This is a genomic window from Paenibacillus terrae (assembly GCF_000943545.1).
Taxonomy (GTDB): Bacteria; Bacillota; Bacilli; order Paenibacillales; family Paenibacillaceae; genus Paenibacillus; species Paenibacillus terrae_A.
The window spans coordinates 57,672-115,342 of the sequence record NZ_JTHP01000007.1 but is presented as its reverse complement, the minus strand read 5'-3'; the positions used below and the strand labels follow the sequence as shown (position 1 = coordinate 115,342).

The window sequence follows — 57,671 nt, the reverse complement described above, 5'->3', positions numbered from 1 at the left end:
AAAATTTGATATGATTGTGTAAACGCCACAAGCGTAACGCCTATATGGATTACTTCAACAGACTGGAAACATCGGGGCTGTCCCTGAGTCATTCTATGACTTTTGGGACAGCTCCTTGTTATTTGTATGCAAATGCAAGGGGGGGGAACTTAACGGTTATCTACAGTCTCTGGGTACGTATCATGGTTCATCATACGGTGCTCTGCTATCTGCTCATACTTCGTTCCCGGTTTGCCGTAGTTTGTGTATGGATCAATGGAGATGCCACCGCGCGGCGTAAACTTGCCCCACACTTCGATATAACGCGGGTCCATCAGCTTGATTAAGTCATTCATAATGATGTTGACGCAGTCCTCATGGAAATCGCCGTGGTTGCGGAAGCTGAACAGGTACAGCTTGAGGGACTTGCTTTCGACCATTTTGATATCGGGAATGTAGCTGATGTAGATGGTGGCAAAATCCGGCTGTCCTGTAATTGGACACAGGCTGGTGAACTCCGGGCAATTGAACTTAACAAAATAATCGCGGTACGGATGCTTATTATCAAAGCTTTCAAGAATGGCGGGATCATAGGCAAAGGTGTATTGGGTGCCTTGATTGCCAAGCAGGGTAACGTCGGTCATTTCTTCGGGTGATCTTCCGGTCATAGTGGTGAGGCTCCTTAGTTTAGATTAGTGGTAAAAGAGGTAGGGAGTTATGGTGATCGGAGGGGGAAGGCGCTCCGCGAAGGATTTGAGCTTCCGATCGCTGTTGAAATGGGATTCTTTCTGATCATGTTAAAGACGTATAGGTTAGAATCCCATTTCAAAGGCGAACGCTAACGCTTCTCCAGCTTCAAATCCTCCGCTCCGCTGCCGACCGCCGTCAACACCATAAAGTCCCTACTCGTTTTACATGTAGGTTGGGGCAGAAGAGAATAGTGTTCGCTCCTTTATTAAGGAGCGATCTCTTGTTGAGAAACCCCGTCCTTATGGACGAGGGTTTCTCTTGATTTATAACTTTGGTTGTCGAAAGTGTACTTCGTATAAATTTGGTGTGCTTGTGGATCACATCCAGTCCCTACGGAATATATTACTTATCAGTGCTATACGCCGCGTTTGTTGCCCCATACGAGGGTGTGGAGCTGCGGGAGTACCCGTACGTCGTTCAGACATGAATCGTCCATGACACGGTCAATGAGCCATTCATAACGATGCAATAGGGATTCCGCAATCTGTCCGGTGTTCTCCGTGTTCACATCCGGGTTGCCAGTCTGGAGGAACAGCGGTACATGTGGATAGCGCTCGTGAACGGTGCGTGCATATGCGAGATCAATGTCATCGAATATGACGACCTTCAAGCTGCATGCTCCGTGGTAGTATCTCACTGATTCATTAGCAGCTTCCTTCGTGCAAGTTGCGGTAGAGAAGTTGGACGCTGACGAGGGCTCTCCAGCTGCCTTCCAATCAGTAATCTTCTGATTTGACAGGCGGGCTACGATGTCATCCAGCACGTCCCAGTTGGTCGTCATACCAGAGCTGGGCGGTTTGGGTGACAGGGTTACCTCGTCGATATGATACAGCCATTCCTGCCAGCGGGAGCCTTGAGTTTCGACGGCGGTGGCAATGTTTTGGCTTCGCAGCAGGGTAATCAGTTCTCCAAGCTGTGGGAGCAGGGCCGGGTTGCCCCCGGAAAGAGTCACATGTGAAAACCGTGTGCCACCGATGGACTGAAGCTCCTGCCAAATGTCTGTGGCGCTGAGACGACGGATCTGATCCTTGGCGCTGCCGTCCCAGGTAAAGGCGGAATCGCACCATGAGCAGTGGTAATCGCAGCCTGCGGTACGAACAAACATCGTTTTGCGCCCAATGACCATGCCTTCGCCCTGAACGGTAGGACCAAACACCTCCAGTACAGGGATAGGGGCTGTTTTTGGGCCCCGGGAAGGTGCGGCTGTTTGGTGAGTCGCCGTGATATTACTCATCCAGCATCCACTCCCGTCGGAATTCGGCATAGCTGGTAGGTGTTTCGAACAGCCGTACAAATTCAGTGCGCCCGCCTTCCACACGATGGCGGTATGCTTCCGAGGTTAGGGCGGACTCCATTTGTTCGAAGATCCAGACGACCATATTTTCCGCCGTTGTATTCATCGGGGGCAGCGTCTCATTCAGATAGCGGTGATCCAGATAAGGCTCAATCCGCTCCTTCCAGATCGTTTTGATATCACCAAAATCAAGGGTCAGACCGGTTTCGTCCGGTATGCCGCTAATGCCGAAAACGACGATATAAGTATGTCCGTGCAGATTTTTGCATTTGCCTTCGTAGCAGTGCAAATGGTGTGCTGCATCGAACGTAAATTGCTTGCTGACCAGTATACGTTTGCGATGATAACGCAGTTGGGAGCGTTCAATGTCCGTCCCGAACTGCTGGAGCTTGTCGACGATACGAAAGGAGCCCGGCTCATGCATGGCCTTCAACTCCTGGCGACGAAGCTCCGCGTACAGCCAGATACTGTTCCAGCCCCGCGCGGCGTAGTTTGCAGGCAGGGCATTCGCCACAGCCGTCGCCAATAATGCCGTTATAGCAAGTTAGTGTACGGGTTCTCACAAATTCAAAGGCTTCCAGCTCATCGGCCATTTGCCAGGTTTCGGCCTTATTCAACCACATGAGCGGGGTATGAATGACAAAGGGATAGTCCATGGAAAGATTTAAAGTAACGTTCAGCGATTTGATAAAAGAATCCCGGCAATCGGGGTAGCCGCTAAAATCCGTCTCGCAGACGCCTGTGATCATGTGACGGGCTCCTTTTTGTTTGGCGAGCACTGCTGCGAAGCTGAGAAACAGCAGGTTGCGGCCATCTACAAAGGTGCTGGGCAGCTCGCCTTCCTGCTGAGTAATGTCAATGTCGGTGCGTGTGAGGGCATTGGGGGCTAATTGATTGAGCAGGCTCATATCCAGTACCGATTGCGGAACACCCAGTTCGTGGGCGATTCCGGCCGCTACTTCGATTTCCTGCTTGTGGCGTTGACCGTAATCGAACGTCACGGTTTCTACTTCGGCAAAATGTTTTTTCGCCCAAAATAAACAGGTGGTGCTGTCTTGACCGCCGCTGAATACGACGACCGCTTTTTCGTTTGCAAACATAAAAAAACCTCTCGATCTTCTTGGAATGGTGTAAGACACAGGGTCTTGTCACATGGAAGAAGGAGAGTTCTTGAACCGACTTCAACAAAAAACAGGCCTTGCCCCGCGATTATTTTTTCATGCGGAGGACAAAGCATCGTTAGTTTTTTATAGAGGGAGTTCGCGAACCTCTCCCATGCATGGAGCATGGACTTTCTTCATTTGGTGTCTGCCAGAGGACAGACGCCTTCATTATAGCATGGCAGAGCTATTTGATAAACACTCCGCCAAATGGAATGACTTCCCTTAAAAAGCGTTTGATCACGCCATCATCGTTCATATCCTGCTGGAGCCGTCGATGATGTTCACCCGCATGAAAAAGCACAGTACCGTGTCCGGTCATTTTAAAATGATAATTCATATGCTGGCTGGCCAAATGGTTGCCGTACACCGTCAGCTCAAGCTGGGCGTTCTCGGGATAGGCAATGACGCTGCTTGCATCGACATACATCGGCTCTGTCGGATGAAGCTGTTCCTGACATACCAGTCCCTGAGTCAATAGACCGATTTGGCCGATGCCATCGAATTTCATTTTAATGACATCCCGACTGAACAACATGTTTTTCATACTCAGCAGCTTGGTGCGCATATGGATACCGGAGCTGTACCAGAACAGGTTGCGAAAATCGTATAGCAGATCGTCGCCTCCTTCCAGCTCAATCATTTTCAGACTGAAACCGGGAGGAAGTGCGGCAATGAGGCGGCAAGCTCCTGTAAAATCGGCCTGAATCAGCTTGTGCTTGCGGTACATGCCTTTAATATTCATCAGTTTGTCACTACGGCCTGAGCTGGGTCCGCGGTACGCGATGATTTGCTGCGGGTGAAGAACATGCAGCTTTTCGCCCTCCGCCAGATCAAGCGTTACGACAGAACCGACGCTTTCATCATGGTGTTGTCCTGCTTGTATGTCCATTCTGGCCTTTCATCCTTTCAGGGGGCTAGTATCTTCCCGAACGTCGACGCATCCCGTAACGCAACAGGCGGATACCGATAAAATAACCAGCCAGCAGAATGACAGCTGTGAGGATCAGCATCTTGTTACGGTGTGAAGCCTGATCGCGCTGAATCTGAAGATTTTTCAGTTCGGTGACGGTGTCGGTCAGCTTGCGATTTTGCTCTAATAGTTGAGTGTTTTGCTCCTGATAAGCCTCAATGCTGCTACGGGCCTTTTGCAGCTCTTCCTGCGTTTGCTTATAGCTTTCCTTGAGCTGATATACATCGCCAGGCAGTCGGGAAAATTGCTCAAAGCCCTGGTATACATCATCCCAGTAGGCGGCATGTGCTCCCGGAACTCCGGTTCCGCCAAAAATAAACAGAAGCGCTACAGCAGCGCAGACGATACGGCGGCAGAAAGCAAAGCGAGAAATTTGTCGTACCAAGAGATCTTCCTCCTTCTGATGCACCAAGATGTTAAATGATAAGCATAATTACCCATATCTTATGGTTACGCATAGTGTAATGATTAGGGTTCAAAGTTTAGAATAACAGGATGACAAATCCGGGAGGAATATTTACAAAAAAAGTCGATATTTTAGTTTAAGTGTACCTCAAAACGGGTATATCAAGGAAGCAGCTACATTCCGGTAATTTTCTGGCGAGCACGTACAAGAGCCAACCCTATTTCATGAAGAACAGAAATGAGTATAAATATATTAAGCAAGAATATAGAAGGAGAAATGAACGATGAACGAAAAAGAACAAACCTATAAAACGTTAAAAATAACCGTAAACGGAAAGCCTTTGTCGAAGGAACTGGTGGTGGACAGTATAACTTTTGCGCCTGTTCCCGATATTTGCACAAAAGCGAATGTTTCTTTGACAGAAACTATGATTTCTTAGCTTTATATATGAAACGAGACTATAATGCAGCCCGGCTTAAGCCGGGCTGTTTTTTGCGTAATTATGCAATTTCAATGGCTTAAAATGCTATTTGTTGATGTACTCCCCCTTTTCTATAGATTACCATGTATAATTTTCGGTGACGAACATATGTTCCCTGACAATATAGTGTCAGATAACACTGTTAATTTAGAGTTACATGTTCTTTTAGGGGGAATTTACCAGTGGTGAAGTCAATAGTTAACGTAACGTACACATGGGACAAAGAGTCTATATCTGCGAATGGGTCCGAGCAAGTAAATCTGCTGATAGAATGGGGCCATGGGGCTATACGTAAAAGAAAAGGGACTTTAATGCCGAAAACAGTTGGATGTGACCTGCAACTCCGGTTCATTCCAGAGAGTGGGGTAAATCTATTAAAAGTGGATGGGGCCAGGCTCAGCTTCAATCGCTCGGAAGACGGAGAGTGCATGCTTGTTCACTGTGGTGATATGCGGAGGGGAAAGTATAAGCAGGCTATTTTGTCCTTTTCTATACCGGCCCACTCTTCCGGAAGACATATCATTGGATTGATGGAGTGGAGCTGGCGTAAGCCAACTCAGGAAAAAAGGACGCTGATTCGAACGGATCAGCTCTTTATCCATTACACGCATCATCTCGGTCTGCTGAGCATTCCAATCAACCCAAAGGTGGAAAAATACATAAAGCTGAATGAGACGGCTCCTATTGTGAAGAAAGCATTGCGTATGTACGAGAAGGGGGAACAGGAGCGAGGGGCGTTTGTGCTTACCAGACAAGCAGATGAACTGCTTATACGGGCGACGAGAACAGAAGACAGGGAATATCTGGAGGAAGCCGAATTACTTTTTGCTGTATGGAATAAATGGAATGGGACTTTTGGATTATTTGAAGCGTATAGTTCTAAAGTCTATGTTAATAATGAGATATCTGTAGAGGATGTTCACTTTACCGAAATTAATATTTTAAAGTAGGCAATTATGCTAGTTTATTTATGTAATATAGTGAGTCTAATTTACTATCTTTTTGTAAAGGAGAGACTTCCTTGACTGATCGGTTGATACGGTTAATGCGGATTATTACTATTGTTCAGGCAAATCCGGGGATATTGGCAAGAGAGCTTGCCGAACGTTGTGAAACATCAGAACGCACCATTTACCGAGATATGGAGGCTCTAAGCGCTATGCATATTCCAATAGCCAATATGGGGCATGGCAAAGGATACATATTTATTAGTAACTTCGCCTTGTATCCACTCAATTGGACGGAAGAAGAGGCACAGGCTTTTGCCAGGCTGGGGGATGTCATGGAAACCGTAAAGCCTCTTTTACCACCAGCTTTTGAAAGTGCTTATGAGAAAGTGATGGCCTCCAGTCAGAAAAAAAAGATGGACCAGACAAGCTTCGCGCAGGAAATGAAAAATATCGTCCGGCTCGGCTCGACACTTGAGCGGGAAAACCAGCCCTATCTGCTCAGGCTGATTGTTTTGGCAAGTCTTACGCAGCAGACCATTGAAGCGGAATACAGTTCGCCTCAGAATGAAGATGTATCATTGGTACAGATTGATCCTTATTGTCTGGTTCCACAGGATCGGCGTTTTTATATGCTTGGTTTTTGTCACAAGCAAGCCGCCATGAGAACCTTTCGGATCAGCCGCTTTCGAAATATGAGGATTTTGCCGTATACGTTTCAGAAGAATACTTATGAAATGGAAATGTTTTTTAAGGGAACCTGGTCAGTTACCAAGGGGGACCAGAATATCCGGTTTGTGGTAAGATTTTCTGCTGGATCTGTATATCGGGTCAAAGAAGAGGAGCTGTTCATCAAGCCTTTTCTCAAGGATTTGCCGGATGGAAGTCTATTGTTTGAGGTAACGGTTAATCATGATGGTGAATTTCTGGATTGGCTCACTCAATATGGAGCGGAGGCGGAAATTTTGGAGCCTTTGCGATACCGCAAGCGAATGCAGGAAATGCTGCGAACCTGGGGGGCATTTTATTCCGATAAAAAGGCAGGGAATCACGAATGACAAGGGGTGATAGATCCCCCGGAACGGGCCGGGGTGCTATCCTCCTAACGGTCCTTAAACAGGTTGGCGAGATTGCCAAATGGACTGTACTGCTCCTGTTCTTCTTCCGGTGTGGAGTATACAAGCTTCGAACCCCGGCTTTCCTCATCGTCAGAAGCGTTATGGGTTAATGTAATACGATCAAAATGATGCATGAAAACCTGAGCAGTATTCAGTGCATCGTCCAGCGCACGGTGCTGTTGACCATCAAAGTCAATGTTGCACAGCTCTAGCGCCTGAGACAGGCTTAGTTGACGGTATTTTCCATTGGAGCCGGACAGACGGGAGATTTGTTTTTGTATATCGTTCGTATTATGAATCCAATGAAGGTCCACATGATGGGTGCGGCAATGGGATACGAGCTTCTGACGGTCATCTGGCCCCCATGCACACAAGTAATAGGTTGAGTCTGTTCCTAGCCATGCGATAAATTGCTTCACTGCTTCAGGGAAGAGCGGGGCCGCATCAATGTCCCGTTGAGTAATACCGGTAAACTGCACGGTATCCGTAGACAGCACAGGCCGATTCGAGGGTCTGACAAAGCTGTGAAACGTGTCCGCAACGTACAAGCCATCGTCTCCCTGCATGACTTTGACGGCACCGATATCAATGATTTCGGAGGAATATCTGGCGTTACGGCTAACAGTAAACTCAAGATCATAAATAATGTATTGCATTTTTGTGCTCCTTCCACACATATAACTGATCCCGTTAGAGAACGGGATGGATGTTTTCTGCCCGAATGGCTCTTCTCCATCATACCTCCCGGTTCACAACTTGTCAGCGGCTAAAAGGCTTGCTTTTAAAAAAAATATGCGATGTCCAAATGAGTTTGGACTATCGCATAAAAATAACCTCCTGACATACAGCAGCGTCCGAAACCACTGGGATTCCGGACGCTGCCTTTGCAAGCTTATTGAATTAGGCCGGGAGGTCAAGCTTTTGTCCCGGATAAATGCGGTGAGGATTTTTCAGCTTGTTCAGCTTTTGGAGCTGTTGCCAGGTGAACTCATATTGGCGGGAAATGTCATACAGTGTATCCCCGGACTTTACAATATACACATGGCTTTTTGTAGCTTGTGCAGAAGCTGGTGTCGGCTGTGGCTTCGCTGTTTGAGCTTTGGCTGGTGCAGGTTTCGCAGACGGGGTAGAGACCACTTGCGGTTCTTCCTGCACGGGTGCCGGTGTTGCGGTTGGAGCAGGTGGTACAGGCTGCGCGGCAGGAACGGAAGTCTTGCCGTCTGCTTTGGCTTCTTGAATGCGGCCGTCTGCTTGTACTTGCAGGCTGGCGGAGCCAACCTTTTGCATGTAGCGAATCAGCGCCTCATCAAGCGATCCAAACATACCTGCCTGCGAATATTTGGCGAACATTGTATACTGATCTCCGCCTACAGCCGTAAAGTCATTGGTTGCCAGTGTGTACGTGGCATCAGGATCAAGCGTTTTTCCGCCAATCAGAATGGAGTGGACGCGACTTCCCTTGGCTGCCGATGTATCTATTTTAAACGAGATCCCTGATACTTGTGGAAAACCGCCGCTTGGCTCCGGATAGGAGGCTGTGCCATTTTCAAGTGCTGCCTGAATGTCGGAGCCTTTCACTTTCAGGGTAACAATCTGGTTGCCGAAGGGCAGCACAGTGATGATGTCTCCCTTGGTTACCGTTCCCGTCTTGATGGACGCCCGAATGCCGCCGCCGTTGGTCAGGGCCACATCTGCCCCCGAAATATCACGCATGGCATCAGTGAGCAGGTCGCCGAGATTCGTTTCACCTGCACGTACCTTTTCACGCGCTCCTTCCAGGTCCACATTCGTTTGCATTACAACCTCTTTGAGGATCGGTTCTTGCTCCTTCTGAATAGAGGCGATCAATGTAGCAATTTCAGCGTTGGGCTGAACATCGACTGCTTGCGTCGAATCAATCAGCTTAGCTTGCTTTTGCGTAACCTTACCACCGTCGACCCATAAATCCACAACGCCCAGATACTTCGTATATTCACCCGCGCTTGCGATCAGTGTACCATTGTCACCGACCAGGCCTTTTTCCAGTACGGTGTGGCTGTGTCCATCAATGAAAATATCAATGCCGGGCACTTCCTTGACGACCTTAAGGCTGGTGTCTTTGCTGGATGCATCTTGTCCCAGATGACCGAGGACCACAACAACGTCCACTTTACTGCGGATTTCATCTACAGCCGCTTTGGCTTCAGCCGCGGGATCGGTGAATTGAATGCCCTCGACATTTTTAGGATTGGTTTTGTATGCCGTTTCGGGTGTGGTCAGGCCGATAATGCCGATTTTAACGCCATCGACTTCTTTAATGACATAAGGCTGGAACAAGCGTGTTCCGTCCGTTTGCTTAATATTGGCGCTGAGTACCGGGAATTGAATTTCCTTACTCAGCTCGACAAGATGCTTCCAGCCGTAATTAAACTCATGGTTGCCTGGTACCATCGCATCATAGCGAAGCTTGTTAACCACTTTTACAATGCTCTCACCCTTGACCAAAGTAGCGAAAGTCGTTCCATGAACAGTATCTCCGTCATCCAGCAGCAGCGTATTGGGATTGGAAGCACGGTACTGGTCAATGATGCCTGCCAGCTTGGCGAAGCCCATTTCCTTGTCGTTCGCCACCACGTGGGAATGAGTATCGTTCGTATGTAGGATGGTGATGTGTTTCCCGCTGACCGGAGGAGTTGCAGCTCCCGCTGTTCCCGTACTGGCTGCCGGGTCCGCTGCTGCTGTGCCGAGACATCCGAGCAGAAGCGCGGCGGTCGTCAAGATGGACGAGATTTTTTTCCATGAGTTCATGTTGTTCTTTCAACCTCCTGTAAAATGAATGAATTAGAGAAACCACTTACGTCCACATTTTATCAGAAGATTGTAAAAATAACTTCTATTTTATATTAGGGCACTGAAATTTTTTTTGCATCAGGATTTTGCAAAATTCGATTCCAGTCGTTCCCTAGTGCAATATATAGACGAACTGGACCCTTTCGATCTATATATTGTTCATTGAAAGTCGCTTGTTGGATTTTTGCAAAATCCTTGCATATCGGTTGTTAAAGCCATCGCCAAATTACCTATATTGAAGAGGAATTAATAAACGACAATTAGATGTGGGAACTAATGTTCCGTTTTAGGGTCAAAAAAAAGGGCAGCCTCCTTGGGCAGACCGATCCGGGATAAATAATGCTCCTGCGTTTCGTCAGTAAGCGGTGGTTGTCCTTCACTGAGCAATAGCACAGCGAAGCGGTTGGCTTGCATCTCAAATTTGCCGGGGAAAAAGTAGGAATGCTCCTCCATAAAAAAGCGGCTGACGCCTTTATGAAGCCGATCATGCCCTAATTCATGCGCACAGACGAATCGTTCCCATTCCGGTGTAAGCCCGTTGTGGATGACGATGAATCTTCTGCGCAGCTTGCGGTAATACAGCCCTTTGGTTGTGGGGCCCAGATCGCAGTAACGGATATGAATACCCAGAGCTTCCGCAATATCGAAGGGGGAGTTCGTGCGGTATTTTCGGACGAGTTTGTGAATGAGTTCGTTCATGCGCTCACCTGCTATTCCTGATCACTGCCCGCTGGGGGCGATTTGGGTTTATGCTTGTTCATCTGTTTGGCTTCCCAGAACAGACCAGTTAGCACATCCTTGATCCGTTGACGATCTTCTTTATCCAGTGGAATGCCGTCGAACATCAATTCGCCGTCTTCCTCTAGCATTTTTTTAAAATCCCAGCGGTCTTTGGAAGTAGCCCATTCCGGTACGTTGGAACGATAGGAGTCGTGTGAATGTTGCTCTACGGAATCATCTTCTCCCCAATATCCGGCGTTCTTCATCATCTCGGTATACGATACGCTGAGCGCGTCCGCTATTTTGCGGAGAGTAGAGGGCTTGGGTACTCCACGCAGCCCGTTTTCAATGCGGGAAATTTGTGAATTGCTGATGCCAGCCGCTTCTGCCAATTGGTTAATGCTCCATTGCTTGTGCTCACGCTGCTGCTTTAAGTATGTTCCAAATGCTGGTTGTTCCACAATGGCGGCTCCCTTCTGCAACAGAATAAAAGATTAGTTTCATTATACCATTAGGTAAATAGTAAAAGCACGTAATATGCCAAAAGGCATAGGAAAATAAAGCGAATATCCTGTTTTTGAAGCTATACCGCTTTTTTTGCTGATGGATAGCTATCCTAAATAATGCTATGTTATACTCATAATACGAACAAAAGGGGAACAAATTGTAAACGTAAGAGTTGTACGATTGAGGATTTTGCAAAAATCCAATAAGCGACTTCCAATGAACAATATATAAATCGAAAGGGTCTAGTTCGTCTATATATTGCACTAGGGAGCGACTGGAATCGAATTTTGCAAAATTCTGGATCTAAAAAATACATCATTGTCAAAAGGCATAAGATAAGGAGTGTTGCTTTACATGAAAAATAACCTACCCGAATTGGACAGACGCAAAACGCAGAACGCACTGGAGGGGGTATTTGAAAAATATCGGATTTATAAAACCATTACCTTTATGGACCGGGAAAGTTTTATCACTGCCGGCTATACGGATCGCCCGAACGGACCGACGAATGTGACCAGCGATCCAACGGCACGGACAGCCGTATATAATGTAGATGCTCCTGCGGCTCGCTTGGCTTATTGCAAAATGGTGGATGCCGTAGTCGGCCGTTTGAATGAACGCGAACAGCTGCTCATCCGTGAGCGTTATTTAAAGGATGACGATGTGTTCGACTACAAGGTTTACAATTATGTGCTCGACCCGCCAGTAAGCAAGGATACGTACACGAAAATCCGTACACGGGCTTTTTACAAAATGGCGCTTGCACTGGCGGATCAGGGTGTTTTGAATCTGGGAGGCTTACAGAAGGGCGCGGATCGAAAATTGGGATGATGTAATAATTATCCATTCGTTCGCATTTCTATTTTAATATCGTTTCTTAAAAGGCTTTGATTTCCTGCAATAGCGGGGGTCAAGGTCTTTTTTAATAACGAGAACACATGTTCTCTAAATACCGCCTAATTTCATCCCTAGTCTCTGCTTTTATCGTCCATTTCCCCGGCAACGCATTCGTTATAAGGGTGTAAGATTATATCATCGGGAATCAAGACAAGAGGACATACCGAAGACACACACAGTCAAACGTTAGCCGGCCACCAGGGCCGGTTTTTTCATGCGGTTGTCGTCCCTGTCGATTCCCGGGAATTGTTTTACAGAAAGGAGGAGTCGTGTTGCCTAAGCAATGGATGTTGCAATGCATGAGGTTGAGGCTACGCCGGATGAGAACACGGAAGTGGAAAAAAGCCTGGCTAAGCAGCCACAACATGCGAGTGCAGGATGCGCAAAGGTGGCATGCCGCAGGATGAGACAAGCCTTTAAACAAAAGCTCATTGACATTGTTCCAGCGCTTCAAGGGCGCGTATACGATGTTCAGCCACCGTCGCAGACGGCAGAGGAGCCGTACGCCGTTATGGCGCTGGGCGAGGAAATTTGGAAGTCGTCCTGGGCCGGATATCGGCAGGTTGTCCGCATCAAGCTGTACGCAGGACAAGCCGGGCTGGCACAGGCTGATGTATGGGCGAGCGCCCTGATTGCCGGACTGCACCGGGAACCGGTGACAGGCGAAGGCGAGGACACGTCAGCTTTTACCGCGCACTATTTGGGCGTGCGGGATGCGGAAAAGCTGGATACCGTCACGGGCAAGGCCTACAGAACGCTACGTTTTGGCGTGTATGTGCCTGAAACGGAAGGTAGTCCGGCGGCCGCTCCGGCAAACGGTGTTGCACAGCCGGATGAATGGCTGGCGGCGCTGACCCGCTGGACGCAGAAGCAGTTGGGCGAAACGTGGTCGGTGTACGCCGATGCATGGCCCGCACAGCCGGGACGGCACGCGGTGCTATGGCGGCTGAGCGGCTGCGAGACCAGGATGGCGGGAGCCTCCATGTATGAACTTCGCAAACGGTTCATTGGGCACGTTATTGCCCCGGACACTGCTGAAGAGAATCGCGCGGCTTCCGTGCTGGTCGAGGGCTTTGGCGCTCAAATTCAGCTTCCTCTGGATCAGGAGAAGGGCCGTTATATGTCCACGGCGGAAGCTTCCGCAGATTTGCAGGCGGATGCGATTTTGGACGGTCAGCTCCGGCTGACGCTGGTACAGCGGCGTATGCGTCCGGCTGAGGAAGCGGCGTTAATCCGCAGAGTGGAAATTCATCCTATTTTGAAATGAGGTGGTCCGAGTGACCTTGGACAACAACGAGAAGGCCCCGGTCAATGCCGGGCAGGAAGCAAGCGGCCCCCGCTATACGCTGGAGGAGCTTAAGGAGCACGCGGAGCAATTGTTTTCCGTGAAGGAAGAAGTGCTGGCAGGCGCCTTTTTTGGCACACAGGACAATCTGTTCACGGTAGCAGAAGCACACACTAAAATCGAACAATTTATGAAAGCGAAGGTGGACTAATTATGGCAGGCGGAACATGGGAAAACACGAATAAACCGGTATTGCCGGGTTTGTATATGAATTTTCAGGCAGCAGCAGCTTCAGCGATTCAAGGTGGTTCACGCGGTACGGTCGTTGTGCCGGTTAAAGCCAACTGGGGACCTGTACGTGAGTTTGTAGAGATTGGCAGCGAAACGGCGATCAGCCAAATCTTTTCCAATGACAGCCTGGATGGTGCGACAGCGTACTCTACACTGTATCTGGCTCTGCTGGGTGGACCGAAAAAGCTGTTGGCCTACCGTTTGGCAGATGACACGGCTGCTCAAGCAACTGTGACGCTGAAAAATGGCGGTGAGGCACCAACCGATGTGCTGCGCTTGCAGGCTTTGTACACAGGTAGTCGCGGTAATGGCTTTGCCGTAACGGTACAGCCAACCTTGGGTGACGAGCAAGCCCGTGAGGTGCGTCTCTATGAGGGCACTAAGCTGCTGGGTACGTATAAAGGCAGTGACGGTACGGCTGCTTCGATCGCCGAAGCGATGAACACGAACAGCGAAAACGTATGGGTGAAAGCCGAGGTTGTCGGCAAGGGCGGTATTCCTGTGGATGTCAGCGGCGTTCATCTCACAGGCGGTAACAGTGGTAATAGCACGCTGGTTAATGCGGATTATATCGCGATGCAGGAAGCGCTCGAAGGACAGGAATTTAACGTCCTCGCGCTCGATTATGCAGCCGATCTGGCCTTGCTGCAAAGCTTTGCCGCCTGGATCAAGCGTGTCCGCAGCGAAGGCAAGGGCGTTATCGCCGTGTTCGGTGGTTCTGCGGCAGATGATGTATCCAAAACCGCTGTCAGCTTGGCCTCTGCCCGTTCTCTGGCGCTCAACCATGAAGGTATCGTAAACGTGGGTACTGGCGTGCGTCTGGCAGGTACGGACTACAGCTCCGCTCAAACGGCTGCTTATGTAGCCGGACTGATCGCAGGCCAACGTCTGAATCAATCCGCGACATATGCGGTGACGCCTTTTGAGGATGTAACCCGCCGCTGGACACGTTCCGAGCAGGAGCAGGCTGTCCGTAATGGTGTCTTCCTGCTGTTCTTCGACGGCCGTCAGGTCAAAGCGTTGCGCGGTATCAACAGCTTGGTGAACCCGGCTGCCGGACAAAACAACGCATGGAAGAAAATCCGTTCCATCCGCGTTATGGATGCTATTAACGCTGACTTGCAGCGTGCAGCCGAAGAGACTTACATTGGCAAAATCAACAACACCGTGGAAGGCCGTCTGGCACTCATCGGTGCGATCAAAGAATATTTGGCACAGCTGTCGCTGAGTAACGTGATCGAAGCCGATGGTTACGATGTCATTCTCGACCCAGCCTACTATGGCGATGCGCCAGTTATCAAACCGGAGCCGGATCAAGTGTTCCTGCAATGGAACGTGAAGCTGACCGACGTGATGGAGCAACTGTTCGGTACATTTTACGTGCAATAAGAATGTCGTGGAAAATTAGAAATCCAAAACTATATTATGGATCATTTTGAGGAGGAAAAATAAATGTTGGATGCTTCAAGAGTCATTTTAGGTACGTATGGTCAGGCGCATGTGGACGGGGTATGGCAGACGAATATCAATAAGCTGGAAGCCAGCGTGGAAATGGAAAAACGCGAGCTGAACCTCGTGGGCAATGACTGGAAGGTTCACAAACGCGGTATCAAAAAAGGGACGGGCACGATGAGTGGCTACAAGGTTACGTCCGATATGATTCGTCGTGGTTTTAACCGTTTTGAGATTATTACCAAACTGGATGATCCAGAAGCCTTCGGACATGAAAGTATTCGTCTCATTCGTTGCACTCCTGACAAAATTCAGCTTGCCAACTGGACAGCTGGCGAGGAAGTGCAGGAAGAAACGACCTTCACCTTTGAAGGTTATGAGCTGCTTGATCCGATTGTAGCGAACTAATATGAATACGGGGGATGGGATGCCATAAGGTGTTCCGTTCCTCAATACAAATTGATAATAAGGGAGAATGACTTATGAGCTTGAATGAAAATATGACAGAAGAACAAATTTTGGACAGCCTGTTTGAAGCCGCTGAAAAATTGCCGGAGGAAACGGTGCGTATCAAGCGTCTGGATATGAAAATTGTGCTGCATGGCTTGACCTCCAGCAAAGTGGACAGCATTCGTGAACGGTGTACCATTCGCCGTACCGTAAAGGGTGCAGTGGATGAGAAGGTAGATACTGAAACGTTCAACGCCTTGTTGATTTCGGAAGCTACTGGAAAATTGGAAGTGAAGGGCTTGTCCCTTAGCGGCTGGGGCGATCCCCGGATTACAAGCCGTTTGAAGCTGTCCGGTGGCGAACAATCTGTCCGTCGTATGCTGCTGGCGGGTGAACTGGATGCAGTTGGAGATAAGGTGCTGGAACTGTCCGGCTTTGGGGTGGAAATTGCTGATCTAAAAAACTAATCGGCTCCGGGGGAATGACGACGATGCTGTACCACTTGTGGGTTCGGCACCACCTCCGCCCCGGAGACTTTTGGCGGCTTCCCCGTGGCGAGCGCATGCTGCTGCTGGCGTTTGCTGAACAGGAAATGGACAGTATGGTTTCTTCAAAAGCATGAACAAGGAGGTGAACATGAAATATGGCAGAAGCATTAAATTACCGTATGAATCTCGTAATTGATCCTAAAAACGTCATTAAAGCGAACCGTGAATTGCGCGCGATGGAACGTTATTTTGAGCGGATTCAAGGACGTGTAATGAAAATAGGCCGTACTCGCATGGCCCCGGAAATCGTGCTGAACGATATGGCCTCCAAAGGCTTGGATAATTTGTTGAACAAGATTAACCAGGTCAAATCCCAGATTATTAACGCTTCGGGGAATGTCAATGTTCAGAGCATTATTCCCGCTACCGCATCAGGGCCATCCAAGGTTGATAACAATCCGAGTATCGTTTTGCTAAGTACTGCAGTGCAATTGAACACTATTGCAGTGAACGCCAACACGACTGCTATTGCAGCTTTAGGTAGCAATTTAGCTTCTCTAAAGCTTGGCGGTGAGAAGAAAGAAGAAGAGCCAAAGAGTTTTTTAACTAATGTACAAGATTTTCTTGGTAATGTTAAAAAAGTTGGTGAAGGATTAAAAAACGTTTCTGAGGCTCCGGAAGCATTCAAAAAATTTAAAACTGATTTTGGTACCCTAAAGGGACCGCTCCAGGGAACTACCCGAACAGAAAAGTTTAAAGATTTGGCTAAAAAGACACTTAATGTAGGAAAATCTGGGGGTGAATTTTTAGAAAAATTTGGAGGAGCTTCAGATTTATTGGAAGGCGGACAGGGACTATTTGATCAGGCTAAAAGCTGGGGGATGATAAATCCAAGCGAAGCCGCTGGTGTAGTACCTAGCACTGCAAGTTCAAATGCTGCGGCAGATGCAGCCTCAAGTATTATCAGACCAAGTAGCGTTGCTGGTGCAGCTGAGGAAGCCGGGTCAGGCTTATTTAAGAACCTTTTAAAAGGCGGCGCGAAAAAATTGCTGGGGCCATTAAGCTATGGGATGGATATTGTGAACATTGCGCAGGCTACCTCCGGTAAAGAACGTGCAGAAGCTATTGGTTCTACTGTAGGCGGGACCGCTGGTTCTGCGATAGGTGGAGCTATAGGCTCATTTTTGCTTCCGGGTATTGGTACTGTGGTTGGCTCTACGCTTGGAGGTATGGCGGGAGACTTTGTTGGTGGTAAAATTGGCGGATTAGTCTCAGATTATGGTCCCGCTATTATAGACAAAGCAAAGTCCGCTGGTAAATTTATTGGGGAAAAAGCTTCCCAGGTCACAGGTTGGATTTCGGATAAGGCTGGAGACTTTGGTAAAGGCTTTTCTGATTTCTTTTCTTTTGGTAAGAAAGATGAACCTAAGAAAGAGCCAGCTAAGCCACCTGAAGTTCCTAAACCTGCAATCCCGCCTCATTCGACTATAGGTGCCTCCCTTAAGCCATTAGCAACTATGCCGCCTTTATATAGTGCAGTTGCATACGTGCCTCCGCAATCAGGTGCAAAAGGCGTCCCTAATCCTTATGGTCCAATGGCTATCGCTAACCAAGGGGTCAATCCTAATCCACTATTGAATACTGCGGCTCATGCGAACAACGGAGCCAAAGCTAAAGGTAAAGCCAATGGTAATCCGACTCCTCAAGTAGTACAGATCAGCCCAGAACAAATGGGAACACTCTCCGGCTTTTTGAAGGATTTTAAGACGGAAACTACGAACCAATTCAATCTTCCAGCAGGGGCTGTACAGGTAACTGTGCATGAAAACAAGCTGGATGTGGAGGGACTTATTACGCAAATTGGCTACCGTCTCAAAGCCGAGATTCTGCGGGCGACGCAGAACATCAAGCCTGCGAGCGGAGGAGCTATGTAATGCAGTAGGATGGGAGTAACGGGGAAGGAGGAAAGAGATGGAATTTAGTTTAACGGATGGCAAGGGATTTAAGTTTATATTTCCGGTGAATCCCGAGGAAGTGACGATCTCACGGCAAAAGGGATTTGATACGACAACGATTTTATCCTATGGGGAGTTTGATTTTCCACAAGGGGAGAAGGTGAAGGAAATCTCCTTCTCTTCTTTTTTTCCCAAGGAGTACGATGAATCGTATTGTAAATATCAGGACATTCCCGATCCACAGGAGGCCATGAACACGTTGAATGGTTTTTTGCTGTCCCAAAAGCCATTACGCTTCATTATTTCAGAGACGGCTGTAAATGTACCCGTAATTGTAGCGTCTCATAACTCCACCTTTCGGGGCGGCGATTATGGGGACGTGAATTTTGATCTTTCGCTGCGGACCTGGAGTGAAATGAAGGTATCCAAAAAAGCCGGCAGTGGAACGAAGTCTGCTACGGTCAACAAAAAGCCCCGCACGGATATGAAAGAAAAGAAAAAACCTATACGGTGAAATCGGGAGATTCCTTGTCCAAAATTGCCAAGCTGGAGCTGGGGGACAGCTCACAATGGAGCCGTATTTATCAGCTTAACAAAAAGGTCATTGGTCAAAATCCGAATGCGATTAAACCGGGGCAAAAGCTGGTGCTGTCATGAGCTATAAAGTTATTTTACAGGATAAATATGATTTGTCGCCGCTCGTGGAGAACATTAATTTGAGGGATTCGCTGGAGCAAATCGCTTATCAGGGCACGGTGAATTTGGTTGTGACGCCGGATTTGCCGCCCATCTCTCCAGGGATGTCGATTCGGGTTAGTGGCATTCCTTATGGCAAAAAAGACTATGTCCCCTTGCTGTCTCCAGCGGTTATTTGGGAAGTGGAAACCTCCAACAATGGACTCAAGCGTATGACGCTGACATTGTATGATCGCACGGTGTATTTGGACAAGTCCGAGGATGAATATTTGCTCCCTGCGAAGCAGACGGCTACTCAGCGTTTTCAGAAATATGCCAGGGACTGGAAGCTGAAAATCGCTTCATTACCAGATACGAAAAAGACGCTGGGACGCGCCGTATACCGGACACAGTCCATCTATTCCATGATGTTGGGCGACCTGCGTGAAACGGCAAAAGCGGGTGGCAAGCTGTATCATCCACGGATGATTACCTCCGGTTTGGAGCTATACGAGCTGGGAACGAACAAAGATGTGTATGTTTTGGAGAGAGTGACCGATACGACACAATCCCGTACGCTCGAAGGCGCGGCCACAAGAGTCAAGGTGCTGGCTACGGCGGCCAGTGAAACGGGCAACGAGGTTCCGTCCAAGGTGATGGCGCTGGAGGAAAAGGACATTGCCAAATATGGAACGCTTCAGGTGATCGTGCAGGATGACGAGGTGAAATCAGGTGCGGCGGCACGTGAGTTGGCCAAAAGTAAGCTGAGAGGCATACAACAAACGATATCGCTAAATGCACCAGATATGAACACGATTCGTGCAGGAGACGCGGTGATGCTGGGTTCCATGAAGCTGCTGGTGATTTCAGTGAGCAGAGAATTGGGTAATCCCGGCAGTATGTCGCTGGAGTTGGGCACGTATGACGATGTAAAAAGGAGGTTTTATCTTGAATAAGGACCCCTACGGGCATTTGGTCACTGCTCTGCAATCCTCATTTCACAAGCAAACCAAGCAAGCGCTGAGTGGAGTGGGCGCGGTACTAGGCACGATTACTTCCACGGGAATCAAGCTGGATGATTTTAAACACGAGCTTCAGGATTATCTGGTCGCCGAGCTACCGGGATTGCTGTCTGTACCGCGTCATATGTACAAAGGAACCTCAACCGCAGTAGAGTCGGAGAATTGGGAGGGCAAAGAGCTGAAAACTTCCTTTTATATCGGGGAGGACGAGCTGGAGGATGTGAATCTGAGCCTGAACGAAGGACTTAAGCCCGGAGATCGCGTACTTGCGGTTCGGGTGAATAGCGGCAACGATGTGGTTGTGGTGTGCAAGGTGGTGAGTGGACGTGGCTAATTTATTTCCCGAAACGGATGATATGCTCTGGACGGATATTACGGACCCGGATGTGCTGGAGGATAACCGGGCGGTATTTGGACGAAGCTGGCGGTTTGATTTTGAAGCTGGAGAATTTGTTATGAGCCCCAGCCGTAAAATCGTGACTACAGGTGAAAAAGAAGCCTGGGTGCAGTGGTGTGAAAAAGCAATTCGTACCCCCCGCTACCGTCATGTGATCTATTCTCCCGACTATGGTAGCGAGCTGGAGGAACTGATCGGCAGCAGCTATGGGCACGGTGTGCAGGAAAGTGAAATTAAGCGCATGGTCACCGAAGCGCTACTGGCAGATGCTCGCACGGCTAGTGTGGATCAGTTTACGTTTAGCTGGGAAGGCGAGGCATGCCATTTTAGCTGCCAGATTACGAATGTGCGGGATGAAACGGAAATTGTAGAAAGTGTGGTGATCTAATGGCAGACTTGCCGGAGTATTTGGTAGACCAGACGGAAGAGGAAATTTTGAGTCGTATGCTGGAAAAAGTGCCTTCGGACATTGATAAGTCCGAGGGTTCTTTTATTTGGGATGCGCAGGCACCGGTAGCGTTTATGCTCTCCGAAGCGGCGATTTGGGCGCAGGAGCTGCTAAGACGTGGCTTTGCCAGTACGGCGGCCAGCGATAACCCGGATTTTCGCTCGCCGGAGCTGGATCTGCGAACAGCAGAGCATGGAGTGACACGGCGGGAAGCGGTTGCTGCCTCAGGTATGGTCACATTCACGGGTACAGCGGGAACGACCGTTCCGGCGGGAACGTTGGTGGCGACCCCGGCAGATGATGTATCGGGGGAAGCTTCCATTGAGTATGCGACCACGGCAGCGGTCACGCTGGATGAGCAGGGTAAAGGAGAAGCGGCGATTCGGGCAGTCAATCCCGGTCGCAGCGGTAACGTACCCGCGGGCGTCATTCAGGTGATGGCTAGCCCGGTCAATGGTGTTTCCTCCGTTATCAATACAGAGGAAACTAAAAGTGGCACGGACATTGAGAGCGACCAGCTGTTGCTGGAGCGTTTTTATGCCAAGGTGCGCAACCAGGGTACGAGCGGGAACAAGGCGCAATATACACAGTGGGCGAATGAAATCGCCGGAGTAGGCGGCGTGGAGGTTGTTCCGCTCTGGAAAGGGCCGGGTACGGTGGCTTTATATGTGCTGGACACAGATAAACGCGCTGCCAGTCCGGATATCGTCGCTGCGGTACAGAAGTACATTGATCCGACTCAGGATGGACAAGGCGAAGGGTTGGCACCAGCGGGTCCCGTGGTGACGATCATGCCTGCGACAGAGGTGGAAATTAACATCTCGGTCAAGGTACAGCGTACCAAGGAGAAGCCGTCCACCCTGGATGAGATCAAAAAGCTGATCGAAAGCGGAGTGCGGACGTATTTGAAGCAGCTTGCTTTTTACAAGGAAGACCCGTTGGTTCGGTATACCCGGATTTCTGCTGTTTTGCTGGACATTCCGATCATTATTGATTTCTCTGAGCTAAAAATCAATGGACAGAGCAATCAAAATATTGAGATTGGATCAGGTCAGGTGGCGGTACTGGGGACGGTGAGCGTCAGTGAGTAATGATGGTACGAACATGAACAATCCAATGAATCGTCTAGCTATGGGTGAAGAGGGGCACATGAGCAGCTTGCGGGGACGCGAGCTGTTTTCCTATTTACCCGCCTACTATGAAATTTCCCGTGTGATGCGCTCCGATATGGATGCGAAGGGCAGTGAACTGGATTCCTTGTATCTGGCGATGGATGCGACGGTGGCTCAGTTTTTCGTCCGTACCGCTACCTGGGGATTGGAACGCTGGGAAATGGAGCTGGGTATCGAAACCGACCTTGGCAAGCCGCTGGACCAGCGGCGTGCAGTAGTAGAGTCGAAGCTACGGGGAGCAGGGACTTTTTCCGGCCGACTTGTCAAAAATGTAGCCGAAGCATATGACGGCGGTACAGTAGATGTTACCTTTCATCCCGCTGAATGGGGATTCACGGTCAAATTTATAGATATCATCGGCATTCCGCCTAATGTGGAGGATCTTAAAGCAGCTATCGAGGAGATCAAGCCGGCTCATTTGACGGTAGAATATAAACTACGTTACCTGACCATTGCTGAAGTCGAATCTGTGACCATCTATGAAAATGAACATACAACACAGGATAGATATTTAGGAGGTGGCGCATAACATGGCAAGCGAAAAAACACCGAATCTAGGCTTAAATCAAATTGACCGTACATCACCCAAAACAACTTATTTTGATCTGGAGAAGTATTTGGATCAAAACTGGCGTGCTGTAGATAATTTTGCAGGTGATGTGAATGATGGTGTGGATGCGATCAAGAAGCGGTTGGATACAACGGAGCGCAAGGAGGTTACTCTGGAGCCTGGGGTGCAAATTGTGCATGCGGAAAAGGCTGCGCCGTTCTCGCTCACGGGGCTGAGCGGGCGTACGTTGGTGAATTTGTTGGGTAGGGATTGGGGAGCATCGAAAACCCTTTCGAGGTTCGGACGCTTTCAGTCTACGTTGAATATTGATGTTACAAAAAGCATAGTAGGAGGCGGTTCTTTAAAAATAACATCGGAACTTGCCAATGCTATTGCTGATGGTTTTGGTAATACAGCCACTACAATAAAAGCGGGCAAAAAGTATATTGCTCTTGGGAATTTGTACAACGAATCTGCCACTAATATGAGCATTGTTATTCAGGGGACTAGCTTCTCAAGTCCGTTGGTTACTTCCAAGAACAAATGGGAGTTCACCTATGTTGCATTCTCGCCCTCAGCAGATGTTAATAACACCCAAGCGATGGCGCGACTTAATGTTACAGCAGTCGGTCAGATTGGCTATGCAGATGCTCTTAGACTATATGAGATTTCTGATGCTGAATACACAGCACTTGCCGGTATGACGCTAGAACAGGTGGCGACGAAGTATCATTACGTGGACAGTGTAACGCCTGTGCGGAATCCGTATGCAATTCGGTATGGAGAAAATATGTTACCGAGCATCTACGGGTGGTCAGCCAAACAGGGTGCACCTACCATAACGGATGAAAAGAGTGTTTCCGTCACGGTGGATAATAAAATAGTACACACCGTATCGCCTTTAGTACCTGGGCAAAATTACACCGTCTCAGTCCAATCTGGTGGGGCGACTGGTAGGATTACGGTAACGGATGAGCCTGAAACAAAAATATTGGCTGAGGCGGTAGGAACTGGTCTATTAACTGCCACGTTTACGGCTAGTCAGGCGGTGAATATCAGATTGCTTGGTACATCATCTACAGTCGTAACTATGTCTAAGCCTATGTTAAACATCGGACTCATAGCCAAATCATTCAAACCTCGTGAGGATGCCATGTTAGCATTGCAAACAGACCTGTACGCAGATCCAGTTACAGGGGCTAATGCCGATACGGTGTATGAGCGAGATAGTCAATACTTTAAGTTGAAAAAATGGCGTTCGTTGGTATTGGATGGCACTTTATCTTGGGCGATTGGGGATACATCCTCTATAGGGCTTAAGCAGGTTAAGGTAGTCGGATTGGTATCTGGCGCAGTTGCCGCGAGTGGATGGGCAACCAAATTTGACGGTAAAATCATCCCGCAGGGTACGACAGGTAGCACAACGGATACAAACGCTGTTACAGGCGCAGGAGATTTATACATTTCTGTCGCTACCGCTGACAGTGGATGGGGAGACAGTTTCACACCGACAGCAGACGAGATTAAGGCGTACTTTATGGGTTGGAAGATGTACGATACTTCGACAAGTACAGACGGAAGTAGCATGTATAATCGGACGGATGGCTTAAATAAAGCATGGGCACGGCGAACAAACGGTGTCGATAAGAACGGTGGTTACGCTGACGGTAGTCTGACAGTACCAACTACTCTGGCTGCTAAGTTTACACCTTACCAACTTGTATACCAACTCGCAACGCCTACCGTTGAATCTATTGTATCTGAGGGACAGCTAGCCTTTGTTGAGGGTGATAATCAAGTTGAAGTAGGTACGGGAATTGTACTTCGGGAGAGTAACAAACCAATTCCTTACGCTGAGGGTATTACTAATAGATGGGCAATGAACCGTAACGGTGTCAACCCCTTAGAGCAAAAACCGAGCAAGATTTTTAATGTATTCGGTAACGGTAAATCTGAGGCTTTCAATTGGGGTATAGTAACCTCGCCAGATGGTAACTGGCACGGAAATGTTTATATTGACCAATTATATTCCTACGTACCAAATAAGGCCTACAGCGTCACATATCTGATGCTTGACCGTTCGCCTATAGTGCCGTTTACAGGTTCCTGCGCAACTAACGAAAAATCACTGCTGCTGGACTTGGTAGATAGCGTGCAGCAGAACACAAAGCGTGTGAGCGTGTTGGAGAATAAAAAAGCAGAGAAGGATAACCCGTCGTGGATCACACCTACACTGCTTAATGGAGTTACGGCTGAAACATCGTCAGTGGACATTCAGCCTCAGTACCTTAAAATGTCCGATAATCTAATTAAGATGCACGGGTCAATAAAAGTGCCGACTTCTAATGCAACTGTCACATTTTTTAAGTTGCCAGAAGGATACAGGCCTAAAATATTGACGGTATTAACCTGCGCAGCATCCGATGCGGTGTCTAGCGACAAAACCGCCGTAATTGCTATATCCCCTGATGGGCGTGTGGAGGTAGTAGGTAGAGGAGGTTACGGTTGGATACGTTTGGATGCCGCTCAATTTATAGCAGAAGTTTAAGGAGGGCAACACATGAAAGCAGTACCTAAAGTAAATACAGATGGCCTCTATCTGGAGGACGAGCTAGTGGACGATGCCTTTTCTGGCATCGTCCCTTTTTATGCTCTATCTTCGCTCACGCTATCTGATACAAACGAGCAGCTAGACACCTATCAGCCTACCGTTACTAATTCCAACGCTACGGATCAAACTAGCCAGGAAAAGATTCCTGCTGGCTATACCGTTGGTATTCCAGTGCCACCAGGCTTATACCATCCCCGTTTTGACATCCAAAGCTGGCTGATCTATGAAGCAGAGTTTAACCAAAAGCTGCTAGAGGCCCAAAATGTGTATGAGCAACGGAGCAAGGAATCCCAAACTTCGTTTCAGAAGCTGCACGATGAATGGCAAAGCAAGCCGGAAAAAGAACGTGGGGAAGAACCCGTATATTCTGCACCAAATTTTACAACTCCAGAACGAAAAGACCCAACGACATTCTGGGGTGAAGGATTAAGTGGCGAAGCGATCAAGGAGCTGACACAAAAAGCGGAGCAACAGCCAAGCGAGGCAGACCAATTGAAGCAGCGTATTGCAGATCTGGAAGTAACGCTGACCCAACTCATGCTTGGTAACACAGGAAAATAACGTGTACTGACTATTCTATACAGTAGCAAAAATCTATATAAAAGAGGTGAAATCATAACCATGGCAGCTTTAACAGAGGCTCAATTGCGTATTTGCGCTCATTCCTGCATCACCCGCTATGATCGGGGAGAGGGCGATGTAGCTACGATTATTGGAAGCTATGTTTTGGATGAACAACAGCGTGGCAAGGTAATGGAGATCATTTTCTCCAAACGTTCTGATCTTGCACCAGGTAACGCAGAGGATTCGTCATCTGTGGAGATTTCCAATACACAGCCAGAAACGGTTAAATGGTATAGCTCTATTTTCCGCAAGAAAACAGTATAGCGAACAGAACAAAAAACAGCCTGTACCCAAAGGGGGAACGAGCATGTATCAAAGAATGAATCCGATTATGATTGATCGTTCCAAGCTGAAAATGAATAGACAGAGCAACCAGCAAATAAGGATTCGATTTGGTCAGGCGGCAGAGCTGGGGAAGGTGATCGTCAGTGGGTAGTGATGGAATAAGCGTAAGCTCCAAAGAGACAGGTTCTTTCGGGAGGAGCGGCTCACGTATACCAGACAGTAATCAACTCGGCATCCAGAGTGTGATGAAGGATATCAAAAGTCAAATGCGCAGTGTGCGAGGACGGGAGCTATTCTCCTATTTGCCTGCTTATTACGAAATTTCCCGTGTAATGCACGCTGATATGGACGCAAAGGGTAGTGAATTGGATGCTCTATATCTCGCGTTGGATGATACATTAGCCCAGTTTTTCGTTCGTACCGCCACCTGGGCGCTGGAACGTTGGGAGATCGAGTTGGGCATCCCTATTCATTTGGACAAGCCGCTAGAGCAGCGACGTTCGGTAGTAGAATCCAAGCTGCGCGGGAGTGGCAAATTTTCCGGGGATTTAGTACGAGGTATTATGAACTCGTTTGGCGCCGATGGAGAAGTTGATTTTTTCCCGACGGAATACAAGTTTGGCATAAGTTTTGAAAATCGAGTTCCAGATAATATGGCTGATTTCAGAAAGATCATAGAGGATGTTAAGCCTGCTCATCTTGCTTTTTATATAAATAATAAAACGAGGCTTACATTTCTTCATGATCATGAGATGGATCCACGTCTCGGGTTACGTTCAAGAGTTCGCTTTTTTGGTGGTCGACCCTGGTATCTGGATGGTGTTGAGTTATTAAACGGAGGGGCTTCCTTGTCCGGGTGGACTGGGGAACGTCTGCGGTATTTGAACCGCACGAAGCTATCTATTTTGCATCGTGTAGACAATTATCAGGAAGGCAACGTAAAGATCCGGAATCATTACTGGAAATTTGATGGGAGCATGATGCTCGATGGTACCCGGCTTTTAAGCTCAACTGAGACGGTTATTTCAATGTAGATCACTTACAAATTATGTGGCTCATTGGCAAGAGGGTGAAAACTTGCAACATAGTTGCCCCATAATAAATGGATTAGACAAGGATAAACGTTAATTTTTATGAGAGAAAGGATGGTAGTTCATGGCAGAACAAGTTCTGACAGTTACGACCGCTTATGCTAGGGAACAAATGGCGCGTGCCCGCGCTGAAGGTGGTTCGCTAACTAAAGTGGTGAAGATGGCATTTGGTAGCGGAGGTGTGGATCAAGCAGGTAAGCCACTCCCTTTGGAAGGAACGGAACAGTCATTGAAAAAAGAACTAATCCAAAAGGATATTACCAGCTTTGAATTTATTTCGCCTGCGACAATCCGCTATATCTGTTCACTGGCGGAAGCTGAATTGGCTGGTGAAACGATTAATGAGCTTGCCTTGGTAGATTCGGCTGGTAAGCTAACGGCTGTTCGTACGATGAGCAATAAGACCAAGGATGCTGACATGGAGTTTATTTTTGAGATTGATGATATTTATTAAGGAGGATGAGTCTTATGGCGATAAAACAACCACGTAGATTTGTAACAACGGATCAGGGACATGCGGATGTCCTGAATGTACCAATTGATACGCTTTATTCAAACGACCAGGAACTGGCTGCACAGTTGGAAAACATCAAAAAGGACCCGGCCGGGAACGGTGTTGCTTCCAAGGAAGTACTGGATAACCATGTTGTAAATACAGACCTTCATGTCACAGCCGCCAAACAAGCGGCATGGAATGCAGCAGAAGGCAACGCAAAACAGTATACGAAGGATTACGCTGCTCTAAAACAACATAGTCACCCGGCATCGGATTTGCCAAGCGCTACTACACAAGCACGTGGTATTGTTCAGCTCAACACATCCACCGGGAGTACAGCCACGGATCAGGCAGCTACGCCAAGTGCAGTAAAGGCAATAGGTGATGAATTAAGGCAACTTATAAACAGCATAAAGGAGGCGGGTTCTGTGAAAAGTGTGCAGAGATTTAGTATTTCTAGCAATGTGTCTGACGGTATTGTAAATATTGCTCCTGTTAATGTCGGAAAAACAATGTTAAATATAACAACATATGGTGACGACGAAGGACATCAGGCCACACTTATTAACTCTACTCAAGTTAAGTTTACCCACTCGAAGTCAGATATTTTTATTTGGGCATCGTTCGAAGTCATAGAATTTAATTAAGATAGGAGTGCTTTCATGAAATATTTTGCTCAGTATAATAACGAATACGTAATTTTCGCGGTATCGCAGAGTATGGAAGCCCCAGCAGGCGATAAAGTGATTGAAGTTAATGGATATGAAGTGTTGGGCAATAGGTACCATCCTGACACAGGAGAGTTTGAAAAAATGCCGGTACGGAAACCTGAGCCATCTGTCGAGGATAAGCTGCGAGAAGAAATTGCTGTACTTAAAAAGGCTGATCTGGACAATAAAGAAGCTATTGCAGGACTGATTCAACTGGTCATGTCACAACAGACCAATGTTAAGTAGAGTTTTAAGAAGATTTTTTTTATTATGGGATAATCATTGAAGGGAGGTAATCCTGTGGATGATAAAATAAAAAGGGTTTTCGCGACAACGTTCGTACAGCTCATTCTATCAGGCCGTAGCGTGATTAACGATGTGCCCGTAGCGTTGCAAGAAATTGTTCAAACCGATTTGAATATAGCAAAAATAGAAAAGGAATAGCCAGCACGCAGTATAAATGCGTGTTTTTTTATTGCCCTTGGACCAACCAAGGGCATCCATTAGATCAGGTGGTTCAAAAGGGGGAACAAGCATGCATGAAAAGGTCGATCAGATTTGGCTGGGGTTTTCCACGGGGACCTTGATCGGTTATTTTTTCGGGGGGTGGACGACGATGTTGACGTTGTTGTTATGGATGGTTATTATCGACTTTTTCACAGGCTGGGCGGCGGCCTGGATTAACGGAGCATTGAAAAGCCGAGAGGGCTATTACGGTATTTTTCGCAAGGTTACGGTGTTTTTGATGATTACGGTAGCTCATCTGATCGACGGTATTCTGGGGGATGCACATTATTTCCGGGATGCCGTCGTTTTCTTTTATTTGGCAAATGAACTATTGTCGATTATTGAAAATGTGGGCCGAATGGGAGTGCCGATGCCGGATATTTTGCGAAATGCGGTAGCCATTTTTGAATCCAAGTCGATCGGGGAAAAGAAAAAGCCAACAGACCCCTCCGACAAAGGAAATAAAGCTTCATAAGGTGGGCAGAATGCACCTTTGCCCCATTTTCAGCACCAAGTTGGAAAAGCCCGGACCGCTTCAACGGTCCAAGCATAGTTATAACAGTAACATCATCGGTTACAACATTATGAATGACAAGGAGGGATCGCCTTATGCAAAATCGCAGTCCTAACGCTGCCGAGGGCATTGACGTGTCCCGATACCAGGGAAATATTGATTGGAAACGTGTACGAGCCGATGGCAAATCGTTTGCTTTTATTAAAGCGAGTCAGGGCCAGCGTTACGTCGATCCGACATTTATCACTAACGCAAAAGGCGCCAAGGCAGCTGGGGTATTACTGGGAGCTTACCATTTTGTAGATGCAACCAGCGTTGACGCGGCCAAAGCGGAGGCCAGACATTTTGCCGAGGTGCTGGATCGGGTTGGAGGTGCAAAAGCGCTAGACTTTCCAGCAGTAATGGATTATGAGAACAATCCGGGTGGACTTAGCTCTGCCGCGATCCATGATGTAGCCATGGGGTTTTTGATGGAATTTGAAAGGGTAAGTGGTCGCAAGCCGATGGTATATACGGGAAACGCTTTTGCGGCCCATTTCAAAGCGTCGCTGGGAGCTTATAAGCTGTGGATCGCGCGTTACAGCACACGAGTGCCCAAAGATACCACAGCATGGAAGCTGTGGGACTTCTGGCAATACAGCGACAGTGGACGAGTGGATGGGATTCAAGGGCCAGTTGACCTGAATGTATACGCCGGAACTGAGGCAGAGCTGCGCCAAGCTTTTGCAGGAGAAGAGGGGGATGAGCCGATGACAGCAGAGGAAAAAGCGGCATTTAAAGCCTTGCAGCAGCAGGTTGCCGCACTTGAAAACAGCAAGGATGTGCTCAAACAGACATTGAACGAACAGACCGCTTATATTAAAAAAGTGGATCAGCAAGTAGCTGACCTGGAGGCGCGTCAGGCTATGCCAGTGCCAGCTTGGGCAAAGGAAGCCGTAGCCGCAGCTGTTGCTTTTAATCCGTCGAGTCCGATTGTGGATGCCAAGCAGCCGAGCAGCTATGATTTTTATCGCCTGCTTGTAGTCTTGAACCGTCTGGGTGTGTTTAAGAAATCGTCGTAAACTACTGAACAAACAGGAACCAGGTGGAAGAATTGGAGCTTGCCAAGAGGACGCGAGCAGCTGTTATAGCCGCGTTCTTTTTTATATAATTGTAGATATTTCCCTGTGATATTAACTAACATTGCTCTCCGAAAACGTTCGGAAATTTAAAAAAATCTATGAAAACGCTCTTGTCTACCATCTCATTTTATAGTAAAGTATCCAGTAATCACTCTCCATTCATGTAATCGCTTGTATATACTGTGAGTATATATGACATTTTTCACTATGATTCAACAAAAGCTGAATGCTTGGAGACAGCAATCTTCCTCATAACCTCACAGACCATCGCATCGGGTACTAGACTTTAGGCATACATCACGGAGGCCGATTGAATTGAACCACAGGTGTTGATATCTACTTCTACATATAAAATTACCTTACACACCTCCTACTTGAGCATTTTGCAACAATCCCAAGAGCGATTTCAAATCAGCAATATAGAGATCGAAACGGTTTAGTTCGTCTATCTATTGTACTTTCGAGCGTTGGGAATCGAATGATGCAAAATGCTGACTTATGAAATAGCTTCCATCAGAGAAAATGATATCACTCGGTAATAGGCCGAAAATCAGCTTGATTCCCTCATACTTACTCGAAATAATGCACATGCCACCCGGAAGCAGTTTTTTCTGCTGAATATAAAGGGTTATTCGTTTTAGCCGTTCAGCGCCATCATTCGTTTATACCTTACGATTGGTGATAGCTATTTGCTGTGTAAGCTTACGTAACTGTGTGTCATCGGGGTTTAATTTGGACCCTGTGTTCATTAGATCATAGAGGTTATCTGGGCATCCATCTGGTATCAACGAACTAACAATATACGAGGTGTGAAAGGGGTCTGCTGCATGAGCAAAAAGTACGTAAAGAACAAAGCTTGGACTGTCCTACTGGTGCTTGCATTGGGGGCTGTTCTGGCACTTTCCGGCTGTGGAGGTTCCAATGAAGGCGCAAAGCCAGAGGCAGGGCAAACACCAGGCGGAGCAGGAGAGGGCGTGCAGGACACGCTCATTTATGGACGCGGTGGCGATTCCGTGGCGCTGGACCCTGCGATTGTGACCGAAAGTGAATCGCTAAAAATTGGAATGCAGGTGTTCGATACCTTGCTGGAATACAAGGAGAGCACCACGGAGATTCAGCCGGGGCTTGCAGAGAGCTGGGAAGTATCACCCGACGGACTGATTTATACGTTCAAGCTGCGTCAAGGTGTAAAATTCCATGATGGAAGCGACTTTAATGCAGAAGCCGTTGTATTTAACTTTAACCGCTGGTCTGATCCGAAAAGTCCATACAAATTTGAAGGGGACTCGTATGATTATTATGATTCCATGTTTGGTCCTGAAGGAAGCAGGGTGATTAAGGAGGTCAAAGCGGTAGATGCGAACACTGTTCAGTTTACACTGACCAAGCCGCAGGCGCCCTTTTTACAAAATATCGCTATGCCATCCTTTAGTATCGCCAGCCCCAAGGCTATTCAGGAGAAAAAGGCTGATTTCAAGAGCAATCCGGTCGGTACGGGACCCTTTGTATTTAAGGAATGGAAACGGAACGATAGTATCACGCTGGAGAAAAATCCAAACTATTGGAAAGAGGGGCAGCCGAAGCTGGCCAAGATCATTGTTCGTTCTATTCCCGACAATACCGCGCGATTTAATGCTCTGCAAAACGGAGAAATTGATCTGATGGAGGATCTGAACCCGGACGATGCCAAGCAGTTGGAAGGCAATAACGAACTGCAAAAAATTGAACGCCCATCCTTTAATGTGGCGTATATCGGATTTAATTTAAAGAAAAAGGTATTCAATAATCCTAAGGTACGGCAGGCGCTTAATCATGCGGTGAACAAGCAGGCCATTATTGATGCATTGTTTGCGGGACAAGCCAAGCCTGCGGTCAATCCGATGCCACCTACGTTATGGGGATATAACGACAGCATTCAGGATTATGCCTACGATCTGGATAAGGCCAAATCCTTGCTGGCAGAAGCGGGCTACCCTAATGGGCTTACCGAGCCGTTAACCTTTTACGCGATGCCTGTATCTCGTCCGTATATGCCTGATGGCAAAAAGGTAGCGGAAGCCATTCAAGCTGATTTTGAAAAAATAGGTGTGAAAGTGAACATTCAATCGCCAGAATGGGCCACTTATCTGGATGATGTCAAGGCGGGCCAGAAAGATGATTTGTATATGCTGGGATGGAACGGAGATAATGGCGATCCGGACAACTTCCTTTACACCCTGCTGGACAAGGATACGATTCCGGGTAATAACCGTAGCTTTTATGCCAATGAGGAGCTGCACAAAATATTGGTAAAAGCCCAGGTTGAGGTCGATCAGGACAAGCGGGCGGAAATGTACAAACAAGCACAAGTGATTATTAAACAGGATGCGCCGTGGATTCCACTGGTTCACAGCACACCGCTGATGGCAGGTAAAGTGAATCTTAAGGGTTTCGTGCCTGCTCCGGCAGGTATTGAATCGTATAGTAGCGTTTATTTTGAATAGTCCAAATAGCACATACGCAAGCAGGCGGTGATTCTGGTATGAACTCATATATTGTAAAAAGACTGGCCGTTTTGATTCCGGTATTACTGGGGATGACGCTCATCGTTTTTTCGATTATTCATGCCATTCCGGGGGATCCGGCGGAAACAATACTGGGAGACAAGGCCACAGAGCAGTCCAAACAGGCACTACGTGAGCAGTTGGGGCTGGACAAGCCGTGGTTGCAGCAATATGGAACCTACCTGGGTGAGCTGGCCCATGGCGATTTGGGTGATTCGATCCGCACCAGACAGCCGATTGCCCGGGAAATGCTGCCTTATCTGGCGGCTACGCTGGAGTTGACGGTGGCGAGTATGTTTTTTGCCATTGTTGTTGGAATGAATGCGGGTATTGTGAGTGCCTGGAAGCGAAATTCATGGTTCGACTATGTCAGCATGGTCATTGCCCTTGTCGGGGTGTCGATGCCCATTTTCTGGCTGGGTCTGATGGAGCAGTGGATTTTTGCCAATAAGCTGCATTGGCTTCCTTCTATCGGACGTATGAATTCCCGTGATCCGGTGGAGGCGGTAACGCATTTGGCGGTTATTGATGCGATGATTGGTGGACGTATGGAGCAGGTATGGACGGTCATCAAGCATTTGATTTTGCCCAGCATCGCACTGGGAACCATCCCGATGGCGGTCATTGCCCGTATTACCCGTTCCAGTATGCTGGAGGTTATGGATTCGGATTATATCCGTACGGCGCGGGCGAAGGGGCTGGCATCTTTTCAAGTCGTGTACAAGCATGCACTTAAAAATGCCGCCATCCCCGTGCTTACCGTCATCGGTCTTCAGACGGGCTCGCTACTGGGCGGCGCGGTGCTGACAGAGACCATTTTTGCATGGCCCGGCATCGGACGGTACATTTTTGAAGCGATCAGCTCGCGTGACTATCCTGTCATTCAAAGCGGGATTCTGATCATTGCGTTCCTGTTCGTCATCATTAATCTGATTGTCGATTTGCTGTACGCGGTTCTGGACCGGCGTATCCGTTATCAGTAATCAAGTCGTCAATGGGTCAAGGGGGAGCTTGTCCGATGTCACAATTTTCGATGGAACCCAACAACATACCGACGACACGCCATACGCTGGTTCATGTGCCTGTCGTTTCCGGCCCTTGGAGAGACGCGTGGAGGGCTTTCCAACACAATAAAATGGCGCTCGTCGGCCTCAGCATTATTATCTTCTTTGTCATTATCGCTTTGATCGCGCCGTGGATTGCTCCGTTTGACTATAAAGCGCAGAATTTGGTGGGTCGCTTGCAGCCCCCTTCCGCAGAGCATTGGTTCGGGACGGACGATCTCGGCCGGGATTTGCTGACCCGTACGCTGTATGGAGCCAGAATCTCGTTGTGGGTCGGTTTTCTGTCCGTCATTGGTTCAATGGTCGTAGGAACGGCTTTAGGTTTAGTTGCGGGATTTTATGGAAAATGGGCAGATATGATCATCTCGCGGCTGTTCGACATTTTACTGGCGTTTCCGGGGATTCTGCTGGCGATTGCTATCGTTGCTATTTTAGGGCCTTCCCTGGAAAATGCACTGTATGCCATTGCGATCGTCAATGTACCAACTTACGGACGGTTGGTGCGCTCCAAAGTGCTTAGTGTCAAAACCGAGGAATACATCACTTCTGCCAGAGCGCTTGGGGCGAATAATGTTCGAATTATACTCCGATATATTTTGCCGAACAGCCTGACACCGATCATCGTACAGGGCACGCTGGGAATTGGAACGGCGATCATTGAAGCGGCGGCGCTTGGATTTCTCGGCTTGGGCGCACAACCTCCTCAGCCGGAGTGGGGGAAAATGCTGTCGGATTCGCGCCAATATATCCAGAATGCGCCATGGACCGTTATTTTTCCGGGTATATCCATTATGCTGACCGTATTGGGCTTTAACCTGATGGGGGACGGCTTGCGGGATGTGCTGGACCCGAGGGCGAAGCGTTAGAACAGAAGTAGTGAGGTATATAAACCGAACTTAATAGTTACCTTTAGCGCCATTGCGCAGTCGGATGGTGCTTCCCAAGCGAGCTTTCCTACGGAAAGCTTTGAAAGCGACCGCTTCGCTTGTACAGCACCATTCCGCCTACTCCGTTTTCTATGTACACTTTTCAAGTTTAGCTTATATGCTTCTAATATTAATAAAAAAGGTGTTCCCCGGCCTGAATCCTAATGGCTGGAGGAACACCTTTTTCATATGATATTTTTCGTGTAATGAACTTCGATTCATTCAACTGTGACATACAATCTTCTTGATGCAAGTCATGTCAGCTTTCCTGAGACGTGAAAAAAATGTATAATCACTCCAATTGAGTACGTTGGGAGTGGGCTTTATGACATGGCAAAACAAGAGAGAGCATCGGCAGTTTCCGGAGCAGACACGAAGCGACGCTTCACGGGCAGCATATGAACGGGATTACTCCCGATTGATCCATTCACCGACCTTTCGTCGGCTGCAAGGCAAATCACAGGTATTTGGCGCAGGCACGGGCGATTATTATCGCACACGGCTGACGCATTCGCTGGAGGTAGCGCAGATTGCACGCGAAGCGGCACGCAGCTTGTTGCGGCGGCATCCCGAGGTTGAGCTGGGGCAGGCGGATAACGCCGGGTTGATTATTGACCCCGAGGTGGTGGAATGTGCGTCCATTGCGCATGATTTTGGCCATCCGCCGTTCGGACACAAGGGCGAAGAGGTACTGGACGGCATTTTGGATCAGTTGATCGAGACGAAGGTGGCAAAGATAGCGGCCGCTGGAGGTTTCACGCCTGATTCCAAGCAGGGATTGGAGGCATATGCACGTGAGCGGCGAATCTACGAGCATTTTGAGGGGAACGCACACAATTTCCGACTAATTATGTTTTTGGAGAAGCGTGAGAACGTGGATGGTCTGAATTTGTCGGACGCTGTTTTACTGGGAATCAACAAGTATCCGTATCCGGGGATTTTAAACAAAAAAGGGATGTACCTGCATGAGTGGGAATACATTCGTTCCATCCGTGAGGATTGGGGAATTCCTGATGGTCAAAAGACGCTGGAGGCCCAGCTTATGGACCTGTGCGATGATATTGCGTATTCAGCGCATGATCTGGAGGACGGAATTAAGGCAGGGAAAATTGAGGTGCACGAGCATTTTTTGTATGATCCGTACTTGATCCGACTGATTACAGAAAAAATCACCACGTTGGAGGATAGCTTCTGGCAAGGCTGGCAGCTGGCTCAGATCGAACAGAAGGTGGCGGCTGTGCTTAGCGAATTTTTGAAGGTATGGAATGGAAAGATGCCGATGTGTGAACACGATTATTCCCGCACCCGGCGTGAGGTGAAAGCGTACTGGGTCAGTTTATTCGTCAGCAGCTTGGGTGTAATTGATGTGGGTGATTGGAAAAAGGTTACTTTTGTGCGGGATGGAAGCGAGGATCTCGATATGCTTCGTACCGTGAGTGTGCTGAAAAGCTTTGCCTGGGTCACGATGATCCGTGATCTGCGCGTACAGCGGCTGCAAAAACGGAGTGAATGGATGCTCAGACGCCTGTGGCTGGCTTTTCTCGATCCAGAGACATCCAAGTCCATTATTCCGAGTGATTGGCTTCAACGCTTTGAACGTGATCAGGGCAAGGCAAAACCGATTTGGACATGGGAGCATATGGTCATTGATTATATTGCAGGGATGACCGATGCTTTTGCCGAGAAAATATATAATGAGCTGTATGGTTTGAAGGTGGGTTCTATTTACGATCTGGACTAACATTTCATGTTGACCGAGCATTTTGCATAAATCCCAAGAGCGATTTCAAATCAGCAATATAGAGATCGAAACGATTTAGTTCGTCTATCTATTGTACTTTCGAGCGTTGGAAATCGAATTATGCAAAATGCTGAACCCTATATAGTAGAAGAAACTGGTTTTTAAGTATGGAAAAGAAGGGGGGAATATCTATGGGTTCTCAGTCTATACCTGCTAAATCACTGAATTTGGGGGTACTGGATATGGTGCCGTTATTGCCCGGAAACCGACCGGAGCAGGCCGTTCAATGGGCGGGAGAACTGGCGAGACGTGCGGAAGCATGGGGCTATACGCGCTACTGGACCTCGGAGCATCATGATATGGAGGGGCTAGCTTCCTCCAGCCCGGAAGTGCTGCTGGCTCACATCGGGGCAGTGACCCGGAAAATCAAGCTGGGGGCAGGGGCTATTTTGCTTCCGCATTATAGTCCGGTCAAGGTCGCAGAATGGTTTCATCTGCTGGCGGCTCTATATCCGGGCAGAGTCGAGCTGGGTCTCGGGAGAGCACCCGGTGGAGGACCACATGCTTCGATGGCGCTGAGCGGCAACTTTCTCCAGCATGTGGCTGAACTGCCACAGACGATGGAAGCGCTGCTGGCTTTGCTGGAAGGTACCTACGAGTATGAGCAGGTGCGCGTGTTTGCCCGCCCGATGCCTGAACAGCCACCTGCGCTGTGGATGCTGGGTACAAACCGTAAAAGTGCCGATTACGCCGCCCGGTATTCAACTGGCTATGCGTTCGGTCAATTTATGAGTGAGCAGGATACGAGAGATATGCTGAGCATGTACCGTTCCGGCTTTCAGCCGTCCAAACGAATGGACAAGCCCCGTACGATGGTTGCTGTAGGGGCCATATGTGCCTCAACGAATGAACAGGCGCAGCGGTGGGCTGCACAGATTACGATGGGTGACCCGGCGATGCGGGCTAATTGGCTGGTGGGAACAGCATCGGATGTTGCCGAACGGTTGCGCAGCTTGCAGGTTGAATACGATAATGATGAATTTTTGTTGGTCACACCCATTCCCGATTATGAGCAGCGGCTTCAATCCTACCGTCTTATAGCGGAGGCCGTAAATTCTAGCTGTGATTCCAAATGAAAAGAGATCTGACATGAACCGACATGAAATAAATAGTTCTGCTATGAATATGCAAAGATACATATATACTTACGCGTGTCATGAAACCGAGCGAGAGCTGTGTCTTTTGGAGTTGAAAAACTTGTTCGGTCACCCCCCTGAGCAAGATTCCACGCTGCTGTCCCATCGGCGGTTGGAGCCGGGCACCAGCCCGTTCATCCATCTTCGGCTGGATGTGACCGCAGATGCGGGTACGTTGGATGAGCTATGCGAAGCAGCTTCCGCAATTCATCTTGAAGAAGGGAAGACCTTCAAGGTCCTGTGCCTCAAGGAAGGCGACAACGTGGCCGACTATGACGAGCGTCGCGGTATAGAAAGACGCATTGGCGCACGTATTCGAGGACAGGCGCAAATGAAAGAACCGGATGTCACCCTGGGTGTCATACGGGTAGGAGAGCGGTGGCTGCTTGGCAAGTGCATATACAGTGACAGATCGTGGCTGGAGCGCCGTCATAAGCCGCAAAACTATTCCACCGGACTACCAGTGCTGGTAGCCAAAGCGCTTGTGAATTTAGCAGTGAATGACATAGCAGCACAGGATATAGATGTGGGCCGATTGAAGTTGCTGGACCCGTGTTGTGGCATGGGCAATGTGATGATTGAAGCAATGAGCATGGGAAAAGATATTCGCGGTTGTGATATTAATCCGCTGGCCGTACGCGGGGCACGCGTGAATTTGCGTCATTTTGGATATGAAGAGGATCGGGTAAAGCTGGGAGATATGAATCTGCTGGAGGGGACCTATGATGCGGCCATATTGGATATGCCCTATAACCTGTGCTCCGTGCTCCCTGCCGATGAACAAAAGCAGATGCTGCGCAGTCTGAGACGCTTGGCTGCACGAGCGGTAGTCGTAAGCACGGAGCCGATGGCAGCATTGCTGTCCCAGTCAGGCTGGACCCTCACGGAGCAATGCCGTATACACAAGACAGGTATGAGCCGGGAAATATGGATCTGTGAGTAATTGGTTTGTTAATACTGAGTTTTATAGTTGACCAAATTCAGCGGCAGCTCCTGATCGGCTGTGTAGGCATTCAAATTGGTGAGGAAAATATCTACTGCACGTTCAGCGTAGTGGTCCGTGTCGCCTGCAATATGCGGCGTGATCAGGACATTCTCCAGACTCCACAGCGGATGCGACGTGGGTAGCGGTTCTTCCTCGAATACATCCAGTCCGGCAAAGGCAATATGCTTTTGCTCCAGAGAGCGCACAAGTGCATCCGTATAGACAGTGCCGCCACGACCTACATTAATGAAGAAAGCTCCCTTACGCATGGCTGCAAATGCCTTTTCGTCAAAGAAGTGACGGGTTTCCTCGGTGAATGGCAAAATATTCACCACAATATCCGCTTCTCCTAGCGCTTCATGTAATTGCTCATTTGTATACATGCGCTTCACATGAGGGGCATCCTTGCCGGAACGCCGGACTCCGATCACTCGTATGCCGAAGGCTTCTGCAATCCGGGCCGTTTCACGACCGATTTCACCCACGCCTGTAATCAACAGCGTTTTGCCACGTAATTCCGTCAGCTCGCCTTTCGGTGGCTGCCATGTTTTCTGATGCTGCAAAAGAGCTGCTTGCTGTAAATAACGTGTATGCGACAGCAGCATCCCAAAGATTTGCTCCGTAATCGGAACGGCATGAACGCCACTTGTATTGGTGAGTAAAATATGACGCTTTTCCAGCTCTGCAAGTGGCAGCTTATCAATACCCGCAGACCAGGTCTGTATCCATTTCAGCTTGCTGTCTGGCTGCAAAGCCGCTTCGGAAATATGCTTGGACCAGCCTAAAATGACCTCTGCCTGTCGGATTTGTTCAGGCTCCAGCTCTTGGGCTTTACCAATGAACAGCTCATAGCCCGGAGCTGCTGCACGAACTTGCTTTTCTTGCTCTGTGGTAAGCTGGTGTAAACTTACGATGGTTCCCATGATTCATTACCTCCTCGGTTTTTGATTCTTTGGAGCTTCCAATATATTCTGATGAATCATCCTTTCAAGGATAACAGATTGGCGGGAAGATTGCATAAATAGGGGGAAAACCAGCTTGCTGTGTCACTTTAAATAACAACGAATGACTATAGCTCTGATTAGGGATGAAAGGAAGACGATGACGATGAACGGATTACCGCTGGTAGTACCGCAAACAGCACAAACACAAAGACTTTTTACCGCGATTGCTCTCCCGAGCGAGCATAAGAAGGAGTTACGCCGCTGGGTGGAACAGGATGTTAACGAACTTTCTTTTCGCAAATGGACCGATTTCAGGGATTACCACGTGACACTTCAGTTCCTGGGGGATGTGGCGACCAAGGATATACCGGAACTGGAACAGGCTTTATTTCAGGCGGCCGCTGCACATTCCCCGTTCACTCTCGGCATTGGCGAACCGGGGACTTTTGGACGAGATGGATTTCCGCGTGTGCTATGGAGGGTAGTTACGGGGCAGAAGGATTGTTTGAACCAGCTCCACCAATCCATAGTTCAGGCTACCGAACCGCTTGGCTTTAAGCCAGAGGAACGGCCTTACCGACCCCATATCACAGTAGCACGTTCATATACAGGGCAGGAGCCTGTTCCGGCGTCTATTTTTCAGTCCGATGACCGGATAGGCAAGCCGTGGGAAGTGGGAGAATTTGTTTTGTACGCGACCCGAATGGGCCAAAAACCGATGTACCAAATAATTCAAACAATCCCATTATCAAGGCGAAACCCTTGATCTATCAGCGATTTTAGTGATATAGTATTTCAGCGTTATTCAAAAGGCGCATTTTGGGTTACATATCTGAGGAATGTGCCTAAAGTTAACAGGAGGAACATTATGGAAATCGTTAAAGAACACCGTTGGTTTGCACCTCTTTTGAGTGTGCTGCTTGTTTGTATATTGGGGGTAGGCCTCTACGCTGAGGTTCAACAAACACAGAAAAATCATAAAAATGCACCTATGCAATCTCTGAGCTGGTCAGGGAACTCTTTGGCTCCTTCACACGGGGACAGGATGGGGACCCATAACGGGTCAAACAGGACAAGTCCCATCTTTGCCAAGGCTCATGGGCAGCCGAGCTGGAAACAAATCATGCCGACTCCGTTACCCGCTTCCCAGATGAAGCAGGCGGGACAAGCCCGGAGCAATGTTGCAACCGGCGTGAAAAAACCTGAAGTCCAGCATAGCAAGTCCGCAATTCTTACCCCTCCTACAACCATCTACTTTACGAAGACACAAATGCTCTCTCAGGATGACAAGGCGTTGTCTACCTGGAGCTATCCTGTCTCCGCTAAAGAACTGCTCCTGCTACAAAAAATAGTCATGGCAGAAGCAGAAGGCGAACCGTACGAAGGCAAAGTGGCAGTTGCCAACGTTGTCTTAAACCGGCTGCGGTCAGCCCCATTTCCCGATACGATTCAGGCAGTAATTTATCAAAAAGCGCAATTTAGTCCGGTTGCGAACGGGCGTCTTCGTCGTGTTCAGCCCAATCAGGACAGCATTCGTGCGGTTACGGCTGCGTTGAACGGCCATAAAGCCGTGCCTGATAATACCTGTTTTTTCCTGTCGCTGACGTTGGCTCAGGATCTTACGGTGCATCATTCGCGTACCAAGGTGAAAACAATCGGCCATCATACCTTTTATAAATAAAGGCAGCCTTCTACAAATAACAGCCCTTTCTAAACAACAGGGCTCAGCTTTGTGAACGTATTTTTTCGTGTACAGGTGAAGCTTGTATGTAAAAAGAGGTATAATGGGTAAAGGAAAGGTACCTAAGTTTTGAAAGTGACAATGGAGGTGGCAGATGATATGAAAATCACATATTACGGACATTCAGTGGTGCTGGTGGAGGAAGAGGGCAAACGGATTATCATTGATCCTTTTTTGACTGGAAATCCTAAAGCAGCAGTGAAAGCTGAGGACATTCAGGTGGATGCAGTGCTGTTGACGCATGGTCATGCGGATCATTTTGGAGATGCTGTTGAAATTGCCAAGCGCAACGATTGCCCTGTAATCGCGGTGGCGGAATTGGCTGACTATTGTTCATCTCAGGGAGCCAAGGCTCACGGTATGAACCTTGGCGGCAGTCACCAATTTGACGGCTTCCATGTAAAATTCACGCTTGCGTTTCACAGCTCCTCTTTAAATGTGGATGGACAAACGATATATATGGGTGAGCCTGCGGGCATTTTATTGACCATAGGCGGCAAAACATTTTTCCATGCTGGCGATACCGCCCTGTTTGGTGATATGCGTCTCATTGGGGAAACTAACTCGATAGATGCTGCGGTATTACCGATAGGTGACGGTTATACCATGGGACCGGAAGATGCGCTGCTGGCAGCCAAATGGCTCCGGGCAAGCCGCGTGATACCGGTGCATTACAATACATTCCCGGGCATTGAGCAGGACGGGAACGCCTTCTGTGACCGTCTGCACAAGGAAGGGATTGAGGGGAAAGCCCTGAATCCCGGTGAAAGCCTCGAATTTTAACCTGCACTGTCGAATTGCAGGGATACGTCTGAGAGTCAGAATGTTCAACAGATATCCTTTATCAGCCTTTTTTGTTCCTTCGGGAATGGGAAAGGCTGGATTTTTTAAAGTGAATATTTATACATAAAAATAGTATATTTTTGCATGTCACATTGAAGCTGTAATGTAAAAGATTTATTATCACAATCATAAAAACTTTGAATTGCTAACATGGTAGGTCAATGATAAAATGATAGAACTAATTAGATTCATCAGTAGATCCGACGTGTTTTTCAAGTCAAGCTATTGCATAATTATTGAAAAGCATTCGCATTCGGCGGACCGTACCGCCTTGAATACGTCACATGTTTTGTCCCCCAATCCTCGTAGTTGTTCTTTGAGTTACCTCTTGTTGCCACTGTCTTCTATTCGCCGCCTGTATTTCAGGCCAGCATGACTTTATAACAGAAAGGTTGCGTTCCATGAGACAGACAGGTTTACCACCCAAACAGGGATTATACGATCCCCAATTCGAAAAAGACGCCTGCGGCATGGGCTTTGTTGCCCACATCAAGGGAAAACCATCGCACGATATCGTAAGTCAGGCTTTGACCATGCTCGTAAATATGGAGCATCGGGGCGGTCAGGGAAGTGAACCGAACTCCGGTGACGGAGCGGGGATCATGATTCAGGTACCGCATCTGTTTTTCCAAGAGGAAGCGGAGCGACTGGGCTTCAAGCTGCCAAAGGCCGGACATTACGGCGTGGGTATGCTTTTTGTATCCAATGATCCGAAGGTTCGTGAAGTTCATGAGCAGAAGCTGAGAGATATTATCGTAGATGAGGGCCAGAATTGTCTGGGCTTCCGGGATGTTCCGACTTATGACGAAATGCTGGGCAAATCGGCGAAAGCGGCCAAACCGGGCGTACGTCAGGTGTTTATCGGTCGCAGCAGCGATTTGAAGGAAGAGCTGGACTTTGAACGGAAACTGTATGTTATTCGCAAACGGGCGGAGCTTGCCATTCGCTATAACGAAGAGGACCAGAACCGTGAGTCGTTTTATATCCCGAGTTTGTCATGCCGTAAGGTTGTATACAAAGGAATGCTTACAACCGAGCAGGTAGGACAATTTTATCTGGATTTGCAGGATGAGCGGGTGACTTCGGCAATCGCGCTGATCCATTCCCGTTTCAGTACGAACACGTTCCCGAGCTGGGATCGTGCGCATCCTTATCGTTTTATGATTCACAACGGTGAAATTAACACGATGCGTGGTAACGTGAACTGGATGCATGCACGTCAGGCCCAGTTTGAAAGTGAAGCGTTTGGCGAAGATATCGGCAAGGTAAAACCGGTCATTAACCCGGATGGTTCCGATACAGCCATGTTTGATAATACGCTTGAATTCCTGTATCTGAGTGGACGTTCCCTTCCTCATGTAGCCATGATGATGGTGCCGGAGCCTTGGAACAAGCATGAGACGATGGACCCGAAGAAGCGGGCATTTTATGAGTATCACAGTACGATGATGGAGCCTTGGGATGGACCGGCTGCGATGGCGTTTACGGATGGTGTGCAGATCGGGGCAATTCTAGACCGCAACGGTCTGCGTCCTGCGCGTTACTATGTGACCAAGGATGACCTGATCGCCCTGTCTTCAGAAGCAGGTGTACTGGATATCGCTCCTGAAAATGTACTCTACAAGGATCGTCTCCGTCCGGGACGGATGCTGCTGGTCGATACCAAGGAGGGCCGCATCATTTCTGACGAAGAGTTGAAGGAGCGTATCGCTTCCGAGGAACCTTATGAGGAATGGCTGGATGAGCATCTGGTCAATCTGGATGAGCTGCCGGAAGCTCTGGAGCAGCCGGAGCCGAAGCATGAGAATGTAAACCAGCTTCAGCTGGCTTTTGGATATACGTTTGAAGAACTGCGCAAGATTCTAGAGCCGATGGCGCTCACAGGTGCGGAACCGATTGGCTCGATGGGATATGATGCTCCATTGGCGGTGCTGTCTGACCGTCCGCAACGTTTGTACAACTATTTTAAACAGATGTTTGCTCAAGTCACGAATCCGCCGATTGATGCCATTCGGGAAGAGATTGTAACGTCCACGGCAACTACGATTGGACCTGAGCGCAATTTGCTGCATCCTGAGCCGGAAAGCTGTCGTCAGATTCGTCTGGATTCACCGGTGCTGTCGAATGAGGAATTTGCCAAAATTCGTCATGTACACCGTCCAGGCTTCAAGTCGATGACGATTCCGATCTTCTTTGAAGCGAAGGAAGGCGCAGAAGGACTGCGTAAGGCACTCGAAGGACTGTTTGAGGCTGCTGACCGTGTCATTGACAAGGGTCATAACATCCTGATTCTGTCCGACCGTGGCGTGGATGCTGAGAATGCGGCCATTCCGGCGTTGCTGGCTGTCTCCAGCCTGCATCACCACTTGATCAAGCAGGGTACACGCACACGTGTAAGTATTTTGCTGGAGTCCGGAGAGCCGAGAGATATTCATCATTATGCGGTGTTGCTTGGTTACGGCGTGAGTGCGGTTAATCCGTATCTGGCTTTCGAAACGCTGGATGTCATGATTCAGCAGGGCTTGCTGCGCGGTGTCTCGCATGAAAAAGCAATTAAAAATTATATTAAAGCAGCTACCAAGGGTGTCGTTAAAATATTGTCCAAAATGGGTATTTCCACGATTCAGTCGTACCGTGGAGCACAAATTTTTGAGGCCGTAGGTCTCAAACAGGATTTCGTTGATCGCTACTTCACCTGGACACCTTCCCGCATTGGTGGTATCGGTTTGGAGGAAGTCACGGTGGAAGCGCTGGCTCACCACAATCGTGCTTTTACTGACAAGGACGGCAACGACAAGGTGCTGGATTCAGGCGGCGAATATCAATGGCGCAACGATGGGGAAGAGCATTTGTTTAATCCGCAGACGGTACATTTGCTCCAGCAGTCGGTTCGCTCGGGAGACTACAAGCTGTACAAGAAATACGCCAAGCTGGTGCAGGGTGAAACTGAACAGCATTTGACGATCCGCTCCATGCTTCAGTTGAAGCCTGCGGGTAAGTCTGTGCCACTGGAAGAAGTGGAATCCGCTGCATCGATTATGCGTCGTTTTAAGACGGGAGCTATGTCCTTCGGCTCAATCAGTCAGGAAGCGCATGAGGATATGGCGATCGCGATGAACCGTATCGGCGGTAAGAGCAACACCGGTGAAGGTGGGGAAAACCCTGCACGTTTCATTCCGGATGCCAATGGCGATTCTCGCCGCAGCTCGATCAAGCAGGTGGCATCAGGCCGATTTGGTGTAACGTCGAATTATTTGGTGAACGCCGACGAAATTCAGATTAAAATGGCGCAAGGCGCGAAGCCGGGCGAAGGCGGACAGCTGCCAGGACGCAAGGTTTATCCTTGGGTGGCTGAGGTGCGTGGTTCTACGCCGGGCGTGGGACTGATTTCGCCGCCGCCGCATCACGATATTTATTCTATCGAGGATTTGGCAGAGCTGATCTACGATCTCAAAAACGCCAATCCGCGTGCTGACATTAACGTGAAGCTGGTGTCGGAGGTAGGCGTAGGTACGATTGCAACAGGAGTGGCTAAAGGCCGCGCTGACATTATTCTGGTCAGCGGCTATGACGGCGGTACGGGCGCTTCTCCGCAAGGCTCCATCCGCCATGCGGGTATGCCTTGGGAGCTGGGCCTGGCCGAGACACATCAGACGCTGATGCTGAACAATTTGCGCGACCGCGTGGTGCTGGAGACAGACGGCAAGATGCTGTCCGGCCGCGATTTGGTGGTAGCTGCTCTGCTGGGCGCGGAAGAATACGGCTTCTCTACAGCGCCGCTTGTGGCGTTAGGCTGTATTATGATGCGGGTTTGCCAAATGGACACCTGTCCGGTTGGTGTGGCTACACAGAATCCGGAGCTGCGCAAAAATTATATGGGCGATCCTGCCCATGTGGTGAATTTTATGCGTTTCATCGCAGAAGATGTCCGCGAAATTATGGCGGAGCTGGGCTTCCGCACGATTCAGGAAATGATCGGACGTACGGACTGTCTGGATACCGTGAACGCCGATTCGCACTGGAAGAAGAAAGGCGTCGATCTGAGCTTGTTGCTGCATGTTCCTGAACTGGAAGACGGTAGTGTACGTTACCGCGTACAACGCCAAAACCACGGGCTGGAAGAAACGCTCGATATGCAGAAGCTCGTACCGATGGCTGCCGGGGCGTTGGAGAACGGAACAGCTGTAGAGGCTACCATGCCTATAACGAACGTGAATCGGGCCGTAGGTACGATTCTGGGCAGCGAGGTCACCCGCAAGTACGGAGCGGAGGGTTTGCCTGAGGATACGATTCGCTTTAACTTCATCGGATCAGCAGGTCAGAGCTTCGGGGCGTTTATTCCGAAAGGTATCACGCTGAGCGTTGAAGGCGATAGCAATGACTATGTAGGTAAAGGGCTATCCGGTGGTAAGGTTATTGTGAAGAAATCTCACAAAGCGACCTTTAAGGCGGAAGAGAACATTATTATCGGAAATACGGCTTTGTATGGAGCGACTAGCGGGGAAGCTTATATTAGTGGAATTGCAGGGGAGCGCTTTGCCGTTCGGAACTCCGGCGCACGTATCGTCGTCGAGGGTGTCGGCAATCATGGCTGTGAGTATATGACAGGCGGACGTGTAGCTGTACTGGGCGAGACTGGACGGAATTTTGGAGCCGGGATGTCTGGAGGCATTGCATACGTCTATGACCCTCAGGGGATGTTTCTGAGCCGTTGTAACCTGGAAATGGTGTTGCTGGAAGGCGTGGAAGACCCTGCGGAAGCAGCGGATCTGCGCGGTCTGATTCAACGCCATGTCACGTACACAGGCAGCGAAGCGGGACAACGTATTTTGGATGACTGGCAGACTGCGATTCAGCAGTTTGTACGGGTGATTCCAAAGGATTACAAGCGTATGGTTGAACAGATACAAAAAGAAGAGGCGACCGGTTTGAGCGGGGATGAGGCTCTGCTGGCTGCATTTGAAGCCAATATGCGTGAACTGGCGCGTGCCGGGGGTTAATGTAGCCCCTCACCAAATTCACTAAAAAAGGACTTGCTGAATACCGTTGTTAAGATCACGGTAATACCAGCAAGTCCCTTTTTTAGTTCTTTAGAAAACATGATTTATGTCCTTGACAAACGTTATAGTTTCTGACATTACCCCCAAAATGTTTTCCTGAAACGGTAAATATGTTATAAAAAGTGTCATTTTTTTGGAATGTAACCGTTTACGTTAGAGTTTATGTCTTGTTATTTATTTTTGGATTGGTTATGATTTTTTTAGAGTACACAAGCAACTCTAATATGCCCATCGTCACTTCAAAACACAGAATAGGGTGACAGGATGAAGTTGAAGAAGTCAGCAGAAGACCAAATGATTTTTTTGTACCGGTATGTATCACTATCTTTAACGTCGCTTGTTTTTCTGTTCGAATCATCCAGATTAATTGCGTGGCAGAAGTTATTACTTATTGTGTTTCTTTTTTTATCTGTTACATTATTTACGTGGATTTACCGCAAGTACAGACTTCATGATATGGTACTGAAATGTTGCATTGCTCTGGAAACCGCAGGGATCATTTTGTTGCTGCTCCCGACGGGAGGGATGGATAGTCCGTTCAAATGGTATGTGATTACCCCTATGTTGGTGGCTTGTGCTCATCTTTCTATGAGGTACAGTTGGACGCTCCTTCTTTCCTATATCGGCTTGGTACTCACATTTTGTTATATCTTTTTTACACCTGGTCAATATTTTTTGTGGGATATGGTGTTACAAAATGCGAATTTATTTCTGGTGCTGATTGTGACCACGATGGCCATGCAGGTGATCGGTGTCATGAAGAATGAGTTGAAGATGGCGAAGGAGCAAGCTAATGAGACGATGGAACATATTAAGTCGATTTACCACATCATGGAGACGACTAGCCACAACGAGGCATTAAATCTGGGGCAGGTCATCTCGGACTACACGGTTAAGCTGACGAAGCAGAGCCGCGCGTTTTTCTGGTTGGACAGTCAGGAGGAGGATGCGCCGGAGAGCAGTCAGACAGGTTGGACGGTGGAGGAAGAGGAGCAGCTATTCGAGGAGCTGGAGAATTATCGTGAGGAATTCAGGGAAGAGCGGGAGCCGTTTTTCAGGCATCTGCCGGAATGGGGCGATTTTCTCATGATCACGGTACCGATGACGACTCGTTTTGTAGCGACCATCGGACTTAAACTGGGCCCGGATCAAAGTCTGACGGGAAGACGCTGGCTCGTGCAGCAACTGATATTCCTCGCTGAGCTGAGCGCCGTGTTTTTGGAGCGCTATGAGCTGGAACGTATCGAAAATCAGTTGATTGTGACAAATGAGCAGAACCGGATTGCGAATGAAATGCATGATAATGTATCACAAAGTCTTTTTGGCATTGTGTACGCGACGCATTCACTTCGGCAGACATGGCATGATCAGTCCAAGGAGCAGGTGGAGGAACAAATTGAGCTGATTCAGCAATCCGCTAATCAGGCAGTGAGAGAGCTAAAAGGGGCCATTCATAGCTTAAGCTCGAAAAAGAGCGGGGGCCCGACTTGGTTAGGAACAGTGAAAAGCCATCTGCATACGCTGTCCAAGCTGAATCATGTACAGATTGATTTTGATATTCATGGGGATCATTTTTCACTGCCGTACTTGTACCAAAAGGCTTTGTTTCGTATCATATCCGAAGCCGCAGGTAACGCAATCCGGCATGGATTGGCGAAGCGGATTGATGTGAAGTTAAAATTGACGCCTCAAGTGATTAAATTGTCTATTCATGACGACGGAGTAGGATTCGAGACGGCGAGAATGGTTGCAGGAGGTGAGGTGGTCAGTGCAGGCAGTGGCCTGGGCATGATGAATATGGAATATTTAGCTCAATCGATGGGAGGTGAATTTGATATTTCAAGTCGAATCGGAGAGGGAACACAGATCCGATTGTCCATTCCAGTAAACGCTTATGAATAAGAGCATTTTGCATCAATCCCAAGAGCGATTTCAAATCAGCAATATATAGATCGAAACGGTTTAGTTCGTCTATATATTGTACTTTCGAGCGTTGAGAATGGAATTATGCAAAATGCTGATAAAGATGTGTGAACATCCTGCAATACAAAATCTGCGGTAACAATCGGATACATAGGGATTATGCAAATCCTGAACTGTAGACAGGAGGCCGAATCATGAAAATTGTCATTGTCGATGATCATCCTTTAGTACGGAAAGGACTCGCTGCGGTTATATCCATGCAGCCCAATGTTCAGTTTGCGGGAGAGGCCCAGAATCAACAGGAAGCACTTGTGGTTATCGAGGAAACGGATCCAGACCTGGTGCTGCTGGACTTGAAACTCGCCGACGAATCAGGCCTGGATATTATCAAAATAGCACGCGGACGCGGGTTCAGAAGCAAATTTATTTTGCTGACATCCTCGGCCACACGAGAAGACTTCCTAAAAGCGGAGGAAGCTTCTGTGGACGGCTACGTACTCAAGGAGGCTTTGCCTGAGGAACTAATTTACGCGATTCATCTTGTCAACAAAGGACGCAAATATTATGATCCTGCTATTCTGGAGAACAAGCTGCGGGAGGATGCGGGCAATCTGACAGACGACCTGACACCGAAGGAAAAGGAAGTATTGGTCGAGCTGGGACAGGGAGCCTGCAACCGCGAAATTGCATCCCGGTTATTCATCAGCGAATTTACGGTCAAAAAGCATGTCAGTCAGATTTTGGCCAAGCTGCGGCTGGCGGATCGTACGCAGGCAGCGTTGTATGCCAATGCGATTGGTCTGGCGAAGTACGAGCCAAGAACATCTAGCGTGTGATACGCTGAAGGCGGTGGCGATGGAAAGCATGTCCGACTGGACAAGTGCGCCCATGTAGCTTTCCAGTTCAGTTTATATAGCGAGTAACAGAAGAAGCCTCAAAATCACCAGCCTCGGTGGTTTTGGGGCTTTTTTTCGATTTATTTTTCCATAATCAACAAAGACTGGTACAAAAGTATACCATGCCGTAGCCAAAAGTATACAATCTCATCCCCCTGTAGTGATGGAGAAAGTGCCGTCCGGTTCCATGTCGTTCCCACAGCAGCTTGTTACAATAAAATAAGAAGAGAAATTGTATGGGAGGGAGGATTTTTGTGGAGAAAACCATTTTGGATTATCTGGTCCTAATCAAAAAAAGATTGTGGCTGATTGCGATTTTTGTCATTCTCTCATGCGTAACGACTTACTTTGTGAGCGACAATGTCGTGAAGCCGGTCTATTCCGCCTCAAGTCAGCTGCTGGTTAACCATATTTCCGGTAAGCAGGGGAGCAACAATCTGAACGACGTCAACACAAGTCTTAATTTGGTGGAAAGCTACAAGCAAATTCTCACTTCACCCAAAATTATGGAGGCTGTCGTAACGACTCATCCCGAATTCGGCTTGACGCAGCAAAAGCTGGCAGAAAAGCTACAGGTCAAAACCTCGGATAAAAGTCAGGTCATCGGCTTGACGTTTGAGGCAGGGAGTTATCCACAGGCCGCCGCTGTTGTCAACGCGGTAACCCAGAAATTCGTGCAGACAGTTCCGGGACTGATGGAATTGAATAATGTGAAAATCTTGAATGAGGCGGACCCGCGGGCCAATCCTGACCCGACCAATGGAAATCCGCTCATGAATATTGCGATTAGCTTTCTCGTATCGCTGATGATTGCGCTGGGCACGATTGTGTTTCTGGAAAGCATCAACGGTACGCTGCGCACGGAAAAAGAGGCAGATGCGGACATCGGTATTCCGGTGATTGCATCCATCCCGGTCATTCGCAAGAAGGACATCGACGGCGCAGCCGGAAATTCCAAAGAACGGGTAGGGGAGCGTAAATATGCTGCGATTGAATGACATGTTGATTACAGAAAGCAATCCTTCATCGTATGTATCGGAATCATTCCGATCCCTCCGTACATACATCCGGCAGCAGGTCATCGGGCAGACGGACCGCGGGACGGTTCTGCTGCTGACCTCGCCAGAGAGCGGAGCAGGCAAAACAACGCTGCTCGCCAACATCGGCGTTTCCTTTGCACAAGAAGGCAAGAAGGTGGCTCTGGTGGATTGCAATCTCCATACACCAGCGTTGCACGAGATATTTGGATTGGAGAATACCGGGGGGTTATCGGCTTATTTGCGCGGTGGAGCTTCTTCCAAGTCCATCGTCAGGCATGGCGTGCCGGAGCTGTCTATTATTCCCGGCGGAGACACCTTGTACAACGCGGCTGATCTGCTCGGCAGTGAACGCATGGTGGAGCTGCTGGAAGGGCTAAAACGCGAATATGACATCATATTGCTCGACTCGGCTCCGGCGCTGAATTATACGGATGCCCGCCTGGTCGCAAGCATGACGGATGGCGTGATTCTCGTCGCCAGACACGCCCGGACCAAACGGGAAGATTTACGCAAAACAAAGCAACTCATGGATCAGGCCGGTGCGACACTGGTTGGAATTGTGATGAATCAGGTGAAGTAAGCAACACCAAAATTCGATGAAGCAAGGAGAATGAGTGCGATGACGAAAAGAGTGAAAAAGGCCATTATTCCAGCAGCGGGGTTGGGTACGCGCTTCCTTCCTGCGACCAAAGCAATGCCTAAGGAAATGCTTCCGATTATCAATAAGCCCACGATTCAATATATCGTGGAAGAAGCGATTGCTTCCGGTATTGAGGACATTATTATTGTAACGGGCAAAGGCAAGCGTGCTATTGAGGATCACTTTGACAACGCATTTGAGCTGGAATCGAAACTGCTCGAGGACGGCAAGCTGAAGCTTCTGGAAGAGGTACAGCGTTCTTCAGGAGTAGAAATTCACTACATTCGCCAGAAAGAACCCAAAGGTCTGGGACATGCGGTATGGTGCGCAAGACGCTTTATCGGGGACGAGCCGTTCGGCGTACTATTGGGCGATGATATCGTAACAGGTCAGAAGCCTTGCCTGCGTCAGCTGATGGATCAGTATGAGGAAACTCAAAATTCCGTCATTGGTGTACAACGGGTACCGCAGGAGTTCACAAACCGCTACGGCATCATTGAACCGGATCAACAGGACGGACGCCTGTACCGGGTAAACAATTTTATAGAAAAACCGGCTCCGGGCACTGCGCCTTCCGATCTGGCTATTATGGGCCGTTATGTATTCTCACCGAAAATTTTCAAATATCTCGATCTTCAGGAAAAAGGGGCGGGCGGCGAAATTCAGTTGACCGATGCCATCCAAAAGCTGAATCAAAGTGAGCGCGTGTACGCCTATGACTTTGAAGGAACACGTTATGACGTGGGCGAGCGTCTTGGTTATATTTTGACCACACTTGAATTTGCACTCGCTAGCGATGATTTGAAGTATCCGGTTATAGAGGCCATGCACGAGTGGCTGAAAAAGACCGAGAAAGCAACCACGGCAGGTTGAGAGGGGGCACGTCAGCATGAGCATGGAAAATTTACCGGAGGACGGCGAGGCTGTCATGTCAGGTAAAGCGTTTTACATGCCATACGGAAATACACAAATTCAGGATAAAACGTCTTACCTGGTAACCAAGCGATTCCTCGACATGTTGCTGTCTTTTGTGGGTTTGATCGTATTACTGCCGCTTTTTATCGTGGTGGGTGTTTTGATCAAGCTCGAGGATCCGAAGGGAAGCGTGTTTTTCAAGCAAACTCGGGTGGGCAAGAACGAGAAGCTATTCAACATGTATAAATTCCGTTCGATGGTGTCCAATGCCGAGGAGCTGAAAAAGGATTTGATGGAGCTGAATGAAGTGAGCGGCGCCATGTTCAAAATTAAAAACGATCCGCGGATTACGAAGATTGGCAGTTTTTTGCGCAAGACGAGTATTGATGAGATTCCGCAGCTGTGGAATGTGCTGGTCGGGGACATGACATTAGTGGGTCCGCGTCCGCCATTGCCGAGCGAGGTTGAGCAATACTCCGATTATGACAAGCAACGCCTGATTGTCACACCGGGATGTACCGGCTACTGGCAGGTGAGCGCACGTAACAGTGTAGGCTTCGAAGAAATGGTGCAAATGGATTTGAAGTATATTCATGTTCGCAATACGTGGCTCGATCTGAAAATCATCATGAAAACAGGCATTAAAATGCTGTTCTCCAAGGATGCTTACTGATGGATGCATTCAAGCGGTGTCCCGCAGTGTCCGTCGTTATTTGCACCTATAACCGGGCGGACCTGCTGGAAAAAACGCTAATGTCCCTGCTGGAGCTGAACGACCTTGCGCTGGCTGAGATCATTGTGGTCGATAATCGCTCCACCGATCATACGGCGGCGACGATCAAAAGATTTAGTGCCGCACACGGTCAGGATATTCATCTCCGGTATCATTATGAGCGCGAGCAAGGATTATCAGCTGCTCGTAATGCGGGCATTACGTTATCGAGGGCAGAAGTCATTGCTTTTCTGGATGATGATGCGATCCCGTGTGTTACATGGCTGCAAACGATTATGTTGACCTTCGGGAACAATCCCGAGCTGACGGCCATGGGCGGGAAGATAGATCCTTTGTTTGAAACGGAACGACCGGGCTGGCTGACAGGGCCGCTTGAGCTGCCTTACACGATTATTGACTTGGGAAAAGCCATCCGCGAATATCCGGCGGGACTGAACCCGTTCGGAGCGAATATGGCCATGCGCAAAACAGCTTTTGCTGCTGTGATGTTCCCGCTTCATTTGGGAAGAAAGGGAGACATCCTCTTATCTGGTGAAGAATCGTGGGTGTTCGAGCAGATTCGTAAAAATGGCGGAACGATCATGTATCATCCTCACATGGCTGTGAAGCATTTTGTTCCGGCTGCACGGTTGACGAAGGAATGGATCATGAATCGTTACTACTGTCAGGGCATGTCTCACGCTGTTCAGGCCGCAGGCCTGCGCGGCAACGTGATGCTGATGGCGAAGACGGCAGCCAAATGGCTATACAACACGGTGGACTCCCTGCTTGCACGTACTGAGGGCAGAAAGCTGTTGAACCGGTGCAGATTTGAAAGTATACGGGGAACCCTGGATACGCTGCGCAACCGGAAAAGCGAGTCAGCTGCGGGGTGAAGATTGATCATGAGCAACTATCCTTGGACTTCGAGAATAAACACAATACAGCATGTTTTCATTTTTCTTCTGGGCGCTCTTGCTGTAGGAATTGCGGCTACTTATCAGCCGGTGGCCAGCATTGCGGCGGTATGCTTACTGCTTCTGCTGGCCGTTTCTATCCATCATCCGGAGCGCATCAGCTATGCAGTTCTGCTGAGCACGGCGGTATCGGTGGATTCCTTGTATCAGGGTGGCGTATTCGGTATCGAGATTTTGTCATTATACAAATTGGGTATTTTGGCCTTGCTGGTACCTTGCATGCTCGTTTACGGCATACGCCTCAAATTTAGCTATCCGATCTGGGCATTGGTGATCATGCTAGGGATTACATTTGGATTTTCAGCATGGCTGCCTACGCTGACGACCTCAATTGCAGTGAAGGCGTTCGTCGGACTATCGCTCCCCTTCTTTTTTTTACTTGATCCAGTGGAAGAAGGAGGTGGCGGAAAAGCATATCCGGTTGATCAGCCTGCTGCCGATCATTAGTGTGGTCGTTGGACTCGGTTTACAGGTCGTAGGGCTGCATTCGTTTACCGATGTGGAATTTACGGGAGCGGTGAGAGTACAGGGGGCGAACATTCCGCCTCATCTGGCGATGCTCTCCTTTCTCGGGATTGCCGTCTCGCTGATTGAGGTCAAACGCAAGCCGCAGCAAGCTGCCTTTTATTATACGGTGCTGGCGCTGAACTTTTTGATTCTGATTGCCACCGGCACACGCGGCCCGATTCTGGCACTGTTGCTCATGTTTGCTGTGTATCTGTTCGATATCGCCAGGCAGTATCTCAAGGGGAAAGTCAATTATTTGCTACCGCTGGCCGGATCGTTTTTGATTGCTCTGGGGGCGGTGGCCCTGCAATGGAACAATTTAAAAAAACGCTCCTTCGAGCGGGAGACCGATACGGGAATTGATCTGTCGGGACGCTCGGAGGCATGGGAATATTTCTTGAACAGAGTACAGGATTATCCGTGGTCAGGCAGGGGTCTTGGCGCGGTGACAGTTGCGAACGACGGGACGTTATTCAAAGGCTTTGTCGTGCCGCATAACGAGTATATACGCTTTTATTTTGACACGGGATATATCGGCTGCGGGTTATTGATGCTTTCATTGCTGGTCGTGTTCGTTCTCATTTACCGGTCGCTTGCCAAGCCAATCAAACCTTATTTTGCAAGCTTGATTGCGGGCTTTCTGATTTATTCGTTTTCAGATAACACGTTGTCGACGGTTCAGATGATTATTCCATTTTGCTGGTATTTGAACGCTTTATACCAGACATCTACTCAAACCGATTTTCGCAAAGAGAAGTGATACGATGAGCAGAGTGAACATGTTCGATGTCAACTTTGATAATTATGATTTTAACGATCTACTTGAATTTATAGATACTTCTATTGAGCATCAGCGTCATTCCTACATTTTGACCTGTAATGTCGATCATGTGATCAAGCTTCGCAAGGATGATGAATTTCGCAAGGTATATTCCGATGCAGGAGCTGTGGTGGCCGATGGAATGCCAATTATATGGGCGTCCAGGTTGCTGAAAAAGCCCCTCAAGCAAAAGGTGTCAGGCTCCGATCTGTTCACCCGGCTGGGGGAGGCTTTTGAGGATCGAGGCTATCGGTTGTTTTTTCTGGGTGCGGCGGACGGTATTCCTGAGAAGGCGATGCTCAATCTTCAGGAGTCGTACCCAAACATGAATGTAGTGGGTTGTTACTCTCCTTCCTATGGCTTTGAGAAAAATGAGGAAGAGAACAGACACATTGTCCAATTGCTGCAAGAGGCCCGCCCGGACATCGTTTTTGTCGGCGTAGGTGCACCTAAACAGGAAAAATGGATTTACAGATATTACGAGACATATCGCGCTCCGATTTCGATAGGGGTAGGAGCTACGTTTGATTTTCTGTCGGGAAATGTGAAACGTGCACCGGAGCTGATGCAGAAGACGGGATTTGAATGGTTTTGGCGGTTGTCTCAGGAGCCTAAACGTTTGTGGAAAAGATACTTGATTGAGGATTCCCAGTTTCTCGTTCTGCTGTTTAAGGAAATGTTCAAGCGGAACCGGGTGAAGGGAGGTCAGGGGTGAGAAATATGACTCGGCTGGCAGATCAGCAGGTTTCCGTTTGGTTAGGAAATCGGCGTGGAATCGGCATGATCGGCATGGGAGTGCTGGCTTGTATGCTGCCACTCGCCATCGGATTTGTCAGCGCCAAGATGAATCCCACCATGAGCCAGCAGGGAGCCATATTGCTGGCACTCGTTTTTCCGGCTTTTTTGCTGGCGATCATTCAATCGCGGATGCTGATTCCGTACACACTGATGGTGTGGGCAGTAGGACCGGAAATCCGGCGCATTGCAGACTGGCTGGAGGGAACGTATCACTCGGTGTCCTTATTGAGCTTGGCACCGTTGCTGGTCAGCAGCATGTTGATTATTCCTGTGCTGCGTGGCATTCATCAGGCGGAAAAGCCATTGACCCGAATTGCTGTGTTTTTTGGGATTGAACTGGCCTACGGAAGTGTGGTCGGGTTGTTCAAAAATGGAATCGTTTTTACCTATGATTTAGCCAACTATGTGATTCCTTTGCTACTGCTGCCTTATCTTGCGATTAAGCCCATGAAAGCGAAGGAGCTGGATCGTCTGCTGTATTCGTATGCTAACATTGCCGTTCTTGTGGCGATTTACGGCATTATTCAGTATTTGACAGTGCCTCCTTGGGATGCGTTTTGGATGAATAACGTAGAGATGAATTCTATCGGTATACCAGAGCCACTCCAAATCAGAGTTTTCTCTTCTATGAACTCGCCTGGTCCCTGCGCTATTTTCCTGGCAATGGCGCTCGTACCCATGCTGATGGAAAAACGGTGGCGCGGCACATTGGGATGGATCGGAGTCCTGCTGACGGTCGTTTGTCTTTTGATCACGCTGGTACGTTCGGCATGGCTGATTGCATTCGTTATGCTGCTGGCGTATATCCTCACTTCATCCTCCAAGGGAAAGTGGAAAACCTTGTTTCAACTTGCTGTCGTTGGCCTCCTTCTCTTCATCATTGTTCCGAAGCTGCCGGGAGCAGAAGGTCTCGTGGCCCGCATGCAAACGTTGACGGATATTCAACAGGATCATTCGTACAATGAACGCCTGGATCTGTTGCATACGATGCTTCCGGCCATTGTCGGTAATCCGGTGGGGCAGGGGATCGGGAGTGTCGGAATTGGAACCAAGCTAGATAACGGCGGCGATCTCGGTGAACTTGGGATTATGGATAATGGCTATATTGCCATTTTTCTCACCTTCGGTATTTTCGGAGCATTCTTTTTCTTCGGTGGTCTGTTCGTTATCGTCAAGCGCCTCCTTGTCCGCATTG

General features: G+C 48.6%; 60 protein-coding genes, 1 pseudogene and 1 riboswitch (2 of these 62 cut by a window edge). Of the genes and pseudogenes, 50 read left to right on the top strand and 11 right to left on the bottom strand.

Annotated elements, in window-relative coordinates; genetic code table 11:
- Positions 1-9, top strand: the end of a protein-coding gene (locus tag QD47_RS06080; protein ID WP_044645270.1) for a helix-turn-helix domain-containing protein. It extends 813 nt beyond the left edge of the window; only the last 9 of its 822 coding nucleotides appear in the window; its start codon lies beyond the left edge, outside the window; the stop codon is at positions 7-9.
- A gap of 140 nt (positions 10-149) precedes the next feature.
- On the opposite strand, the gene queF is transcribed toward QD47_RS06080, so the two are convergent.
- The 6 genes from queF to QD47_RS06050 all read right to left on the bottom strand — a co-directional run bounded on the left by queF (position 150) and on the right by QD47_RS06050 (position 4,541).
- The gene (queF, locus tag QD47_RS06075) at positions 150-647 is read right to left on the bottom strand and encodes a preQ(1) synthase (protein ID WP_044645269.1); all 498 of its coding nucleotides are present in this window, start codon (positions 645-647) and stop codon (positions 150-152) included.
- A gap of 437 nt (positions 648-1,084) precedes the next feature.
- The gene (queE, locus tag QD47_RS06070; protein WP_044645268.1) at positions 1,085-1,963 is read right to left on the bottom strand and encodes a 7-carboxy-7-deazaguanine synthase QueE; all 879 of its coding nucleotides are present in this window, start codon (positions 1,961-1,963) and stop codon (positions 1,085-1,087) included.
- On the bottom strand, positions 1,956-2,447 hold the full coding sequence (gene queD, locus QD47_RS06065; RefSeq protein ID WP_044645267.1) for a 6-carboxytetrahydropterin synthase QueD: 492 nt from the start codon (positions 2,445-2,447) through the stop codon (positions 1,956-1,958). Before queD ends, queE begins: the two co-directional genes overlap by 8 nt.
- Complete coding sequence (gene queC, locus QD47_RS06060) at positions 2,440-3,123, bottom strand: 7-cyano-7-deazaguanine synthase QueC (RefSeq protein ID WP_044645266.1); 684 nt, start codon at positions 3,121-3,123, stop codon at positions 2,440-2,442. Before queC ends, queD begins: the two co-directional genes overlap by 8 nt.
- 133 nt (positions 3,124-3,256) lie before the next feature.
- Positions 3,257-3,300: riboswitch (PreQ1 riboswitch) on the bottom strand.
- A 70-nt stretch (positions 3,301-3,370) separates the two neighbouring features.
- Positions 3,371-4,075, bottom strand: coding sequence for an AIM24 family protein (locus tag QD47_RS06055; RefSeq protein WP_044645265.1), 705 nt, complete (start codon positions 4,073-4,075; stop codon positions 3,371-3,373).
- A 25-nt stretch (positions 4,076-4,100) separates the two neighbouring features.
- Positions 4,101-4,541: a hypothetical protein gene (locus QD47_RS06050; protein ID WP_044645264.1), complete on the bottom strand. Its 441-nt coding sequence runs from the start codon at positions 4,539-4,541 to the stop codon at positions 4,101-4,103.
- A gap of 304 nt (positions 4,542-4,845) precedes the next feature.
- Here QD47_RS06050 and QD47_RS32420 point away from each other — a divergent pair, with 304 nt between their 5' ends.
- From QD47_RS32420 to QD47_RS06040, 3 genes are all read left to right on the top strand, one after another.
- Positions 4,846-5,001 carry a hypothetical protein gene (locus QD47_RS32420; protein ID WP_200893391.1) on the top strand — a complete coding sequence of 52 codons (156 nt, stop codon included), beginning with the start codon at positions 4,846-4,848 and terminating at the stop codon, positions 4,999-5,001.
- Positions 5,002-5,225: 224 nt separating this feature from the next.
- Positions 5,226-5,993 carry a hypothetical protein gene (locus QD47_RS06045; protein ID WP_044645263.1) on the top strand — a complete coding sequence of 256 codons (768 nt, stop codon included), beginning with the start codon at positions 5,226-5,228 and terminating at the stop codon, positions 5,991-5,993.
- Between the two features lie 71 nt (positions 5,994-6,064).
- Positions 6,065-7,048: a helix-turn-helix transcriptional regulator gene (locus tag QD47_RS06040; protein WP_044645262.1), complete on the top strand. Its 984-nt coding sequence runs from the start codon at positions 6,065-6,067 to the stop codon at positions 7,046-7,048.
- A gap of 44 nt (positions 7,049-7,092) precedes the next feature.
- Here the strand turns inward: QD47_RS06040 and QD47_RS06035 are convergent, their stop codons facing one another.
- From QD47_RS06035 to QD47_RS06020, 4 genes are all read right to left on the bottom strand, one after another.
- On the bottom strand, positions 7,093-7,764 hold the full coding sequence (locus QD47_RS06035) for a 3'-5' exonuclease (protein ID WP_044645261.1): 672 nt from the start codon (positions 7,762-7,764) through the stop codon (positions 7,093-7,095).
- Positions 7,765-8,008: 244 nt separating this feature from the next.
- Positions 8,009-9,895, bottom strand: a complete 1,887-nt coding sequence (locus QD47_RS06030) for a 5'-nucleotidase C-terminal domain-containing protein (protein WP_044645260.1) — start codon at positions 9,893-9,895, stop codon at positions 8,009-8,011.
- A gap of 315 nt (positions 9,896-10,210) precedes the next feature.
- Positions 10,211-10,636, bottom strand: a complete 426-nt coding sequence (locus QD47_RS06025; RefSeq protein ID WP_044645259.1) for an ImmA/IrrE family metallo-endopeptidase — start codon at positions 10,634-10,636, stop codon at positions 10,211-10,213.
- A gap of 11 nt (positions 10,637-10,647) precedes the next feature.
- Positions 10,648-11,118, bottom strand: a complete 471-nt coding sequence (locus QD47_RS06020) for a helix-turn-helix domain-containing protein (RefSeq protein ID WP_044645258.1) — start codon at positions 11,116-11,118, stop codon at positions 10,648-10,650.
- Between the two features lie 400 nt (positions 11,119-11,518).
- Here QD47_RS06020 and QD47_RS06015 point away from each other — a divergent pair, with 400 nt between their 5' ends.
- From QD47_RS06015 to QD47_RS05880, 31 genes and pseudogenes are all read left to right on the top strand, one after another.
- Positions 11,519-11,995: an ArpU family phage packaging/lysis transcriptional regulator gene (locus QD47_RS06015; RefSeq protein WP_044645257.1), complete on the top strand. Its 477-nt coding sequence runs from the start codon at positions 11,519-11,521 to the stop codon at positions 11,993-11,995.
- A 361-nt stretch (positions 11,996-12,356) separates the two neighbouring features.
- Positions 12,357-13,328 carry a hypothetical protein gene (locus tag QD47_RS06010; RefSeq protein WP_044645293.1) on the top strand — a complete coding sequence of 324 codons (972 nt, stop codon included), beginning with the start codon at positions 12,357-12,359 and terminating at the stop codon, positions 13,326-13,328.
- A 10-nt stretch (positions 13,329-13,338) separates the two neighbouring features.
- On the top strand, positions 13,339-13,557 hold the full coding sequence (locus QD47_RS06005; RefSeq protein ID WP_044645256.1) for a hypothetical protein: 219 nt from the start codon (positions 13,339-13,341) through the stop codon (positions 13,555-13,557).
- 2 nt (positions 13,558-13,559) lie between these two features.
- Positions 13,560-15,026: a phage tail sheath family protein gene (locus QD47_RS06000; RefSeq protein WP_044645255.1), complete on the top strand. Its 1,467-nt coding sequence runs from the start codon at positions 13,560-13,562 to the stop codon at positions 15,024-15,026.
- Between the two features lie 63 nt (positions 15,027-15,089).
- A complete protein-coding gene (locus QD47_RS05995; RefSeq protein ID WP_044645254.1) occupies positions 15,090-15,497 on the top strand; it encodes a phage tail tube protein in 408 nt (135 codons plus the stop codon).
- Positions 15,498-15,571: 74 nt separating this feature from the next.
- Positions 15,572-16,006, top strand: a complete 435-nt coding sequence (locus QD47_RS05990; RefSeq protein ID WP_044645253.1) for a phage tail assembly chaperone — start codon at positions 15,572-15,574, stop codon at positions 16,004-16,006.
- A gap of 23 nt (positions 16,007-16,029) precedes the next feature.
- Positions 16,030-16,161, top strand: a complete 132-nt coding sequence (locus QD47_RS33700) for a hypothetical protein (protein WP_268794229.1) — start codon at positions 16,030-16,032, stop codon at positions 16,159-16,161.
- Between the two features lie 21 nt (positions 16,162-16,182).
- Positions 16,183-17,961, top strand: coding sequence for a hypothetical protein (locus tag QD47_RS05985; protein ID WP_044645252.1), 1,779 nt, complete (start codon positions 16,183-16,185; stop codon positions 17,959-17,961).
- A 37-nt stretch (positions 17,962-17,998) separates the two neighbouring features.
- Positions 17,999-18,639 (top strand): annotated as a pseudogene (locus tag QD47_RS05980) (LysM peptidoglycan-binding domain-containing protein).
- The gene (locus QD47_RS05975; protein ID WP_044645251.1) at positions 18,636-19,613 is read left to right on the top strand and encodes an XkdQ/YqbQ family protein; all 978 of its coding nucleotides are present in this window, start codon (positions 18,636-18,638) and stop codon (positions 19,611-19,613) included. Before QD47_RS05980 ends, QD47_RS05975 begins: the two are co-directional and overlap by 4 nt.
- Complete coding sequence (locus tag QD47_RS05970; protein ID WP_044645250.1) at positions 19,606-20,013, top strand: hypothetical protein; 408 nt, start codon at positions 19,606-19,608, stop codon at positions 20,011-20,013. The genes QD47_RS05975 and QD47_RS05970 overlap by 8 nt, the downstream gene beginning before the upstream one ends.
- Complete coding sequence (locus QD47_RS05965) at positions 20,006-20,464, top strand: DUF2634 domain-containing protein (RefSeq protein ID WP_044645249.1); 459 nt, start codon at positions 20,006-20,008, stop codon at positions 20,462-20,464. Before QD47_RS05970 ends, QD47_RS05965 begins: the two co-directional genes overlap by 8 nt.
- Entirely contained in the window at positions 20,464-21,615 is a 1,152-nt protein-coding gene (locus tag QD47_RS05960; RefSeq protein WP_044645248.1) for a baseplate J/gp47 family protein, read from the top strand. The genes QD47_RS05965 and QD47_RS05960 overlap by 1 nt, the downstream gene beginning before the upstream one ends.
- A gap of 13 nt (positions 21,616-21,628) precedes the next feature.
- Entirely contained in the window at positions 21,629-22,225 is a 597-nt protein-coding gene (locus QD47_RS05955) for a YmfQ family protein (protein WP_327204661.1), read from the top strand.
- 1 nt (position 22,226) lies between these two features.
- Entirely contained in the window at positions 22,227-24,794 is a 2,568-nt protein-coding gene (locus QD47_RS05950) for a hypothetical protein (protein ID WP_044645246.1), read from the top strand.
- A gap of 12 nt (positions 24,795-24,806) precedes the next feature.
- Positions 24,807-25,418 (top strand): hypothetical protein, encoded by a 612-nt coding sequence (locus QD47_RS05945; RefSeq protein ID WP_044645245.1) that lies wholly within the window; start codon positions 24,807-24,809, stop codon positions 25,416-25,418.
- 60 nt (positions 25,419-25,478) lie between these two features.
- The gene (locus tag QD47_RS05940) at positions 25,479-25,745 is read left to right on the top strand and encodes a hypothetical protein (RefSeq protein WP_044645244.1); all 267 of its coding nucleotides are present in this window, start codon (positions 25,479-25,481) and stop codon (positions 25,743-25,745) included.
- Between the two features lie 43 nt (positions 25,746-25,788).
- Positions 25,789-25,917 (top strand): hypothetical protein, encoded by a 129-nt coding sequence (locus tag QD47_RS33695; RefSeq protein ID WP_268794228.1) that lies wholly within the window; start codon positions 25,789-25,791, stop codon positions 25,915-25,917.
- Positions 25,918-26,011: 94 nt separating this feature from the next.
- Positions 26,012-26,800, top strand: a complete 789-nt coding sequence (locus QD47_RS05935; protein WP_152643773.1) for a putative phage tail protein — start codon at positions 26,012-26,014, stop codon at positions 26,798-26,800.
- A 121-nt stretch (positions 26,801-26,921) separates the two neighbouring features.
- On the top strand, positions 26,922-27,311 hold the full coding sequence (locus tag QD47_RS05930) for a phage tail-collar fiber domain-containing protein (protein WP_044645243.1): 390 nt from the start codon (positions 26,922-26,924) through the stop codon (positions 27,309-27,311).
- Positions 27,312-27,325: 14 nt separating this feature from the next.
- Positions 27,326-28,000, top strand: a complete 675-nt coding sequence (locus tag QD47_RS32950; protein WP_235332196.1) for a tail fiber protein — start codon at positions 27,326-27,328, stop codon at positions 27,998-28,000.
- Between the two features lie 15 nt (positions 28,001-28,015).
- Positions 28,016-28,309: a hypothetical protein gene (locus QD47_RS05920; protein ID WP_044645242.1), complete on the top strand. Its 294-nt coding sequence runs from the start codon at positions 28,016-28,018 to the stop codon at positions 28,307-28,309.
- 54 nt (positions 28,310-28,363) lie between these two features.
- Positions 28,364-28,507, top strand: coding sequence for a hypothetical protein (locus QD47_RS32075; RefSeq protein WP_161797155.1), 144 nt, complete (start codon positions 28,364-28,366; stop codon positions 28,505-28,507).
- A 91-nt stretch (positions 28,508-28,598) separates the two neighbouring features.
- Positions 28,599-29,045 carry a phage holin family protein gene (locus tag QD47_RS05915; protein ID WP_025685137.1) on the top strand — a complete coding sequence of 149 codons (447 nt, stop codon included), beginning with the start codon at positions 28,599-28,601 and terminating at the stop codon, positions 29,043-29,045.
- A gap of 134 nt (positions 29,046-29,179) precedes the next feature.
- Positions 29,180-30,145 (top strand): glycoside hydrolase family 25 protein, encoded by a 966-nt coding sequence (locus QD47_RS05910; protein ID WP_044645241.1) that lies wholly within the window; start codon positions 29,180-29,182, stop codon positions 30,143-30,145.
- A gap of 887 nt (positions 30,146-31,032) precedes the next feature.
- Entirely contained in the window at positions 31,033-32,688 is a 1,656-nt protein-coding gene (locus QD47_RS05905) for an ABC transporter substrate-binding protein (RefSeq protein WP_044645240.1), read from the top strand.
- Positions 32,689-32,726: 38 nt separating this feature from the next.
- Positions 32,727-33,731, top strand: coding sequence for an ABC transporter permease (locus tag QD47_RS05900; protein ID WP_044645239.1), 1,005 nt, complete (start codon positions 32,727-32,729; stop codon positions 33,729-33,731).
- Between the two features lie 35 nt (positions 33,732-33,766).
- Entirely contained in the window at positions 33,767-34,678 is a 912-nt protein-coding gene (nikC, locus tag QD47_RS05895; protein WP_044645238.1) for a nickel transporter permease, read from the top strand.
- Positions 34,679-35,063: 385 nt separating this feature from the next.
- Positions 35,064-36,479, top strand: coding sequence for a deoxyguanosinetriphosphate triphosphohydrolase family protein (locus QD47_RS05890; protein ID WP_044645237.1), 1,416 nt, complete (start codon positions 35,064-35,066; stop codon positions 36,477-36,479).
- A gap of 191 nt (positions 36,480-36,670) precedes the next feature.
- Entirely contained in the window at positions 36,671-37,615 is a 945-nt protein-coding gene (locus QD47_RS05885; RefSeq protein ID WP_044645236.1) for an MsnO8 family LLM class oxidoreductase, read from the top strand.
- A 13-nt stretch (positions 37,616-37,628) separates the two neighbouring features.
- Positions 37,629-38,618: a methyltransferase domain-containing protein gene (locus QD47_RS05880; protein WP_044645235.1), complete on the top strand. Its 990-nt coding sequence runs from the start codon at positions 37,629-37,631 to the stop codon at positions 38,616-38,618.
- A gap of 8 nt (positions 38,619-38,626) precedes the next feature.
- Here QD47_RS05880 and QD47_RS05875 read toward each other — a convergent pair whose 3' ends face one another.
- Positions 38,627-39,583, bottom strand: a complete 957-nt coding sequence (locus QD47_RS05875; RefSeq protein ID WP_044645234.1) for a D-2-hydroxyacid dehydrogenase — start codon at positions 39,581-39,583, stop codon at positions 38,627-38,629.
- A 184-nt stretch (positions 39,584-39,767) separates the two neighbouring features.
- Between QD47_RS05875 and thpR the strand changes: the two genes are divergently transcribed.
- The 15 genes from thpR to QD47_RS05805 all read left to right on the top strand — a co-directional run.
- Entirely contained in the window at positions 39,768-40,370 is a 603-nt protein-coding gene (thpR, locus tag QD47_RS05870) for an RNA 2',3'-cyclic phosphodiesterase (protein ID WP_044645233.1), read from the top strand.
- A 102-nt stretch (positions 40,371-40,472) separates the two neighbouring features.
- On the top strand, positions 40,473-41,285 hold the full coding sequence (locus QD47_RS05865) for a cell wall hydrolase (RefSeq protein ID WP_044645232.1): 813 nt from the start codon (positions 40,473-40,475) through the stop codon (positions 41,283-41,285).
- 159 nt (positions 41,286-41,444) lie between these two features.
- Positions 41,445-42,128 (top strand): metal-dependent hydrolase, encoded by a 684-nt coding sequence (locus QD47_RS05860; RefSeq protein WP_044645231.1) that lies wholly within the window; start codon positions 41,445-41,447, stop codon positions 42,126-42,128.
- A 461-nt stretch (positions 42,129-42,589) separates the two neighbouring features.
- A complete protein-coding gene (gltB, locus tag QD47_RS05855; protein ID WP_044645230.1) occupies positions 42,590-47,188 on the top strand; it encodes a glutamate synthase large subunit in 4,599 nt (1,532 codons plus the stop codon).
- A 324-nt stretch (positions 47,189-47,512) separates the two neighbouring features.
- On the top strand, positions 47,513-49,150 hold the full coding sequence (locus QD47_RS05850; protein WP_044645229.1) for a sensor histidine kinase: 1,638 nt from the start codon (positions 47,513-47,515) through the stop codon (positions 49,148-49,150).
- A gap of 215 nt (positions 49,151-49,365) precedes the next feature.
- Entirely contained in the window at positions 49,366-50,007 is a 642-nt protein-coding gene (locus tag QD47_RS05845; protein ID WP_044645228.1) for a response regulator, read from the top strand.
- 314 nt (positions 50,008-50,321) lie between these two features.
- The gene (locus QD47_RS05840) at positions 50,322-51,065 is read left to right on the top strand and encodes a YveK family protein (protein ID WP_200893390.1); all 744 of its coding nucleotides are present in this window, start codon (positions 50,322-50,324) and stop codon (positions 51,063-51,065) included.
- A complete protein-coding gene (locus tag QD47_RS05835; RefSeq protein WP_044645226.1) occupies positions 51,049-51,687 on the top strand; it encodes a CpsD/CapB family tyrosine-protein kinase in 639 nt (212 codons plus the stop codon). Before QD47_RS05840 ends, QD47_RS05835 begins: the two co-directional genes overlap by 17 nt.
- 39 nt (positions 51,688-51,726) lie before the next feature.
- Entirely contained in the window at positions 51,727-52,620 is an 894-nt protein-coding gene (gene galU / locus QD47_RS05830; protein WP_014280252.1) for a UTP--glucose-1-phosphate uridylyltransferase GalU, read from the top strand.
- 16 nt (positions 52,621-52,636) lie between these two features.
- Positions 52,637-53,335, top strand: coding sequence for a sugar transferase (locus QD47_RS05825; protein WP_044645225.1), 699 nt, complete (start codon positions 52,637-52,639; stop codon positions 53,333-53,335).
- Positions 53,335-54,270, top strand: coding sequence for a glycosyltransferase (locus tag QD47_RS05820; RefSeq protein ID WP_044645224.1), 936 nt, complete (start codon positions 53,335-53,337; stop codon positions 54,268-54,270). The genes QD47_RS05825 and QD47_RS05820 overlap by 1 nt, the downstream gene beginning before the upstream one ends.
- Before the next feature lie 9 nt (positions 54,271-54,279).
- Positions 54,280-54,798 carry a hypothetical protein gene (locus tag QD47_RS34050; protein ID WP_235332195.1) on the top strand — a complete coding sequence of 173 codons (519 nt, stop codon included), beginning with the start codon at positions 54,280-54,282 and terminating at the stop codon, positions 54,796-54,798.
- Positions 54,752-55,618 carry an O-antigen ligase family protein gene (locus QD47_RS34045; protein WP_235332194.1) on the top strand — a complete coding sequence of 289 codons (867 nt, stop codon included), beginning with the start codon at positions 54,752-54,754 and terminating at the stop codon, positions 55,616-55,618. The genes QD47_RS34050 and QD47_RS34045 overlap by 47 nt, the downstream gene beginning before the upstream one ends.
- A gap of 4 nt (positions 55,619-55,622) precedes the next feature.
- Positions 55,623-56,393 (top strand): WecB/TagA/CpsF family glycosyltransferase, encoded by a 771-nt coding sequence (locus QD47_RS05810; protein ID WP_014280256.1) that lies wholly within the window; start codon positions 55,623-55,625, stop codon positions 56,391-56,393.
- Between the two features lie 5 nt (positions 56,394-56,398).
- Positions 56,399-57,671, top strand: the 5' portion of a protein-coding gene (locus QD47_RS05805; RefSeq protein WP_044645223.1) for an O-antigen ligase family protein. The gene runs 170 nt beyond the window's last position; the window shows 1,273 of its 1,443 coding nt (coding positions 1-1,273); its start codon is at positions 56,399-56,401; the stop codon falls past the right edge of the window.

Excerpts from the sequence above, each read along its gene's own strand:
- queF (WP_044645269.1), bottom strand. The coding sequence starts at position 647 with ATGACCGGAAGATCACCCGAAGAAATGACCGACGTTACCCTGCTTGGC.
- queE (WP_044645268.1), bottom strand. The coding sequence starts at position 1,963 with ATGAGTAATATCACGGCGACTCACCAAACAGCCGCACCTTCCCGGGGC.
- queD (WP_044645267.1), bottom strand. The coding sequence starts at position 2,447 with ATGCATGAGCCGGGCTCCTTTCGTATCGTCGACAAGCTCCAGCAGTTC.
- queC (WP_044645266.1), bottom strand. The coding sequence starts at position 3,123 with ATGTTTGCAAACGAAAAAGCGGTCGTCGTATTCAGCGGCGGTCAAGAC.
- QD47_RS06055 (WP_044645265.1), bottom strand. The coding sequence starts at position 4,075 with ATGGACATACAAGCAGGACAACACCATGATGAAAGCGTCGGTTCTGTC.
- QD47_RS32420 (WP_200893391.1), top strand. The coding sequence starts at position 4,846 with ATGAACGAAAAAGAACAAACCTATAAAACGTTAAAAATAACCGTAAAC.
- QD47_RS06035 (WP_044645261.1), bottom strand. The coding sequence starts at position 7,764 with ATGCAATACATTATTTATGATCTTGAGTTTACTGTTAGCCGTAACGCC.
- QD47_RS06030 (WP_044645260.1), bottom strand. The coding sequence starts at position 9,895 with ATGAACTCATGGAAAAAAATCTCGTCCATCTTGACGACCGCCGCGCTT.
- QD47_RS06025 (WP_044645259.1), bottom strand. The coding sequence starts at position 10,636 with ATGAACGAACTCATTCACAAACTCGTCCGAAAATACCGCACGAACTCC.
- QD47_RS06015 (WP_044645257.1), top strand. The coding sequence starts at position 11,519 with ATGAAAAATAACCTACCCGAATTGGACAGACGCAAAACGCAGAACGCA.
- QD47_RS06010 (WP_044645293.1), top strand. The coding sequence starts at position 12,357 with ATGCATGAGGTTGAGGCTACGCCGGATGAGAACACGGAAGTGGAAAAA.
- QD47_RS06000 (WP_044645255.1), top strand. The coding sequence starts at position 13,560 with ATGGCAGGCGGAACATGGGAAAACACGAATAAACCGGTATTGCCGGGT.
- QD47_RS05995 (WP_044645254.1), top strand. The coding sequence starts at position 15,090 with ATGTTGGATGCTTCAAGAGTCATTTTAGGTACGTATGGTCAGGCGCAT.
- QD47_RS05990 (WP_044645253.1), top strand. The coding sequence starts at position 15,572 with ATGAGCTTGAATGAAAATATGACAGAAGAACAAATTTTGGACAGCCTG.
- QD47_RS33700 (WP_268794229.1), top strand. The coding sequence starts at position 16,030 with ATGCTGTACCACTTGTGGGTTCGGCACCACCTCCGCCCCGGAGACTTT.
- QD47_RS05985 (WP_044645252.1), top strand. The coding sequence starts at position 16,183 with ATGGCAGAAGCATTAAATTACCGTATGAATCTCGTAATTGATCCTAAA.
- QD47_RS05975 (WP_044645251.1), top strand. The coding sequence starts at position 18,636 with ATGAGCTATAAAGTTATTTTACAGGATAAATATGATTTGTCGCCGCTC.
- QD47_RS05960 (WP_044645248.1), top strand. The coding sequence starts at position 20,464 with ATGGCAGACTTGCCGGAGTATTTGGTAGACCAGACGGAAGAGGAAATT.
- QD47_RS05955 (WP_327204661.1), top strand. The coding sequence starts at position 21,629 with ATGAACAATCCAATGAATCGTCTAGCTATGGGTGAAGAGGGGCACATG.
- QD47_RS05950 (WP_044645246.1), top strand. The coding sequence starts at position 22,227 with ATGGCAAGCGAAAAAACACCGAATCTAGGCTTAAATCAAATTGACCGT.
- QD47_RS05945 (WP_044645245.1), top strand. The coding sequence starts at position 24,807 with ATGAAAGCAGTACCTAAAGTAAATACAGATGGCCTCTATCTGGAGGAC.
- QD47_RS05940 (WP_044645244.1), top strand. The coding sequence starts at position 25,479 with ATGGCAGCTTTAACAGAGGCTCAATTGCGTATTTGCGCTCATTCCTGC.
- QD47_RS33695 (WP_268794228.1), top strand. The coding sequence starts at position 25,789 with ATGTATCAAAGAATGAATCCGATTATGATTGATCGTTCCAAGCTGAAA.
- QD47_RS05935 (WP_152643773.1), top strand. The coding sequence starts at position 26,012 with ATGAAGGATATCAAAAGTCAAATGCGCAGTGTGCGAGGACGGGAGCTA.
- QD47_RS05930 (WP_044645243.1), top strand. The coding sequence starts at position 26,922 with ATGGCAGAACAAGTTCTGACAGTTACGACCGCTTATGCTAGGGAACAA.
- QD47_RS32950 (WP_235332196.1), top strand. The coding sequence starts at position 27,326 with ATGGCGATAAAACAACCACGTAGATTTGTAACAACGGATCAGGGACAT.
- QD47_RS05920 (WP_044645242.1), top strand. The coding sequence starts at position 28,016 with ATGAAATATTTTGCTCAGTATAATAACGAATACGTAATTTTCGCGGTA.
- QD47_RS05915 (WP_025685137.1), top strand. The coding sequence starts at position 28,599 with ATGCATGAAAAGGTCGATCAGATTTGGCTGGGGTTTTCCACGGGGACC.
- QD47_RS05910 (WP_044645241.1), top strand. The coding sequence starts at position 29,180 with ATGCAAAATCGCAGTCCTAACGCTGCCGAGGGCATTGACGTGTCCCGA.
- QD47_RS05905 (WP_044645240.1), top strand. The coding sequence starts at position 31,033 with ATGAGCAAAAAGTACGTAAAGAACAAAGCTTGGACTGTCCTACTGGTG.
- QD47_RS05900 (WP_044645239.1), top strand. The coding sequence starts at position 32,727 with ATGAACTCATATATTGTAAAAAGACTGGCCGTTTTGATTCCGGTATTA.
- nikC (WP_044645238.1), top strand. The coding sequence starts at position 33,767 with ATGTCACAATTTTCGATGGAACCCAACAACATACCGACGACACGCCAT.
- QD47_RS05890 (WP_044645237.1), top strand. The coding sequence starts at position 35,064 with ATGACATGGCAAAACAAGAGAGAGCATCGGCAGTTTCCGGAGCAGACA.
- QD47_RS05885 (WP_044645236.1), top strand. The coding sequence starts at position 36,671 with ATGGGTTCTCAGTCTATACCTGCTAAATCACTGAATTTGGGGGTACTG.
- QD47_RS05880 (WP_044645235.1), top strand. The coding sequence starts at position 37,629 with ATGAACCGACATGAAATAAATAGTTCTGCTATGAATATGCAAAGATAC.
- QD47_RS05875 (WP_044645234.1), bottom strand. The coding sequence starts at position 39,583 with ATGGGAACCATCGTAAGTTTACACCAGCTTACCACAGAGCAAGAAAAG.
- thpR (WP_044645233.1), top strand. The coding sequence starts at position 39,768 with ATGAACGGATTACCGCTGGTAGTACCGCAAACAGCACAAACACAAAGA.
- QD47_RS05865 (WP_044645232.1), top strand. The coding sequence starts at position 40,473 with ATGGAAATCGTTAAAGAACACCGTTGGTTTGCACCTCTTTTGAGTGTG.
- QD47_RS05860 (WP_044645231.1), top strand. The coding sequence starts at position 41,445 with ATGAAAATCACATATTACGGACATTCAGTGGTGCTGGTGGAGGAAGAG.
- gltB (WP_044645230.1), top strand. The coding sequence starts at position 42,590 with ATGAGACAGACAGGTTTACCACCCAAACAGGGATTATACGATCCCCAA.
- QD47_RS05850 (WP_044645229.1), top strand. The coding sequence starts at position 47,513 with ATGAAGTTGAAGAAGTCAGCAGAAGACCAAATGATTTTTTTGTACCGG.
- QD47_RS05845 (WP_044645228.1), top strand. The coding sequence starts at position 49,366 with ATGAAAATTGTCATTGTCGATGATCATCCTTTAGTACGGAAAGGACTC.
- QD47_RS05835 (WP_044645226.1), top strand. The coding sequence starts at position 51,049 with ATGCTGCGATTGAATGACATGTTGATTACAGAAAGCAATCCTTCATCG.
- galU (WP_014280252.1), top strand. The coding sequence starts at position 51,727 with ATGACGAAAAGAGTGAAAAAGGCCATTATTCCAGCAGCGGGGTTGGGT.
- QD47_RS05825 (WP_044645225.1), top strand. The coding sequence starts at position 52,637 with ATGAGCATGGAAAATTTACCGGAGGACGGCGAGGCTGTCATGTCAGGT.
- QD47_RS05820 (WP_044645224.1), top strand. The coding sequence starts at position 53,335 with ATGGATGCATTCAAGCGGTGTCCCGCAGTGTCCGTCGTTATTTGCACC.
- QD47_RS34050 (WP_235332195.1), top strand. The coding sequence starts at position 54,280 with ATGAGCAACTATCCTTGGACTTCGAGAATAAACACAATACAGCATGTT.
- QD47_RS05810 (WP_014280256.1), top strand. The coding sequence starts at position 55,623 with ATGAGCAGAGTGAACATGTTCGATGTCAACTTTGATAATTATGATTTT.